Origin of the sequence: Azorhizobium oxalatiphilum (assembly GCF_014635325.1) — a bacterium.
Classification (GTDB): Bacteria; Pseudomonadota; Alphaproteobacteria; order Rhizobiales; family Xanthobacteraceae; genus Azorhizobium; species Azorhizobium oxalatiphilum.
The window spans coordinates 283,128-338,906 of sequence record NZ_BMCT01000002.1; the positions used below are offsets into that span (position 1 = coordinate 283,128).

The 55,779-nt window shown below is 65.6% G+C and carries 55 protein-coding genes, 1 tRNA gene and 1 pseudogene (2 of these 57 running past the window's edge); 17 read left to right on the forward strand and 40 right to left on the reverse strand.

All coding sequences use genetic code 11. The features are described 5' to 3' along the window. On the forward strand, positions 1 to 119 hold the 3' portion of the coding sequence (locus tag IEW24_RS09805) for an AI-2E family transporter (protein WP_188577954.1). 1,813 nt of this gene lie to the left of the window's left edge; the window shows 119 of its 1,932 coding nt (coding positions 1,814-1,932); the start codon falls outside the window, past its left edge; the stop codon is at positions 117 to 119. Positions 120 to 213: 94 nt separating this feature from the next. Here IEW24_RS09805 and IEW24_RS09810 read toward each other — a convergent pair whose 3' ends face one another. From IEW24_RS09810 to IEW24_RS09825, 4 genes are all read right to left on the reverse strand, one after another. Beyond that, the gene (locus IEW24_RS09810) at positions 214 to 963 is read right to left on the reverse strand and encodes an SDR family NAD(P)-dependent oxidoreductase (protein ID WP_188577956.1); all 750 of its coding nucleotides are present in this window, start codon (positions 961 to 963) and stop codon (positions 214 to 216) included. Beyond that, entirely contained in the window at positions 963 to 1,817 is an 855-nt protein-coding gene (locus tag IEW24_RS09815) for a fumarylacetoacetate hydrolase family protein (RefSeq protein ID WP_188577958.1), read from the reverse strand. The genes IEW24_RS09810 and IEW24_RS09815 overlap by 1 nt, the downstream gene beginning before the upstream one ends. Before the next feature lie 129 nt (positions 1,818 to 1,946). Further along, complete coding sequence (rhmD, locus tag IEW24_RS09820) at positions 1,947 to 3,128, reverse strand: L-rhamnonate dehydratase (protein ID WP_188577960.1); 1,182 nt, start codon at positions 3,126 to 3,128, stop codon at positions 1,947 to 1,949. Then, on the reverse strand, positions 3,128 to 4,438 hold the full coding sequence (locus tag IEW24_RS09825; RefSeq protein ID WP_188577961.1) for an MFS transporter: 1,311 nt from the start codon (positions 4,436 to 4,438) through the stop codon (positions 3,128 to 3,130). The genes rhmD and IEW24_RS09825 overlap by 1 nt, the downstream gene beginning before the upstream one ends. A 171-nt stretch (positions 4,439 to 4,609) precedes the next feature. Here IEW24_RS09825 and IEW24_RS09830 point away from each other — a divergent pair, with 171 nt between their 5' ends. Next, positions 4,610 to 5,377: an IclR family transcriptional regulator gene (locus tag IEW24_RS09830; protein ID WP_244644283.1), complete on the forward strand. Its 768-nt coding sequence runs from the start codon at positions 4,610 to 4,612 to the stop codon at positions 5,375 to 5,377. Positions 5,378 to 5,505: 128 nt separating this feature from the next. On the opposite strand, the gene IEW24_RS09835 is transcribed toward IEW24_RS09830, so the two are convergent. Continuing rightward, positions 5,506 to 5,583: transfer RNA gene (locus IEW24_RS09835), tRNA-Pro, on the reverse strand. Between the two features lie 208 nt (positions 5,584 to 5,791). On the opposite strand from IEW24_RS09835, the gene IEW24_RS09840 reads away from it, so the two are divergent. Both IEW24_RS09840 and IEW24_RS09845 read left to right on the forward strand, forming a co-directional pair. After that, on the forward strand, positions 5,792 to 7,453 hold the full coding sequence (locus IEW24_RS09840; protein ID WP_188577965.1) for a Na/Pi cotransporter family protein: 1,662 nt from the start codon (positions 5,792 to 5,794) through the stop codon (positions 7,451 to 7,453). 347 nt (positions 7,454 to 7,800) lie between these two features. After that, positions 7,801 to 8,187, forward strand: coding sequence for a septal ring lytic transglycosylase RlpA family protein (locus tag IEW24_RS09845; RefSeq protein WP_188577967.1), 387 nt, complete (start codon positions 7,801 to 7,803; stop codon positions 8,185 to 8,187). Positions 8,188 to 10,058: 1,871 nt separating this feature from the next. Here the strand turns inward: IEW24_RS09845 and IEW24_RS09850 are convergent. From IEW24_RS09850 to IEW24_RS09875, 6 genes and pseudogenes are all read right to left on the reverse strand, one after another. Beyond that, positions 10,059 to 10,317, reverse strand: a pseudogene (locus tag IEW24_RS09850) (MerR family transcriptional regulator); the annotation flags it as partial. 13 nt (positions 10,318 to 10,330) lie between these two features. Then, on the reverse strand, positions 10,331 to 10,648 hold the full coding sequence (locus IEW24_RS09855) for an integration host factor subunit alpha (RefSeq protein WP_188577969.1): 318 nt from the start codon (positions 10,646 to 10,648) through the stop codon (positions 10,331 to 10,333). Between the two features lie 84 nt (positions 10,649 to 10,732). Then, entirely contained in the window at positions 10,733 to 11,707 is a 975-nt protein-coding gene (locus IEW24_RS09860; RefSeq protein ID WP_188577971.1) for a beta-ketoacyl-ACP synthase III, read from the reverse strand. Beyond that, on the reverse strand, positions 11,704 to 12,774 hold the full coding sequence (gene plsX, locus IEW24_RS09865) for a phosphate acyltransferase PlsX (RefSeq protein WP_188577972.1): 1,071 nt from the start codon (positions 12,772 to 12,774) through the stop codon (positions 11,704 to 11,706). The genes IEW24_RS09860 and plsX overlap by 4 nt, the downstream gene beginning before the upstream one ends. A 97-nt stretch (positions 12,775 to 12,871) precedes the next feature. Continuing rightward, positions 12,872 to 13,402, reverse strand: coding sequence for a YceD family protein (locus IEW24_RS09870; protein WP_188577974.1), 531 nt, complete (start codon positions 13,400 to 13,402; stop codon positions 12,872 to 12,874). Between the two features lie 4 nt (positions 13,403 to 13,406). Then, positions 13,407 to 13,976: a ubiquinol-cytochrome C chaperone family protein gene (locus IEW24_RS09875; protein WP_188577977.1), complete on the reverse strand. Its 570-nt coding sequence runs from the start codon at positions 13,974 to 13,976 to the stop codon at positions 13,407 to 13,409. A 303-nt stretch (positions 13,977 to 14,279) separates the two neighbouring features. Between IEW24_RS09875 and IEW24_RS09880 the strand changes: the two genes are divergently transcribed. Next, positions 14,280 to 14,771: an outer membrane protein assembly factor BamE gene (locus tag IEW24_RS09880; protein ID WP_188577979.1), complete on the forward strand. Its 492-nt coding sequence runs from the start codon at positions 14,280 to 14,282 to the stop codon at positions 14,769 to 14,771. A gap of 106 nt (positions 14,772 to 14,877) precedes the next feature. On the opposite strand, the gene IEW24_RS09885 is transcribed toward IEW24_RS09880, so the two are convergent. From IEW24_RS09885 to IEW24_RS09895, 3 genes are read right to left on the reverse strand one after another with little or no spacing between them, the layout of a single operon-like run. Next, positions 14,878 to 15,870, reverse strand: a complete 993-nt coding sequence (locus tag IEW24_RS09885; RefSeq protein ID WP_188577981.1) for a threonine/serine dehydratase family protein — start codon at positions 15,868 to 15,870, stop codon at positions 14,878 to 14,880. After that, positions 15,867 to 16,934, reverse strand: coding sequence for a glycosyltransferase family 4 protein (locus IEW24_RS09890; RefSeq protein WP_280514970.1), 1,068 nt, complete (start codon positions 16,932 to 16,934; stop codon positions 15,867 to 15,869). The genes IEW24_RS09885 and IEW24_RS09890 overlap by 4 nt, the downstream gene beginning before the upstream one ends. Next, positions 16,934 to 17,740 carry a UDP-2,3-diacylglucosamine diphosphatase gene (locus tag IEW24_RS09895; protein ID WP_188577983.1) on the reverse strand — a complete coding sequence of 269 codons (807 nt, stop codon included), beginning with the start codon at positions 17,738 to 17,740 and terminating at the stop codon, positions 16,934 to 16,936. Before IEW24_RS09895 ends, IEW24_RS09890 begins: the two co-directional genes overlap by 1 nt. A 247-nt stretch (positions 17,741 to 17,987) precedes the next feature. Between IEW24_RS09895 and IEW24_RS09900 the strand changes: the two genes are divergently transcribed. Then, the gene (locus tag IEW24_RS09900; protein ID WP_188577985.1) at positions 17,988 to 18,836 is read left to right on the forward strand and encodes a fumarylacetoacetate hydrolase family protein; all 849 of its coding nucleotides are present in this window, start codon (positions 17,988 to 17,990) and stop codon (positions 18,834 to 18,836) included. Positions 18,837 to 18,932: 96 nt separating this feature from the next. Here the strand turns inward: IEW24_RS09900 and IEW24_RS09905 are convergent, their stop codons facing one another. From IEW24_RS09905 to IEW24_RS09960, 12 genes are all read right to left on the reverse strand, one after another. After that, complete coding sequence (locus IEW24_RS09905) at positions 18,933 to 20,054, reverse strand: carboxylate-amine ligase (RefSeq protein ID WP_188577987.1); 1,122 nt, start codon at positions 20,052 to 20,054, stop codon at positions 18,933 to 18,935. Between the two features lie 267 nt (positions 20,055 to 20,321). Continuing rightward, positions 20,322 to 21,071: a 16S rRNA (uracil(1498)-N(3))-methyltransferase gene (locus tag IEW24_RS09910; protein ID WP_188577989.1), complete on the reverse strand. Its 750-nt coding sequence runs from the start codon at positions 21,069 to 21,071 to the stop codon at positions 20,322 to 20,324. Positions 21,072 to 21,421: 350 nt separating this feature from the next. Continuing rightward, on the reverse strand, positions 21,422 to 21,817 hold the full coding sequence (locus IEW24_RS09915) for a c-type cytochrome (protein ID WP_188577991.1): 396 nt from the start codon (positions 21,815 to 21,817) through the stop codon (positions 21,422 to 21,424). A gap of 224 nt (positions 21,818 to 22,041) precedes the next feature. Beyond that, positions 22,042 to 22,914, reverse strand: coding sequence for a bifunctional methylenetetrahydrofolate dehydrogenase/methenyltetrahydrofolate cyclohydrolase FolD (gene folD, locus IEW24_RS09920; protein ID WP_210324175.1), 873 nt, complete (start codon positions 22,912 to 22,914; stop codon positions 22,042 to 22,044). Positions 22,915 to 23,096: 182 nt separating this feature from the next. Beyond that, positions 23,097 to 24,239, reverse strand: a complete 1,143-nt coding sequence (tgt, locus tag IEW24_RS09925; protein ID WP_188577993.1) for a tRNA guanosine(34) transglycosylase Tgt — start codon at positions 24,237 to 24,239, stop codon at positions 23,097 to 23,099. Beyond that, positions 24,236 to 25,306, reverse strand: a complete 1,071-nt coding sequence (gene queA / locus IEW24_RS09930; RefSeq protein WP_188577995.1) for a tRNA preQ1(34) S-adenosylmethionine ribosyltransferase-isomerase QueA — start codon at positions 25,304 to 25,306, stop codon at positions 24,236 to 24,238. The genes tgt and queA overlap by 4 nt, the downstream gene beginning before the upstream one ends. Before the next feature lie 110 nt (positions 25,307 to 25,416). After that, positions 25,417 to 26,034: an exopolysaccharide biosynthesis protein gene (locus IEW24_RS09935; protein WP_244644284.1), complete on the reverse strand. Its 618-nt coding sequence runs from the start codon at positions 26,032 to 26,034 to the stop codon at positions 25,417 to 25,419. A 117-nt stretch (positions 26,035 to 26,151) separates the two neighbouring features. Continuing rightward, entirely contained in the window at positions 26,152 to 26,988 is an 837-nt protein-coding gene (locus IEW24_RS09940) for a metal ABC transporter permease (RefSeq protein WP_188577997.1), read from the reverse strand. After that, on the reverse strand, positions 26,985 to 27,845 hold the full coding sequence (locus IEW24_RS09945) for a metal ABC transporter permease (RefSeq protein ID WP_188577999.1): 861 nt from the start codon (positions 27,843 to 27,845) through the stop codon (positions 26,985 to 26,987). Before IEW24_RS09945 ends, IEW24_RS09940 begins: the two co-directional genes overlap by 4 nt. Continuing rightward, positions 27,842 to 28,711 (reverse strand): manganese/iron ABC transporter ATP-binding protein, encoded by an 870-nt coding sequence (locus IEW24_RS09950; protein ID WP_188578001.1) that lies wholly within the window; start codon positions 28,709 to 28,711, stop codon positions 27,842 to 27,844. The genes IEW24_RS09945 and IEW24_RS09950 overlap by 4 nt, the downstream gene beginning before the upstream one ends. After that, the gene (locus IEW24_RS09955) at positions 28,708 to 29,604 is read right to left on the reverse strand and encodes a metal ABC transporter substrate-binding protein (protein ID WP_188578809.1); all 897 of its coding nucleotides are present in this window, start codon (positions 29,602 to 29,604) and stop codon (positions 28,708 to 28,710) included. The genes IEW24_RS09950 and IEW24_RS09955 overlap by 4 nt, the downstream gene beginning before the upstream one ends. Before the next feature lie 206 nt (positions 29,605 to 29,810). Continuing rightward, entirely contained in the window at positions 29,811 to 30,095 is a 285-nt protein-coding gene (locus IEW24_RS09960) for an usg protein (RefSeq protein ID WP_188578003.1), read from the reverse strand. 338 nt (positions 30,096 to 30,433) lie between these two features. On the opposite strand from IEW24_RS09960, the gene groES reads away from it, so the two are divergent. From groES to IEW24_RS09975, 3 genes are all read left to right on the forward strand, one after another. Next, on the forward strand, positions 30,434 to 30,721 hold the full coding sequence (groES, locus tag IEW24_RS09965) for a co-chaperone GroES (protein ID WP_188578005.1): 288 nt from the start codon (positions 30,434 to 30,436) through the stop codon (positions 30,719 to 30,721). A 57-nt stretch (positions 30,722 to 30,778) separates the two neighbouring features. Further along, positions 30,779 to 32,407, forward strand: a complete 1,629-nt coding sequence (gene groL, locus IEW24_RS09970) for a chaperonin GroEL (protein ID WP_188578007.1) — start codon at positions 30,779 to 30,781, stop codon at positions 32,405 to 32,407. Between the two features lie 435 nt (positions 32,408 to 32,842). Further along, positions 32,843 to 33,559, forward strand: a complete 717-nt coding sequence (locus IEW24_RS09975) for an MgtC/SapB family protein (protein WP_188578009.1) — start codon at positions 32,843 to 32,845, stop codon at positions 33,557 to 33,559. Positions 33,560 to 33,662: 103 nt separating this feature from the next. Here IEW24_RS09975 and IEW24_RS09980 read toward each other — a convergent pair whose 3' ends face one another. Then, a complete protein-coding gene (locus tag IEW24_RS09980) occupies positions 33,663 to 34,061 on the reverse strand; it encodes a DUF3597 domain-containing protein (RefSeq protein WP_188578011.1) in 399 nt (132 codons plus the stop codon). 458 nt (positions 34,062 to 34,519) lie between these two features. Between IEW24_RS09980 and IEW24_RS09985 the strand changes: the two genes are divergently transcribed. After that, positions 34,520 to 36,556, forward strand: a complete 2,037-nt coding sequence (locus IEW24_RS09985; RefSeq protein ID WP_188578012.1) for a TonB-dependent receptor plug domain-containing protein — start codon at positions 34,520 to 34,522, stop codon at positions 36,554 to 36,556. A 74-nt stretch (positions 36,557 to 36,630) separates the two neighbouring features. Here the strand turns inward: IEW24_RS09985 and IEW24_RS09990 are convergent, their stop codons facing one another. The 4 genes from IEW24_RS09990 to IEW24_RS10005 form a co-directional block, all read right to left on the reverse strand. Further along, entirely contained in the window at positions 36,631 to 36,888 is a 258-nt protein-coding gene (locus IEW24_RS09990; protein WP_188578014.1) for a hypothetical protein, read from the reverse strand. Positions 36,889 to 37,022: 134 nt separating this feature from the next. Continuing rightward, the gene (locus IEW24_RS09995) at positions 37,023 to 38,573 is read right to left on the reverse strand and encodes a glycosyltransferase family 39 protein (RefSeq protein ID WP_188578016.1); all 1,551 of its coding nucleotides are present in this window, start codon (positions 38,571 to 38,573) and stop codon (positions 37,023 to 37,025) included. Between the two features lie 96 nt (positions 38,574 to 38,669). Next, positions 38,670 to 38,960 carry an acylphosphatase gene (locus IEW24_RS10000; RefSeq protein WP_188578018.1) on the reverse strand — a complete coding sequence of 97 codons (291 nt, stop codon included), beginning with the start codon at positions 38,958 to 38,960 and terminating at the stop codon, positions 38,670 to 38,672. Between the two features lie 9 nt (positions 38,961 to 38,969). Continuing rightward, entirely contained in the window at positions 38,970 to 39,797 is an 828-nt protein-coding gene (locus tag IEW24_RS10005; RefSeq protein WP_188578020.1) for a cell envelope integrity EipB family protein, read from the reverse strand. A gap of 98 nt (positions 39,798 to 39,895) precedes the next feature. On the opposite strand from IEW24_RS10005, the gene IEW24_RS10010 reads away from it, so the two are divergent. From IEW24_RS10010 to IEW24_RS10030, 5 genes are all read left to right on the forward strand, one after another. After that, positions 39,896 to 40,363 (forward strand): RidA family protein, encoded by a 468-nt coding sequence (locus IEW24_RS10010; protein WP_188578022.1) that lies wholly within the window; start codon positions 39,896 to 39,898, stop codon positions 40,361 to 40,363. 17 nt (positions 40,364 to 40,380) lie between these two features. Next, on the forward strand, positions 40,381 to 41,109 hold the full coding sequence (locus tag IEW24_RS10015; protein ID WP_188578024.1) for a glycerophosphodiester phosphodiesterase family protein: 729 nt from the start codon (positions 40,381 to 40,383) through the stop codon (positions 41,107 to 41,109). A gap of 28 nt (positions 41,110 to 41,137) precedes the next feature. Next, the gene (locus IEW24_RS10020; protein ID WP_188578026.1) at positions 41,138 to 42,190 is read left to right on the forward strand and encodes a DUF4424 domain-containing protein; all 1,053 of its coding nucleotides are present in this window, start codon (positions 41,138 to 41,140) and stop codon (positions 42,188 to 42,190) included. 67 nt (positions 42,191 to 42,257) lie between these two features. Further along, on the forward strand, positions 42,258 to 43,430 hold the full coding sequence (locus tag IEW24_RS10025) for a GNAT family N-acetyltransferase (RefSeq protein WP_188578027.1): 1,173 nt from the start codon (positions 42,258 to 42,260) through the stop codon (positions 43,428 to 43,430). Positions 43,431 to 43,524: 94 nt separating this feature from the next. Continuing rightward, positions 43,525 to 44,289, forward strand: coding sequence for a proteasome-type protease (locus IEW24_RS10030; RefSeq protein WP_188578029.1), 765 nt, complete (start codon positions 43,525 to 43,527; stop codon positions 44,287 to 44,289). Between the two features lie 94 nt (positions 44,290 to 44,383). Here the strand turns inward: IEW24_RS10030 and IEW24_RS10035 are convergent, their stop codons facing one another. The 6 genes from IEW24_RS10035 to IEW24_RS10060 form a co-directional block, all read right to left on the reverse strand. After that, positions 44,384 to 44,842 (reverse strand): peptidylprolyl isomerase, encoded by a 459-nt coding sequence (locus tag IEW24_RS10035; RefSeq protein WP_188578031.1) that lies wholly within the window; start codon positions 44,840 to 44,842, stop codon positions 44,384 to 44,386. Positions 44,843 to 44,872: 30 nt separating this feature from the next. Then, complete coding sequence (locus IEW24_RS10040; RefSeq protein ID WP_188578034.1) at positions 44,873 to 45,442, reverse strand: peptidylprolyl isomerase; 570 nt, start codon at positions 45,440 to 45,442, stop codon at positions 44,873 to 44,875. Between the two features lie 79 nt (positions 45,443 to 45,521). Next, positions 45,522 to 46,043 (reverse strand): pantetheine-phosphate adenylyltransferase, encoded by a 522-nt coding sequence (gene coaD, locus IEW24_RS10045; RefSeq protein WP_188578036.1) that lies wholly within the window; start codon positions 46,041 to 46,043, stop codon positions 45,522 to 45,524. 88 nt (positions 46,044 to 46,131) lie between these two features. Further along, positions 46,132 to 46,743 carry a LysE family translocator gene (locus IEW24_RS10050; RefSeq protein ID WP_188578038.1) on the reverse strand — a complete coding sequence of 204 codons (612 nt, stop codon included), beginning with the start codon at positions 46,741 to 46,743 and terminating at the stop codon, positions 46,132 to 46,134. A gap of 5 nt (positions 46,744 to 46,748) precedes the next feature. Beyond that, positions 46,749 to 49,508: a DNA gyrase subunit A gene (gene gyrA / locus IEW24_RS10055; RefSeq protein WP_188578040.1), complete on the reverse strand. Its 2,760-nt coding sequence runs from the start codon at positions 49,506 to 49,508 to the stop codon at positions 46,749 to 46,751. Between the two features lie 308 nt (positions 49,509 to 49,816). Next, complete coding sequence (locus IEW24_RS10060; RefSeq protein ID WP_244644286.1) at positions 49,817 to 51,046, reverse strand: E22 family MetX-like putative esterase; 1,230 nt, start codon at positions 51,044 to 51,046, stop codon at positions 49,817 to 49,819. Positions 51,047 to 51,356: 310 nt separating this feature from the next. Here IEW24_RS10060 and IEW24_RS10065 point away from each other — a divergent pair, with 310 nt between their 5' ends. Further along, positions 51,357 to 51,860 (forward strand): GNAT family N-acetyltransferase, encoded by a 504-nt coding sequence (locus tag IEW24_RS10065; protein ID WP_188578042.1) that lies wholly within the window; start codon positions 51,357 to 51,359, stop codon positions 51,858 to 51,860. 79 nt (positions 51,861 to 51,939) lie between these two features. Here IEW24_RS10065 and IEW24_RS10070 read toward each other — a convergent pair whose 3' ends face one another. Continuing rightward, positions 51,940 to 53,382: a class II 3-deoxy-7-phosphoheptulonate synthase gene (locus IEW24_RS10070; protein WP_188578044.1), complete on the reverse strand. Its 1,443-nt coding sequence runs from the start codon at positions 53,380 to 53,382 to the stop codon at positions 51,940 to 51,942. A gap of 298 nt (positions 53,383 to 53,680) precedes the next feature. Here IEW24_RS10070 and IEW24_RS10075 point away from each other — a divergent pair, with 298 nt between their 5' ends. Further along, complete coding sequence (locus IEW24_RS10075; RefSeq protein WP_188578046.1) at positions 53,681 to 54,934, forward strand: multidrug effflux MFS transporter; 1,254 nt, start codon at positions 53,681 to 53,683, stop codon at positions 54,932 to 54,934. A 45-nt stretch (positions 54,935 to 54,979) separates the two neighbouring features. On the opposite strand, the gene IEW24_RS10080 is transcribed toward IEW24_RS10075, so the two are convergent. Both IEW24_RS10080 and gor read right to left on the reverse strand, forming a co-directional pair. Continuing rightward, positions 54,980 to 55,276, reverse strand: coding sequence for a hypothetical protein (locus IEW24_RS10080; RefSeq protein ID WP_188578048.1), 297 nt, complete (start codon positions 55,274 to 55,276; stop codon positions 54,980 to 54,982). 77 nt (positions 55,277 to 55,353) lie between these two features. After that, a protein-coding gene (gene gor / locus IEW24_RS10085; RefSeq protein WP_188578051.1) for a glutathione-disulfide reductase crosses the window boundary here: on the reverse strand, positions 55,354 to 55,779 show its 3' portion. 933 nt of this gene lie beyond the right edge of the window; 426 of the gene's 1,359 nt are visible here — the last part of the coding sequence; the start codon falls outside the window, past its right edge; it ends in the stop codon at positions 55,354 to 55,356.

Sequence of the window (55,779 nt, forward strand, 5' to 3'; positions counted from 1 at the left end):
CCGTCACCACCGCCGCCGATGCGGTGGCGGCTGCGGCGCGCCTTGCCCATGGGGCACAGGAGGCTGGGCGCACCCACGGGACCGCCGGGCCGTCCCTGCGACTGCCTGCGGAGCAATAGCGTCCCCGCCTTCCCTGCTGGTCAAACGCAAACAGGCGGCCCGAAGGCCGCCTGTCGCAAACGCCGTAACGGCGAAACCCGTGTGGGGCGCCGATCAGTAGGTGGCGCGGCCGCCGGAGACGTCGAACACGCCGCCGGTGGTGAAGGAGCATTCCTCCGAGGCCAGCCAGCAGATGAGAGCCGCCACTTCGTCGATCTGGCCGAAGCGCCCCATGGGGATCTTCGACAGCATGAAGTCGATGTGGGCCTGCGTCATCTGGTCGAAGATCGCCGTGCGCACGGCCGCCGGGGTGACGGCGTTCACGGTGATCTTGTTCTTCGCCAGTTCCTTGCCCAGCGACTTGGTCAGGCCGATCACGCCGGCCTTCGAGGCGCTGTACGCCGGGGCGTTGGGATTGCCCTCCTTGCCGGCGATGGAGGCGATGTTGACGATGCGCCCGTAGTCCTTCTCCAGCATGTAAGGCACCACGGCCTTGTCGCAGTAGAAGACGCCGTTCAGGTTGACGTCGATGACCTTCTTCCAGTCCTCGACCGGGTAGGTCCAGGTGGTGGTGTTCGGGCCGGTGATGCCGGCGCTCGCCACCAGGATGTCGATCTGGCCGAAGGTGTCGACAACCTTCTTGGCGGCAGCTTCCACTGCCGGCCAGTCGGACACGTCGAGGGCGATGCCGATGGCCGAGGCGCCGATATCGGCAGCGGCCTTGGCGGTGGCGGCGGGATCGCGATCCCAGATCGCCACCTTGCCACCCTCGGCGACGATGCGCTGGGCAACGGAGAGACCGATGCCGGCGGCACCGCCGGTCACGACCGCGACGCGGCCGGAAAAGCGCGTGGTATCAGCCATCACTTCTTCTCCCACGCAATGCAGGTCTGCTTCTGCACACCCAGCTTGTCGATGCCGAGCGCCATGGTGTCGCCGGCCTTCAGGTAGACGGGGGTCGGCTTCATGCCCATGCCGACGCCGGGAGGCGTGCCGGTGGTGATGATGTCGCCCGGCAGCAGGGTCATGAACTCGGACAGGTAGGAAACGATGGTCTTCACATCGAAGATCATGGTGTCCGTATTGCCGTTCTGGACGCGCTTGCCGTTCACCTCGAGCCACATGCCGAGCTTCTGCACGTCGCCCACTTCATCCTTGGTGACGAGCCACGGGCCGATGGGGCCGAAGGTGTCGCAGCCCTTGCCCTTGTCCCAGGTACCGCCGCGCTCGGTCTGGAATTCGCGCTCGGACACATCGTTGATGAGGACGTAGCCGGCCACGTAATCGAGAGCTTCGTCCTTCTCCACGTAGGTGGCGCGCTTGCCGATGACGATGCCGAGCTCGACTTCCCAGTCGGTCTTCTTCGATCCGCGCGGGATCATCACGTCGTCGTTCGGCCCCTGGATGCAGGAGGTGGCCTTGGTGAACACCACCGGCTCGGTGGGGATCGGCATGCCGGACTCTTCGGCATGGTCGGTGAAGTTCAGGCCGATGGCGATGAACTTGCCCACGTTGGCGACGGGCGCGCCGTAGCGCGGCGACCCTTCGACCACCGGGAGCGAGGACACGTCGAGGGCCTTCAGCTTGGCGAGGCCCTCGGGGGTGATGGCGGCGCCGTCGAGGTCCGACACCACGCCGGAGAGGTCGCGGATCTTGCCGGCATCGTCGAGGAGGCCGGGCTTTTCCTGGCCCGCGGGGCCGTAACGCAGAAGCTTCATGGGATCATTTCCTGCTGAGAGACGAAGCCGGCCAGATCAAAGGCACTGACGGACCCGTCTCTTTTCAAGAATCGGGCGACGTGTCGAGCAACCGGAAGCAGAAGCTGCTTCCGGCCGGTCGGTTCGCGCTCAGTGGGTGTAGGGACGCGAGAGCTTGCACTCGGGGTTCAGGCGCACGCCGAAGCCGGGCTTGTCGTCCAGCTTGAGACGGCCGTTGACCGGCACAGGCTCATCCAGCAGCAGCGGGGTGAACATGGGCACCACCTGATCCGGCACCGGATGCATCATCAGGAACTCGGCGAACGGGCTGTTATGCCGGGTGATGACGAAGTGGTAGCTGTAGACGGACGAACCGTGCGGGACCACGAGCACGCCGGCCGCATCCGCGAGCGCCGTGATCTTGATCAGTTCGGTGATGCCGCCGCACCAGCCCACGTCCGGCTGGATGATGTCGCAGCATTCCATGTCGAGCAGCATCTTGAAGCCCCAGCGGGTGGCTTCGTGCTCGCCGGTGGTGATGAGGTGGCCCTTCGGCGCGTTCTTCTTGAGCTGCGCATAGCCCCAGTAGTCGTCCGGAGGCAGGGCTTCCTCGGTCCACTTCAGGCCCATCTCGTTCCAGGCGATGTTGGAGAAGCGCGTGGCGTATTCCACGTCCAGCGCCATCCAGCAGTCCTGCATCAGCCAGAAGTCCTTGCCGACCTTGTTCCGCATGTCGTTGAGGATATCGAGGTTCTTGCGCAGACCCTCCTCCCCTTCGGCCGGACCATGGTGCAGGGCCATCTTGCCGCCGATGAAGCCCATCTCCTTGGCGAGATCGGGCCGCGCGCCGGTGGCGTAGAACTGCAGTTCGTCGCGCACCGCGCCGCCGAGCAGGTTGTACACCGGCTCCTTGCGCCACTTGGCGAGCAGATCCCACAGCGCCAGATCGACGCCGGAGATGGTGTTCACCACCAGGCCCTTGCGCCCGTAATAGAGCGTGGAGCGGTACATCTGATCCCACATCAGCTCGATGTCGGTGATCTTGGCGCCCTCGATGAAGCGGGCGAGATGCTTCTCCACGATCCAGGCGGCGGGCTCGCCGCCGGTGGTCACAGCGAAACCGACCGTGCCGTCCGAGGCCTCGACCTCGACCACCAGCGTGCCGAGCACGTTGATGCCGAAGGTGCGGCGGCTCTGCCGGTAGTTCGGGTACTTGGACATGGGGGTCGCGATGTGATCGTCGATCCAGTGGCTACCCTGCTGGTCGTGATAATCGCCACCGCCGCCACGCACCACGAAGGCGCGGACTTCACGGATTGTTGGCACGGACATCAGCGGTCTCCTCGAGCGGTTGCAGCCTTGGTGGCTGCGGACTTGCTGGCGCCCCCCAGCAGAAGGATGGCAACGACACCGATCATGGTCGTGCAAGCGAGGACATAGAGGCCAGCGGGAGCGCCGAAGCTCGCATCAGCCCAGTTCTTGACGTTCGGGGCAAAGAAGCCGCCGAGCGCGCCCATGGCGTTGATCAGCGCGATACCGGCCGCAGCGGCCACGCCGCCCAGATACTGGGTCGGGAAGGTCCAGAACAGCGGCTGCACAGCGATGAAGCCGGCGGCAGCGAAGCACAGCGCCACGAGGGCGATGGCCGGGGAAGCGCCCGCCGAGACCGCGATGCCGGCGCCGGACACGAACAGCGTGATGGCGGCGAGGATGCGGTGCTGACGCATCTGGTCCGCGAGACGCGGGATGAAGAAGGTCGCGAACATGGCGCAAACCCACGGGATCGCCGTCACAAGGCCGACCTTGAAACCAACCTTGGTGCCGAGCAGAGCAGCGACCTGGGTGGGCAGGTAGAACACCACGCCGTACACGCTCATCTGGATCAGGAAGTAGATCAGCACGAAGTGCAGGATACGCGGATTGGTGAAGGCCGTCTTCAGGCCGGCATGGCCATGGCTTTCCTTCACGCTGTCCTCAGCGGCGATGGCAGCCACCAGCGCCTTGCGCTCGTCGGCGGGCATCCACTTGGCGTCGGCGGGCTTGTCGTCGAGATACCAGAAGGCCCAGACGCCGACGGCGCTCGCCAGCAGACCCTCAATCATGAACATCCACTGCCAGCCTTCGAGGCCATGGAAGCCGTGCAGCTCCAGCAGGTAGCCCGAAAGCGGGGCGCCGATGATGAAGGACAGCGGGGCGCCGAAGTAGAACATGCCGAGGATCTGGCCGCGCTTGGCCTGCGGGAACCAGTAGGTGACGTAGAGGATCACACCGGGGAAGAAGCCCGCTTCCGCCGCGCCGAGCAGAAGGCGCAGGGCATAGAAGGAGTATTCGCCCTGGGTGAACATCATGGCGGCGGACACGAGGCCCCACGTCACCATGATGCGGCACATCCAGATCTTGGCACCGACGCGGTGCATGATCAGGTTGCTGGGAATTTCGAAGGCGGCATAGGTCAGGAAGAAGAGACCGGCGCCGAGTGCATAAGCGGCATTGGAAATGCCAGCGGACGCCTGAAAGGCATCTTTTGCAAAGCCGATGTTGGCGCGGTCCAGGAAGGACAGCACGTACATCAGGAGCAGGAACGGGACGAGACGGCGCATGGCGCGCGCGGTCGCCCTCTCAAGGGTCGGATTGTCCACCATGGCGTTTCCTCAGGTGCTGAGCAGTTGCTGCGGTCGAGTACCATATTGTGGTACTTCATCTTATTATGTAGGATAGCTTGATATGGGAGGTGCCGGAGGGTGTCAACGACGATGTCGAAGCTTCCAAGAACTCCAAATGCGCCGGGAACCGAGGCCGCGCCGGATGATGCCGTGACGCCGCCGGCCGGCAGCCAGGCCGTGATGCGGGCCCTCGATGTGATCGAGGCCGCATCCGAGGAACCGATAGATCTCAACCACTTGTCGGCCGCTGTCGGGCTGACGCGCAGCACCACCCATCGCCTCGCCAGCGGGTTGGCGGCGCGCGGCTATCTGCGGTTCGCGCCCGGCGAGGGCTATTCGCTCGGCCCAAAGATGCTGGAGCTTGGCGCACGGGCGCGCACGCAACGCCCCCTCACCCGTATCGCCCGCCCTCACCTCGATCTGCTGGCGGCGGAAACCGAGGACACGGTGCATCTGGGCGTGCTGGAGGGCGACTGGGCCCTGTATCTGGACAAGATTCCGGGCCGGCGCCGCTTCGAGATTTCCTCCCGCGTCGGTGAACGGCACCCGGTCTGGTCCACCGGCCTCGGCAAGGCGCTGATTCTGGGCGCGGATCAGGATCTCTGGGAGCGCTTTTTCGAAATCGGCGCAGCAGCTAACCCCAAGAGTGCGGATCTGCGCGAGATCTGGCTCGGTCGCATGCGCAATTATGCCGAGTGGGGCTACGCGTTCGACCTGGAAGAGAACGAGCCGCGCGTGCGCTGTGTGGCGGCCCCCATCCGCGATGCCGCCGGCCAGACAGTCGGTGCCATCAGCCTTTCGAGTGCCTCCCATTATATGGACGATGCCCGCATGAAGGCACTGTCCGTCACCGTGACCGGCACGGCGGATCGCATCAGCGGGGAATTGGGCTGGCGGCCAGGCGCAGGGCGAAGATAGGGCATCTTCGCGCCCCGCCCCTGCGGAGCCTGCGAGACAGAAAAGAAAAGGCCGGAACGCGTTTTGCGTTCCGGCCTTTTCTAACAGAGCAGCGATCCGAGCGAGACGCTCAAATCATTGACGTGTGTTGGTCGGGCAGGCGGGATTCGAACCCACGACCCCTAGTCCCCCAGACTAGTGCGCTAACCGGGCTGCGCTACTGCCCGTCAAGCACCGCTCTGAATCAGAAGCGACGAACATCGTCGGCGCCCCTGACTTGGCGCGGAGAGTTAGACCATCGCACCCTACTCGACAAGAGCGAATATCCCGGTTGTCCCCGGCAAAGGCGTGCCCTCCCCCTCGCCTTCCCTATGGGCGACTTGACGCACCCTGCTGCCATGCCATCGTCGCCAATTGGGCATGAGGAGCGGACGCGTGACTTTTCCGGTGACTCTGCTGGACCTTGCGGGCTGCATCGCCCTGCTGCTGTGGGGCACCCACATGGTGCAGAACGGCGTCCAGAGCGCGTTCGGACCGCGTCTGCGCAGCTTTCTGGCCGGTGCACTGAAGACCCGCGCCCGCGCCTTCCTCGCCGGCCTCGGCGTCACTGCCGTGCTTCAGAGCAGCACGGCCACCGGCCTCATGGTGGCGGGATTCGCTGCCACCGGGCTGGTGGACCTTGTTCCGGCGCTGGCGGTGATGCTGGGCGCGAACGTCGGCACCACGCTGGTGGTGCAGGTGCTGTCTTTCGACATCTCACCTCTATCCCCTGCCCTCATTCTTATCGGCGTCATCATGTATCGCCGGGCCAACGGGCAGGCGCCGCGCGACATCGGCAAGGTGGCCATCGGCCTCGGATTGATGCTGCTCTCCCTGCATCAGCTCATCGCCCTCATCACGCCCTATGAGGATGCGCCGAGCCTGCGGATGCTGATGGGGGCCGTTTCCACCCAGCCGGTGGTGGCGGTGGCCGTGGCGGCGGTGCTGACATGGGTCGCACATTCCAGTGTCGCCGTGGTGCTGCTGGCCATGTCGCTGGGCGCCAAGGGCGTGGTGGCGCCGGAAGCGGCGCTCGCTCTGGTGATCGGCGCCAATCTCGGCAGTGCGCTCAATCCCCTGCTGGAGGCCAGCTCCGCCAGCGATCCGGCCTCGCGCCGGGTGCCGTTCGGCAATCTGCTCAACCGTCTGGTCGGCACAGTGGTGGCGCTGGCGCTGCTCGACCCCATCTCGCGTTTTCTGATCGGGGTCGAGCCGGCGACCGCCCGCGCGGTGGCGGACTTCCACACCCTGTTCAACCTGATTCTCGCCGTCGCCTTTCTGCCGTTCCTGAACCCGTTCGCAACCCTCCTGCGCAAGCTGTTTCCGGTGAAGGTGGCGGAGAGCGATCCGGCGCGCCCGCTCTATCTCGATCCCGCGGCGCTGGAGACGCCGGTGGTGGCGCTGGGCAATGCGGCGCGCGAGGCGCTGCGGCTCGCCGACATATTGGAAACCATGCTCGCCTGCACCCGCGATGCGCTGGAGAAGGACGCCCGCCCGCGTATTCCCGAGGCCCAGCGGCTGGATGATGTGCTGGATCGGCTGAACTCGTCCATCCAGGCCTATCTCATGCGGCTGGACAGCGAAGCTCTGAGCGCGGAGGACCATCGCCGCCTCGACGAGATCCTCGCCTTCTCCACCAATATGGAGCATGCGGGGGACGTGCTGGACAATTCACTTCTGCCGCTGGCCGCCAAGCGGCTGAAGCGGGGCCTTGCCTTCTCACCTGAGGGGCAAAGCGAGATCGCCGCCATGGTGGAGCGCGTGATCGGCAATCTGCGCACTGCCGGCGCCCTGTTCATGACCAATGACGCCCGCACCGCCCGCCTGCTGGCGGCGGAAAAGGCGGTGTTCCGCGATCTGGAGACCCGCGCCACCCAGAGCCATTTCGATCGCCTGCGGGCAGGCAAGATCGAAACCGCCGAGACCAGCGGCCTGCAACTCGATGTGGTGAGGGATCTGAAACGGGTGAATGCCCATCTCGTGGCCGGCACCGCCTATCCGGTGCTTCAGCGGGAAGGCGACCTGCTGCCAAGCAGAATTGCTTCGGAACTTGGATAATAAATGCTGCCGTAGCGTGAGGCTGTGGACGAATCCCACCCCCAGGCACCTCCGGAAGACTTGGCAGGCCATACGCCAGCCATTCCAGGGTGCGCAGCAATAATGGACTGAAAAAGAAGCGAAAAACTCCGAGACTGAGGCAAACTGCAGCTGCGCTGTTTGCCGAAATTCCGGTCAAGTGGGAAACGCGACTTTCCGGCCACACCCCTGTGGATAAATTGATCTGGCCGGTCCTGATGTACCTCTCAGGTTGTACGAACCATTGCCTCGCCCCCTGCGCGTGACATTCTTGCCTTATTGCACGGCCATTGGCGGCACTTCCATCAACAACAATGGAGGTTGCGGGAATGGAGATCCGAAAGGGGCTTCTGCTTGCATCGCTTGCACTGACGATTACGGCTTTTGGCCCGGCAGCATATGCCGGTGAAGTGAAACAGACCGGTATCGCCTCGTACTACTGGCAGGGCCGCGGCACAGCCAGTGGAGAGCGTTTCAATCCCAACGCCCTCACGGCAGCCCATCGCTCGCTTCCCTTCGGTACGAAGGTTCGCGTAACCAATCTCAAGAACGGACGCACCATCGTGGTCCGTATCAATGACCGGGGCCCGTTTGTCCGGGGCCGTGTCATCGACGTTTCCAAGGCCGCAGCAGGACAGCTCGGCTTCCACGGTGCCGGCCTGACCAAGGTGGCCCTGTCCGTGGTGAATGACACGGTGTCGTCGAACGAACCGTGAGACCCCAAGGGGTTCGCAAGCATTCGCTTTCTCACGCGCCCGACATCACAGCCGGGGCGAACGATCCCGCGCGCGGTTTCGTGCCTGAAACCTTGCGCAATGAATATCCCCCTGAACGCCGGCCGAGGCCGACGTCCAGGGGGCCGACAGGGGCAACTGTCGTTGCTTGCATCCATCCAACACGAGCACGGCGGGGAGGTTCCCCGCCAGACGGCAGTTTTTAGATTTTGGTAACGACTGGCGTCGACGCGCCGGACCGGCCTATTCGGAGCCGCTGCGAGGCTCGCTGCCGAGCGCGGTGATAATCCGCCGGCATTCCGACAGCTCGAACAGGGCCGCCTGCAGACGGCTCACATCATCCCGCGAGAGGATCGGTGCCGGGGGCTGCGGTGCCCCGGACAGACGCGGCTCCGAGCGCAGATGCGGCGGGAGATACTGCTCCGGCGGTCCCGGACGGTGCGGCTCGGGCGGGGTGTACTGCTGCCCGTCCCAGCTCTCCGCATCCTCAGGTTCCCATCCCGCGCCTGACCGCGCCTGAGGCTCCGGCCGTCGCTCATAGGACGGATGGCGGTCTTCACGCGGCCTCTGGCCATAAGCGGCATGGTCCGGTGCCCCGTGTGCAGGCGTGTACCGGCCATCATGGGGCGGCGCGGCGGGGCGCTGCTCCGGCCACCGGGGATCAGCAGCATAATGATCACGCCGATCCGCCCGCAGGCCGTGATCCGCCCCTGCGGGACGGGGCATCTCCTGAGCCGGATCATATTCTTCCAGCGGCCCCCGCAAGGGACCAAGGCGGCCATAGGCGGCCGGCGGCCCGTCGAAGAAGGGGTCGGCGGGCGGTGTCCTGTCGGCCCGTAGCGGCGTCGGGCCGCGATCCGGCGCGCGTCCGGGCTGGGGCGCGCGCAGATAGGGCTCATCTTCCGGCCAGTCGTCATGCACATCCGGGCCGGCACGTGCGGGAGCCCGAGGCGCGGCATACGATCCCGCGCGCGGATCGCGCATGCGGTCGTCACCGGCGACAGGACGGCCTCCGCGCCAGGTGTCGGGTTCGGGCGGGACGCCCATCTCGTCTTCCGCGTCCATATCCTCATCGGACAGGTCGGCCTCAAAGACGGGTTCGGGCCGCGCCGGCACCCGCGCCTCGTGGAGCGGCGGCGCCGGGGCAGCCGCCGGCGGCGGTTCTGCAGGCCGCTTGCGCGCCCGGGCCGGGATATATTCCTCCGGCGGTCCCCGCTCCTCCGCCACCGGCGGCTCAGGGGCAGGCGTGGCTTCCTTCAGGCGCCGGATACGGGCGTCCAGAGGCTCGGAAGCGTTCTCCTGCGCGTCTGGCTCCTCATCGTCGAAGAAGGGCAGCAGCGGGTCTTCCAGCTCCGGAGCGGCCGGCCGTTCGGGCACGCGCGAGGCCGGGCCACGGCTCGGCCGTTGCAGCGGCGCGGAAGCGGGGCGGCGGTTCGCGGCAGGTGCCAGCGAAGGCTCCGTCAGCGGCCGGGCGTGGAACTCCGGTTCATCGAACAGAGCCGCATCCCGTTCCCGCAGCACCGGTTCGTGGAAATCGGGCGCGTCGAAGCTCGGCTCGCTGCGGGCTGGGGCTGGCTGCACCGGCGGCTCGGCCTTCGGACGGCGCGGCGGAGCCTGCTCTTCCGTGCGCGGCGTGAAGCTGGCGAAATCGGGAAAGGGCAACGGCGGCTCGTCGGCGGGAGCGCCACGGCTCGGGTTGTCCGCGAGCTTGTCGGTGGCGCGCCGACGCGGCAACAGGCCGCCGAGCAGGCCACTGATGCCGCCGCCCTCCTCGCGCACACGGGGCGCAGTTGCCTCGACCGGAGCGGGAGCGGGCTCGCCGTCGTCATAGGCGACCGCCTGCACGTGGCGCACGCCCTGATCCTTGAGGATCTTCTGCACGCCCTTGATGGTGTAGCCGTCGCGATAGAGCAGATGACGGATGCCGCGCAGCAGCTCCACGTCGTCGGGGCGATAATAGCGTCGCCCGCCGGCCCGCTTTACGGGCCGGATCTGTGTAAACTTGGTTTCCCAGAAGCGCAGGACGTGCTGCGGCAGATCGAGTTCGTCTGCCACCTCGCTGATGGTGCGGAAGGCGTCGGGGGACTTATCGAGATTCCTCGCGTCAACCACGCCTCATGGCTCCTCACTCGCGTCCGGAAGCCTTTCCTGTGCGCCCGTTGATGCGATTCTTCAAGATGCTGGACGGCTTGAACACCATCACCCGGCGGGGCTCGATCGGCACTTCCTCGCCGGTCTTGGGATTGCGGCCGACGCGCTGGCCCTTGTTCCGCACCACGAACGAGCCGAAGGAGGACAGCTTGACGGTCTCCCCCTTCGCCAGGCAGTCGGCGATCTCGCTCAGCACCATCTCAACAAGCGCTGCGGATTCCGTGCGCGACAGGCCCACCTGCTGGTAGACAGCCTCGCACAGATCGGCACGCGTAACAGTCCGTCCAGTCATGTGTCTTCCCGGCCCCTCGAGGACACCTCTTTCGAGAAACCTAGCCATGCCCGCCGAGTGCGGTCAACGCTCTTAATGCGTTATTTACCAACGCAGAAGCGCCGAGCCCCAGGTGAAGCCGCCGCCCATGGCCTCCAGCAGGACAAGATCGCCGTCCTTGATGCGCCCGTCGCGCCGGGCGACGTCCAGCGCGAGCGGAATGGAAGCCGCCGACGTGTTGCCGTGACCTTGCACAGTGGTGACGACTTTTTCCGGCGCAATGCCCAGTTTCTGGGCACTCGCGTCGATGATACGGCGGTTGGCCTGATGCGGAACGAACCAGTCGATGGTTTCCGCCGACTGGCCGGTGGCCTTGAAGGCATCGATGATCACGTCGGTGATCATGCCGACCGCATGCTTGAAGACCTCGCGGCCCTCCATGCGCAGGTGGCCGACCGTGCCGGTGGTGGAGGGGCCGCCATCCACAAACAATTTGCTCCGGTGGCGTCCGTCCGAGCGCAGATGGGAGGTCAGAACGCCCCTGCCCTGCGCTTCGGCCTCGGGAACCGCCTCAAGGATCAGCGCGCCCGCCCCGTCGCCGAACAGCACGCAGGTGCCGCGATCTTCCCAGTCGAGGATGCGCGAAAAGGTCTCGGCGCCGATCACCAGCGCCCGCTTGAAGGCGCCCGTGCGCAGGTGCGCATCGGCCGTGGACACGGCGAAGACGAAGCCCGAGCAGACCGCCTGCAGGTCGAACGCCGCGCCGTGGGTGATGCCCAGCTCGCTCTGAACGCTCACCGCAGTCGCGGGAAAGGTCTGGTCAGGCGTGGAGGTGGCCAGCACGATGAGGTCGATGTCGCTCGGCTGAAGGCCGGCATCGGCCAGCGCAGCGCGCGCGGCCTTGAGCGCCAGATGCGAGGTGAATTCGCCCTCTGCGGCGATATGGCGCTCACTGATGCCGGTGCGCTGCACGATCCATTCGTCGGATGTGTCCACCAGTCGCGCAAGATCGGCGTTGGTGAGAACCTTCTCGGGAAGGTAGGAACCCACGCCACGAACCACAGAATGCAAGCCGGTCACGATTGTCCTTCCGCTTCCGCCGACTCCACGCCGCGTGACGCCGTCGCGGGTAGCCTGCTGACGATGCTCTTTTCGATGCGCTGCAGGAGATGGTGGCGCACCATGTCGTAGGCGAGATCGACGGCGTAGGCGAAGCCTTCCGCGTCGGTGCCGCCATGGCTCTTGATCACGATGCCGTTGAGGCCGAGGAACACGCCGCCATTGGAGCGGCGCGGATCCATCTTCTCCCGCAGCACGTTGAAGGCATCCCGCGCGAACAGATAGCCGATGCGGGCCCGCAGGCTCCGGCCCATGGCCGCGCGCAGATAGGAGGCGAGCTGCTTGGCGGTGCCTTCGGCGGTCTTCAGGGCGATGTTGCCGGTGAAGCCCTCCGTCACCACCACGTCCACCGTGCCGGCACCGATGTCGTTGCCTTCCACGAAGCCATGGTAATTGACGTCGGCCACGCCCTCCTCGCGCAGGATGCGGCCGGCTTCCTTCACCTCTTCGGCGCCCTTGATCTCTTCCGTGCCCACATTGAGCAGGCCGACGGTGGGGCTCTCGATGTCGAAGATGCTGCGCGCCATGGCGCTACCCATGATCGACATCTCGATCAGGCTGCGGGCGGTGGCGCCGATGGAGGCGCCGATGTCGAGCACGATGCTTTCGCCGCGCAGCGTCGGCCAGATGCCGGCGATGGCCGGCCGGTCGATGCCGGGCATGGTGCGCAGGTTGACCTTGGCCATGGCCATCAGCGCGCCGGTATTGCCCGCCGAAACCGCCGCATCCGCCTCGTGCTGCTTCACCGCGTCGATGGAGCGCCACATGGACGAACGGTAGCGGCCGCGCCGCAGCGCCTGACTCGGCTTGTCGTCCATGCCCACAACGATGTCCGTGTGGACGATGCGGGAGGCGGCTGCCAGCGCCGGATAGCGGGCGAGGATGGTCTTGATGCGCGGCTCGTCGCCGAACAGCACGAATTGGGCATCGGGATGCCGCACGCGAGCGATCTCCACCCCGGCAAGGATGGTTTCGGGACCGTGGTCCCCGCCCATGGCGTCAATTGCGATGCGAACGGGTGCGCTCATCGGCCCATCGTTCCCGGAATTCCCTCTGACTTGGTGCGCACGGCGCAAGCGCGCGGACAATAGCCGCTCGCCCGCGCATCGCAACTGCGCTGCATGTTCAAGGCTTGTTCTTCAACTGCGCCAAGGCGGCAAACGGCGACTCCTTGGCTTCCGGCTCGTCCCCAGTTGATTCCAGATGGGGCTCGAATACCTCTCCCGACTTGCGCGGATAGGCCTCAAGGCCGAGCGCGAGGAATTCAGTGACCAGAACGCCTAGGTCGATGGTTCCGTTCTCGATCAGGTCCGGCGGGTCGAAATCACCGTCCTCCGGCGCATCGGCCACCTCGCGGGCGATGATGGCGGCGGTGGCGAAGCGCACGTCCACATCTTCCGTCACATCCTCGTCGAAGGGTTCGAGGGACACGACGGAAATCTGCGTCACCCGCGCCTTCACGACGCCAGTCACCCGCGCCCCATCGGCGCGTTCCTGCCCGATATGCAGGCGCGCGCTCAGGGAGAGCACGGCGGGAATGTCGAGATGCTTCGCCACGGCGGCACAGACGGCGGCATCCGGCGTCAGGGTCAGATCGAGGCCCTGCGGCGGGATGTCCGACACGAGAAGTGTCTGGCTATAGGACAGTTCGGACACGGTCTCAGGTCTCCTCCGCCTGGGGAATCGGAAATGCCAGCTCGCCGCGCAGCAGCGTTTCCGCCGGCTGGTTCTCAAGGGCGGCGGCGGCGGCCAGTACGTAAGCGGCAAGGCCGGCGGCGGGAGCGGCTGAGCCGCCCGACGGCGTGCCGCCTTCATAACGTTCGAACAGGTTACGGGCCAAGGCCTGCGCCAGATGCGTCTCGCCCGCGCTGCCGCCTTCGGCAAGGGCGGCATCATAGGCCGCCGTGCGATCATAGAAGGCGCGGCCGATCTTCTTCATCTTCTTGGGCACGGACAGGTCGCCGATTCCCATCTCCCGCAGGGTACGATCGAGATCGGACAGGAACAGGTCGAAGACCTCCTGCGCCACGGTCCGCTCGGCTTCCCCGCCGCTGCCGAGGCGGCGGCATAGCAGGAAAGTGTGCAGCATCATCAGTTCGAGGCGGCCTTCCGTGGTGTCGGGCACGACAAAGTCGGTGTAGAACACCGGCTGCCGGGCCTGTGCCACGATGGCGCCATACAGGCGCTCAATGGTCGCCCGCGTCTCGGATCGGCGAAACAATCTCAGCATGGTGGTTTGAGGCTGTGCGCTGGCCCAATGCCCGACGCTAAATGTGAGGAGCGGCGTAGCGTGCGCGGCTCCCGCTGGCAAGGGCAGCATCCCGTCGCGGCATGGCCGAGGCGGTGCCGGGTCGGCTTCGTCGCATCGGTGGGTCGATGTGGTAGGACGTTCTTTAACGCGGAGCGCTAGGGTCCAGACCCAGCGATTCGCAGGTCATTGCAGGAATTTGAGGGGTACAGCGTGGCACCAGCGCGGTCTGAACAGAAGTCTGCCTCGTCCCATCCGGTGCGGCGGGTTCCATTGGCCGCCGTCATGGCTCTCGCCCTCGGGACGACCACCCTTGCAGGTTGCGGCGGCAACCCCGGCAATATGGGCATGCCGACCATCACCGGCACCGGCACCGCGGCGAGCGGCATCGTGCGCACCTACCAGCGCGGCTATGTGCTGAGCGAAGGCGCGCTCGAGCAGGTTCCGGTGGGCTCCAGCCGCGAGCAGGTGCTCCTCGTGCTGGGCACCCCTTCCACCGTGTCCACGGTGAGCGGCGACACCTTCTATTACATCTCCCAGACCGAGAAGCGGGTGGCCTTCCTGAAGCCGGAGATCACCGAGCAGAAGGTGCTGGCGGTCTATTTCGACAAGAACAAGCGCGTCACCCGCATTGCCAATTACGGCCTGCAGGACGGCAAGATCTTCGACTTCGTGTCGCAGAGCACGCCCACCAGCGGTCAGGAACTGAGCGTCATCCGCCAGCTCATCTCGGCCACCGACTTCTCCGCCGGCCCGATGATGTCGCCGGGGCAGTGATGCCGCGCTGGTGATCGGCTGCTCCCGGCGGGGGCGGCCAGCCACCCAAATAAAAACCCCGGAGCGGCTGCCGCTCCGGGGTTTTTATTTTGGTCGAGGCGGGCGGTCAGATGCCGGACAGGCAGGCGGAGAATGTCGCCGGGTCCACATTGCCGCCGGACAGGACGATGGCCACCGTCTTGTCCTTGGCCGGAATGCGCCCTTCCAGCAGGGCCGCCAGCGCCACCGCGCCGCCCGGCTCCACCACCAGTTTCAGCTCGAGAAAGGCATAGGCGACAGCCCGTGCCACTTCCTCATCGGTGGCGGAAACCGCGCCGCCGGTGAGCGTCTTGTTCACCGCGAAGGTGATCTCGCCGGGCGTCGCCGCCAGCAAGGCGTCGCAGAAGGAGCCGGACGGAGCGGGATTGCGCTCGCGGTTGCCGGACTTGTAGGAGCGGGCGTGGTCGTCGAAGGCGGCAGGCTCGGCGGTGATGGGCAGCGCATCGGGGAAGCGCGCCCGCACGGCCAGCGAGATGCCCGCCATCAGGCCGCCACCGGAGGCATTGGCCGCCACCACGTCGAGGGAGAGGCCGAGCGCCGCCAGATCCTCGCAGATCTCCCGGCCCACGGTGCCCTGCCCGGCGATCACGTCGGGATCGTCATATGGGGGCACGAAGATGGCGCCGCGCTCCGCCGCGATGGCGGCGGCAATGGCTTCGCGATCCTCGGTCACGCGGTCGTATCCGACCACTTCGGCGCCCAGCGCCTTGGTGCGGTCACGCTTCAGGGCCGGCGCATCATGCGGCATGACGATGACCGCCGGCATGCCGAGCAGCTTGGCGGCGGCGGCAAGGCCCTGCGCATGGTTGCCCGACGAGCAGGCCACGACGCCGGCGGCGCGCTGGCTCTCGGGAATCTGTACGGCGCGATTGTAGGCGCCGCGGAACTTGAACGAGCCGGTGCGCTGGAGCGTTTCCGGCTTGATGAAGATGCGGCCGCCGGTGCGCTCGCTTAAGATGGGCGAATAGACCAGCGGAGTGCGCACGGCCACGCCCTTCAGGCGTTCGGCGGCGGCATCCACGTCGGCGGCGGTGGGAATGGGGCGGGTCGGTGCGTTCATGCCCGCGACAATATCCGAGGCCGGCGTAGCAGGCGATAGCGTCGCGCTATGGGACCGATGTCATGGGCGATGAGCACATTGTCCAGGAACTGCCGGGAGCACTCGCGCCAGCTGTGACGCAGGGCAAAATCCCGCGCCGCCTTGGGTGAGAGTTCCAGCGCCTTCAGGCAGGCCGTGCGCAGATCCTCGTCGAGGATGCCGATGGTCCCCTGCTCCGGCCCGATCACGTCGAGCGGCCCTGTGACGGGATAGGCGGCCACCGGCAGGCCGCTGGCCAGCGCCTCCAGCAGCACGATGCCATAGGTGTCGGTGCGGCTGGGAAAGACGAAGACGTGGCTCGAGGCATAGACCTGCGCCAACGCCTCGCCTTCCAGCGGGCCGGTGAAGTGCACGGCCGGATACTTCGCCTTGAGGCTGGCCAAAGCCGGCCCGCCGCCCACCACCACCTTCGAGCCCGGCAGGTCGAGGGCCAGGAATGCCTCGATGTTCTTTTCCACCGCGACGCGGCCGACGAACAGGAACACCGGCCCCGGCAGGTTGAGCGTGGCATCCGGGCGGGGGCGGAACAGGTCCGCATCCACGCCGCGTGTCCAGCGCATCAGGCGCTTGAAGCCGCGGCCCTCCAGATCCCGCTCCAGCGTTGCGGTGGAGACCATGACGCCGCCACCGGCATTGTGGAAGGAACGCAGCCAGGCATAGGTCAGCCGCTCGGGCACGGGCGCGCGGGCAGAGAGATATTCCGGGAATTTGGTGTGATAGGAGGTGGTAAAGGTGCGCTTGGAGGCGATACACGCCCGGCGCACCAGCATGCCGATGGGGCCTTCCGTGGCCACATGCACGAAGTCCGGCTTGATGGCCTCGATCCGCTTCATGATCATGCGCGGAGTCGCCAGCGAGAGACGGATCTCGTTGTAGGAGGGCAGCGGGACGGTCCGGAACTCCTGCGGCGTGAGGAAGCAGAGTTCCGCGCCGAGCTGGGCCGCTTCCCGCGCGGTGTGCTCCAGCGAGCGCACCACACCATTGATCTGCGGATGCCACGCATCCGTCGCCACAAGAACCCGCATCAGGCTGCCGCGCGCGCTCCCTGTACGGCCTGCGCATTCAGCTCGGCCGCCCGCACCTGCTTCGCCCAATAGATGATCTCGAGCCGGCCGTCTTCATGTTCCGCAACAGCGGTACAGCTTTCGACCCAATCGCCGCAGTTCACGTAATGGATGCCGAACTGCTGGTGCATGGCGGCGTGATGAATGTGCCCGCACACCACGCCGTCCACCTTCTGGCGCTTGGCCTCGTCGGCGAGGGCTTCCTCGAACTTGCCGATGAAGTTCACCGCATTCTTCACCTTCAGCTTGGCCCACTGGCTCAGAGACCAGTAGGTGAGCCCGAGCTTGCGGCGCACCAGATTGACATAAGTGTTGGTGGTGAGCGCCAGCGCATAGGCCCAGTCGCCCAGGAAGGCGAGCCATTTGGCATGGCGGACCACCACGTCGAACACGTCGCCGTGGATGACGAGGTATCGCTTGCCGTCGGCGGTCTCGTGGATGGCGGTTTCCATCACTTCGATGTCGCCGAAATGCGTGCCGTAATAGTCACGCAGGAATTCGTCATGGTTGCCGGGCAGGTACACGATGCGTGCGCCCTTGCGCCCCTTGCGGAGCAGCTTCTGCACCACGTCATTGTGCTTCTGCGGCCAGTACCAGGAGGAGCGCAGGCGCCACCCGTCGACGATGTCGCCGACCAGATAGATGGTGTCTGCGTCGTGATACTTCAGGAAGTCCAGAAACAGATCCGCCTGGCATCCCTTGGTCCCAAGATGGACGTCGGAGATGAAGAGTGCGCGGAACCGGCGTTCCTCAGGGCTGTCGCTCACGCGTATGGCCTCTTTCGGAGATGCTATCGGATAGCATGATGCCGGACTTAGCCGGAGTCGTGTATCCCTTTTATGACGCGCTGCGGTCGAAACTCAGGCGTCTGACGCAGCGGCGACAAGCGTTGCGTCCCCTCGCATCGGCCCGTTCGCCGCCGCACCATTGACCATTTCGCAGCCGCGCGCCAGCTTGCCCGACACGCAGCACCTGAAATGCCTGCGACGGAAAATCCCAGGGAGAAAACACCCCATGAAGCTCGTCCGCTTCGGCGCAGCCGGTCAGGAAAAGCCGGGTCTAATCGATTCAAACGGCAGGATTCGCGACCTGTCCGGCATCGTCCCCGATATTGGCGGCGACGTGCTGACCCCGCAGGGCCTCGCCCGCATCGCCGCAGCCGATCCGGCCAGCCTGCCGCTGGCGCCCGAAGGCGTGCGCCTCGGCTCCTGCATTGCCCGGCCGGGCAATTTCATCGCCGTGGGCCTCAATTATGCGGACCATGCGGCGGAAACGAACAATCCCATTCCCGAGGAGCCGGTGCTTTTCAACAAGGCACCGAACTGCGTCGTCGGCCCCAATGACGACGTGATGATTCCCAAGGGCTCGCTGAAGCTCGACTGGGAGGTGGAACTGGTGATCGTGATCGACGCCCGTGCCCGCTATGTGGACGAGAAGGACGCGCTGAAGCATGTGGCCGGCTATGCCGTCTGCAACGATGTCTCCGAACGGCATTTCCAGATCGAACGCGCCGGCCAGTGGACCAAGGGCAAGGGCAGCGAGACCTTCGGCCCGCTCGGCCCCTGGCTGGTGACGACCGACGAGATGCCTGACACCTCGGCGCTGGGCATGTGGCTGGAGGTGAATGGGGAGCGGGTCCAGAACGGCTCCACGAAGACCATGATCTTCAATGTGGCGACCCTGGTCTCCTACATCAGCCAGTTCATGGTTCTGGACCCCGGCGATGCCATCACCACCGGCACGCCCCCCGGCGTCGGCCTCGGCTTCAAGCCGCCGCGCTATCTGAAGGCCGGCGATGTCATGCGCCTCGGCATCGACGGGCTGGGCGAGCAGCAGCAGACGGTGGTGCCGTTCAAGCTCTGACGCCAAACCGCCGCCCACAGTGAAAAAGGCCGCCCCTGCGACAAGCCGGGGCGGCCTTTTTTTTTCATGCGCTCTCAGCGCGTTAGGGGCGGACGCTCACTGCAGTGTGGCGTGGGCGAGCCAGGTCTTCACCGCCTGAAGCGCCTCGCCGCGATTCCCGGTGCGGTGATGGGCCTCCTGATAGACGGCGATCTGCATATCCGCGCTGGTGCCCGCATCGGGGATGGTTCGCAGATGCAGGAGAGCGTCGAGGCAGCCCATGGCCTCGGCATCATCCGCCACCATGGCCACGAGCTGTTCCACCGCATCGCGGACCTGAATCGCGCTCTGCGAGGCCAGATCCACGAACGAGCCGTGGATGCCGTAGCGCTGGGCGCGCCATTTGTTCTCGTTGGCGATGGCCCGGTCCACGGCACCGATCTGCCGGTAATGATCGGGATTGCGCACCAGATAGCGCACCAGCGACCGGTAGAGCGCGGCGATGGCGACCGCATCCTCCACGCGGGTGCAGGCGTCGGGCGCGCGCAGTTCCAGTGTCGGATGCTTCTGGGACGGGCGAACCGCCCACCAGACATAGCTGGAATCGCCTATGGCGCGGGCGCCCACCATGGCGTCCACATATTGCTGGTAGGCGGCGTGGTTCTCGAACAGCTCCGGCAGGCCGGTGCGCGGCAGTTCGTCATAGGCCGCCAGCCGGTACCCCATCAGGCCGGTCTGCTTCGAGCCCCAGAAGGGCGAACTGGTGGAGAGCGCGATGAAGTGCGGCAGGTAGGGGGTCATGCGGCGCATGACGTCCACCTTGGCCTCCGGGTCGGGCAGCTCCACATGCACGTGCAGACCGCACACCATGTTGCGCTCGCCCAGCATCTGCAGGTCCTGCATCAGGCCGTCATAGCGGTTGGCCTTGGTGGCGCGCACGCTGTCCCAGCTCGCGGTCGGATGGGTGCCGGCGGCGATGAAGGCGAGGCCATGCTCGGCCGCCACCCGCGAGGCGCGCTGGCGCAGGTCGCGCAGCTCCCCAAGTGCATCTCCCGCGTCGGTCGTCGGGGCGGTGGCGATCTCCAGCTGCGATTGCAGCAGCTCGACCGTGACGGACTCACCCAGCTGCTCGCGCAGGTGATCGAAGAAGCCGGTGGGCATGCGGCGTTGGACCGCTTTTGTCTCGGCATCGACGACGAAGAATTCCTCCTCGATGCCGAATCGATATTGTTCTGACATGCGTCCCTCCTGGCTTCCATGAAGCCAAATCGAAGCTGTAACGCTGCGATGGCTTTGAAGTTGCGTGAGGGTGAGCGCAAATCAGCCGGGAATACGGCAGAGCACACATGCTGCATGACAACTGGCGCTGAGCACCAGCCACAGCCCATTGATACATCAGGGAAACGCGAGCTCAGCCTTGCTGTTCACAGATAATTCGGCTTTTCGGACGGCGAATACGGGAACTTTCTGCTGCTTTCCGATGCGCGCAATAAACGGAAGGCTTCGCTACGCAGGATGCCCCCAATCGCCGCAGGCCGCCTGCACCAGAGCCAGCGCCGCCACCCCGGCCGTATCGGCCCGCAGGATTCGGGGGCCGAGGGCGACGACGGTGACGGCCGGATGGCGCATCAGAAGGGTGCGCTCATCGGCCGAGAAGCCCCCCTCCGGGCCGATCAGCACCGTCACGCGCCGGCCCTTGAGCGGGGCAAGCGTCATAACAGGATCAGCCACGGGCGCAGCTTCGTCGCAGAAGACGAGGGATTCGCCTTCGGGCAAAGCGGTGAGGAAAGCCGCAAGGGCGATGGGCGCGCGGACTTCCGGCAAAGAGAGGATGCCGCATTGCTCGGCGGCTTCTACCGCATTGGCTTCCATGCGCTCGGAATTCACCCGCGAGACCTGCGTGTGCTGGGTCAGCACCGGGGCCAGCACCCCCGCCCCCATCTCCACCGCCTTCTGCACCATGTAATCGAGGCGGGCATGCTTCAGCGGCGCGAAGGCGTAAGTCAGCGTCGGGGCAGCCGGCTGCGGGCGCACCTGCGCCTCCACCTCAAGCCGTACGTCCTTCTTGCCGCCCTGCCCGCGCGTCGCGCGCCATTCGCCGTCCCGCCCGTTGAATAGCAGGAGGACGCCTCCCACCGGCAGGCGAATGACGTTGGCGACATAATGGGCCTGATCGTGCGGAAGGCTGAAGGCATGGCCCGCCTGAAGGTCCTCGCGAACGAACAGGCGCTGGGCGCGGAAATCGTGATCGGGCATGCATACTCTCCTGCGGCGATCCCTCACTGCCCGGCTCGACCGCGCGGACGAGGCGAATCGCCGACAGCGTTCACCGAACAGGCTTGATAGAGGATGTCGGCGCGCCGCGCGCGGTTCGGAGCGATTCCCGCAGAGGCGCGAATGCTCGTGCGGCAGGAATTGCGATAAATCGCCTTGGCAAGGGAAAGGAGCCAGTCCTGCTGGCACCGGCCGGAAGGGGGCGGCGCTTGTTCAGCACCGCCCCGGGCCGTACCCCCGCACGACCGATTTGCCTGACCGGGCTTGCGCATACATGCAGGAGTGGATGCGAAGCGCATCACCCGAATGGGTGAGGCGCTGCCGCTAGGGCGTCACTTCTTCGAACCATCCGCATTGAACTGCGACAGGAAGGCGATCAGGTCCGCACGCTCGGCATCGTTCTTGATGCCGACGAAGGCCATCTTGCCTTTGGGCGCGAGCACCTTGGGGTTGGTCAGATAGTCGTTGAGGGTCGCTTCGTCCCACACCTTGCCGGCGGCGGCGCCGTCCTTGATGTCCTGGGAATAGGCATAGCCCTCGAAATGGGCCCACTTGGCGCCCAGGATGCCGTTCAGCGGCGGGCCGACCTTGGCCTTCGCATCGGGGCCAACGGCATGGCAGGCCATGCACTTCTTGAACGACTGTTCGCCCTTGGCCACGTCCGGATCGGCCGAAGCCGCGACCGTGGTGGCCGCGAGAGCGAGTACGGCAAGGATCATCCGTTTCATGTGCGGTCCTTCTGGGAGGCAGGTCCAGGCATAGCGCCCTTTCGACCCACCTCAATCACTTGACAGGACACGTGCGTCCCGCCCCGTAGAAGGCCATGAGCCTTGGGCGGACGGGAGCATATACCCTGCGGCGGCTGCGCCGCAGGGACCACATTAAACGATCGTTTTGAACTCTTCCAAGCGGCAGTCCGCCGCGCCTGCGCGGTGTGGAAACTTGCCTTTGGTCAAAGACCGGCCTGCCGGCGGGCGGCGGTCAGCGTGTTCTGCAACAGGCAGGCGATGGTCATGGGGCCGACACCGCCGGGCACGGGCGTGATGAGGCCGGCGATGCCCTGCGCTTCCTCATAGGCCACGTCGCCCACGAGGCGGGTCTTGCCGTCCGGCTTGGTGATGCGGTTGATGCCCACGTCGATCACCGTGGCACCGGGCTTGATCCAGTCGCCGCGCACCATCTCCGGGCGGCCGACGGCGGCCACCAGAATGTCCGCCTGCCGGCAGACGGCGGGCAGGTCGCGGGTGCGCGAATGGGCGATGGTGACGGTGCAGTCCTCGCGCAGCAGCAGTTGGGCCGCCGGCTTGCCGACGATGTTGGAGCGCCCCACCACCACGGCGTGCAGGCCCGAGAGATTGCCCAGATAGTGCTTGAGCATCATCACCGAACCGAGCGGCGTGCAGGGCACGAGCGCGTCGAGGCCCACGGCGAGGCGGCCGGCATTCACCACATGGAAGCCGTCCACATCCTTGGCCGGCTCGATGGCGGAGAGCACCTTCATGGAATCCACGTGCGCCGGCAGCGGCAGCTGGACGAGGATGCCATGCACAGCAGGGTCGGCATTCAGCTTATGCACGAGGGCCAGCAGGTCGGCCTCCGAGGTCTCCACCGGCAGCTTGTGCTCGAAGGAGGCCATGCCGACTTCCACCGTCTGGGCGGCCTTGTTGCGCACATAGACCTGGCTGGCCGGATCCTCGCCCACCAGTACCACGGCAAGACCGGGCTTCAGGCCGTGATCACGGGTCAGCACCGCGACCTCCTCGGCGATACGTCCCCGCAGGCCGGCGGCAAAGGCTTTTCCGTCGATAGGCTTGGTCTCGATCACGGCTGATCCCTCTCCCGATACGCTGAGCGCGCGGCTGTTCTGGGCGGGCCCAAAGCGCGACGCAATCCCCCCTCCACACATACGGCTGCGCGGCTGGGAAAACGCTTCTTAATGAGAAATAAAAATTCCTGAAAGGAAAATATTGCAGTCCGATACGGTTTCCCGCAGCCCAGCCATGCGCCCTACTCTCCCGTCCACGGCAGGATGTCGCCGCGCGCCCAGCCTTCCTTGGTGGCGGCCTTGTAGTCGGCGTAGCGACCTTCGGCGATCGCCGCCCGCGCACCGCGCATAAGGTCCTGATAATAATGCAGGTTCACCCAGGTCAGCAGCATGGAGCCCAGCATCTCCTCGCAGCGGATGAGGTGGTGCAGATAGGCGCGCGAATAGTCGCGCAGCGCCGGGCAGTCGCTCTCCTCGTCCAGCGGACGGGGGTCGTTCTGGTGGCGGGCGTTCTTCAGATTGATCTTGCCGAAGCGGGTGAAGGCCTGCCCATGCCGGCCAGAACGTGTGGGCATCACGCAGTCGAACATGTCGATGCCGCGCCCCACCGCCTCCAGCAGGTCGTCCGGCGTGCCGACGCCCATGAGATAGCGCGGCTTCGATTGCGGCAGATGCGGCTCGACGGTCTCGATCATCTCCATCATCACCGCCTGCGGCTCGCCCACCGCCAGCCCGCCGATGGAATAGCCGGGGAAATCCATGTCCGCGAGGGCGCGGGCCGATTCCACCCGCAGGCGCGGCACCGCCCCGCCCTGCACGATGCCGAACAGCGCCCGGCCTTTCGGCTGCAGCTCGAATGCCTTCTTCGAGCGCTCCGCCCAGCGCAGCGACAGGCGCATGGCGCGCTCGGCCTCGGCATCCTCGCACGGCAGGCCGACGCATTCGTCCAGCTGCATCTGGATGTCCGCACCCAGCAGGCCCTGAATCTCGATGGAGCGCTCCGGGCTCATGGCGTGCTGGGAGCCGTCCACATGGGAGCGGAAGGTGACGCCCTCCTCGGTGATCTTGCGCAGGCTCGACAGCGACATGACCTGGAAGCCGCCGGAATCGGTGAGGATCGGCCGGTCCCACTGCATGAATTTGTGCAGGCCGCCGAGCGCAGCAATCCGCTCGGCGGAGGGGCGCAGCATCAGGTGATAGGTGTTGCCCAGCAGGATGTCGGCGCCGGTGGCGCGGACCTGCTCGGGATACATGGCCTTCACCGTTGCGGCGGTACCCACCGGCATGAAGGCCGGGGTGCGGATCTCGCCGCGCGGGGTGGAGATGGCGCCGGTGCGGGCGGCCCCGTCGGTGGCGTTGATCTGGAAGGAGAAGGTGTCGGTCATTTCGGGGCCCGCTCTAGCAGGCAGGCGTCGCCATAGGAATAGAAGCGATAGCCGTTCGCGATGGCATGGGCGTAGGTGCGTTTCTGGGTCTCGTGGCCCACGAAGGCCGCCACCAGCATCACCAGCGTGGATTTAGGCAGGTGAAAGTTGGTGAGCATCAGGTCCGACGCGCGGAAGGCATAGCCGGGGGTGATGAAGATGTCGGTCTCACCCAGATAGGGGCGGATAAGCCCCTCCGGCGTGGCGGCACTCTCGATCAGACGCGTGGCAGTGGAGCCAACGGTGAGTATGCGCCCGCCCCGCGCCTTCACGGCATTGAGGGCATCGGCGGTCTCCGCGCCCACCTCACCCCATTCGGCGTGCATCTGGTGGTCGGCGGTGTCATCCGCCTTCACCGGCAGGAAGGTGCCCGCCCCCACATGCAGGGTGACGGTGTGCTGCGAGACGCCCATTGCCCGGATCTGCTCCAGCAGCGCGGGGGTGAAATGCAGGCTGGCAGTGGGCGCCGCGACGGACCCCTCCACGCGGGCGAACACCGGCTGGTAGTCGGTGCGATCCCGCTCATCCTCCGGACGCTTTGCGGCGATATAGGGCGGCAGCGGCATGTGGCCGATGGCGTCGATGGCCGCATCCAGCTCGGCGCTCGACAAGGCGAAGCCGAAATGCACCTCGCCGCTCTCGGTCTTGGCCAGTACCCGCGCCTCCAGAGTACCGGCACCACCCGCGAAGACCACCGTTTCCCCCGGCGCCAGCCGCTTGGCGGGACGGGCGAAGGCGGCCCAGGAATCGGGGCCGAGGCGGCGGATCAGGGTCGCCTCGATGGCGACCGTACTGCCGCCCTCCCGCGTGCGGGTGCCATCGAGCCGGGCGGGGATCACCTTGGTATCATTGACCACGATGGCATCCCCTGCCCGCAGCAGCGACGGCAGGTCGGCGATGGTCAGATCTGCCAGCTCGGGCGTATGGCCGGGGCGCACGCGCAGCAGCCGCGCGCTCTCGCGCGGCTCGGCGGGGCGCAGGGCTATGCGCTCGGGAGGCAGGTCGAAATCGAAGGCGTCAACGCGCATGCGGCCTCGGATGCGGCCGGGTACGGCCCAACGGAAAAAGCTGTCCCGCTCATAGCCGGGCACACGGCCGGGGGAAAGCGCGCGCGGGAATGACGGCCATGCGCGGCCCGTCAGAGGATGGCGACCGCACCTGCCCAGAGGGCCCAGGTCATGCCGAAGGCGATGGCCGTGCCGAGCGCGGTGGCGAAGAAGCCGCCGAGGATCACCGCGCCGTCACGCTCAACGAGGCCAAGGCCGAGGATGCAGACCGCGATGCCGGGCGGCATGTTGCCCAGAAGCGGGATCGGCAGCAGCAGCACGAAGCCCAGCAACACCACGAGGCACCCGACCACACGGCGGGCGGTGGGACCGGCGAACACTTCCATGCGCGGCCGCGACCAGCGCTCGAACCAAGCGATCCAGGACCGCGAGCGGTTGATGAGCGTTTCCAGCACCGAGCGGGAGAAGGTGCGCTTGGCGATGGTCTGCGGCAGCCACAGCTCCTGCCGGCCCATGGCCATCTGCAGACCGATGAGCGCAAGAATGATTCCGCAGATCACCGGAATGCCGGGCGGCATGGGGATGCAGTTGGGCAAGCCAAACAGGAGCACGCTGATGCCGAACGCCCTGTTACGTAGCGCGTCGATCAGCTCGCCTACCGAGACACGGGGTTCGGTCTGGGCGGCAAGCACGGCGGCAAGCAGTTCGGACGTGCGGGGCGTGCGATGATCCACCAGGGCCTCGTTCATGACGGCACCCTGTTTAGCACTGATAAAAAGGCGGAGTCAGGGCGCTTGTTGCATCCCGTGTCCCAACTGCCGCTTTTCCACGCTTCCGTAGCGGGAGATCGGGCCTGCGGCCCTCCGTCATACGATCTCGGCTTCCACGCGCGCCGCCTTACGACTGGCGTGGATGAAGGCCAGCACGAAGACGACGGAGAGAAGCAGAACGATGGTCGGGGCCGGAGCGCTGTCGACGAAGAAGGACAGATAGACACCGAGAAACGAGCCGGCCGCGGCGATCATGACCGCCACCACCAGCATGGCGCTGAAGGTTCGGGTCAGCAGGAAGGCGATGGCGCCCGGCGCGATCAGCATGGCCACCGCCATGATGAGCCCCACCGCCTGCAATGCGCCGACGATGGCCAGCGATATGAGCGCCAGCAGGCCGTAATGGAGCAGGTTGACGCGAAGGCCGACCGCCCGCGCCTGTGCGGGATCGAAGGCGTGCAGCAGAAAATCCTTCCACTTCAAGCCGATGATCGCGGCTGTGACGGCGGCGATAAGGGCAGCCTCGCCGATATCCCGCCAGGAGACGCCCAGCATGTCGCCGAACAGGATGTGATCGAGATGGACGTCGGACCGGATCCGTACGTGGAGGACAAGGCCGAGGCCGAACATGCCGGCGAAGACGACCCCCATCACCGTGTCCTGCTTGATGCGGCTGTTGTCCTTCAGGAAGCCGGTGGCGACGGCGCATAGCATGCCCGCCGTGAAGGCGCCGGCAGCGAAGGGCAGCCCGGCCATATAAGCGAGGACCACACCGGGAAAGACTGCGTGGCTGATCGCATCCCCCATCAGTGACCAGCCTTTCAGCACCAGAAAACAGGACAGCAGCGCCATCGGCACCGCCACCAGCACCGATATGACCAGCGCGTTCACCATGAAGTCGAACTGGAAGGGCGCAAGCAGGGTCTGGATCATGGGGCGGCCTCCAGCGCCCGCGCCGCGCGGCGGCGAGCCGCCAGCATGCCGTGCCTGGGGGCGAAGACGAAGGCGAGCAGGAAAAGCGCCGTCTGCATCAGGACGATGATGCCGCCGGTCGCCCCGTCGAGAAAGTAGCTGACATAGGCACCGGCAAAGCTGGTGATCGCGCCGATGGCAACCGCGATGGCGAGCAGACGCGGAAAGCGGTCGGTCAGCAGATAGGCGGTCGCACCGGGCGTAACCACCATGCAGATGACGAGGAAGGCGCCCACCGTCTGCATCGCGGCCACCGTCGAGGCCGACAGCAGCGCGAAGAACATGAATTTGAGCACGGTCGGATTGAGCCCGATGGAGCGCGCATGGGTCTCGTCGAAGAACGTGACCATCAGATCCTTCCACTTCACCAGCAGCACGGCCAGCGAGACGAAGCCGATGATCGCCAGTTGCAGCGTGTCTTCCGGCGTGATGGCGAGCACATTGCCGAGCACGATGGTCTGGATGTTCACCGCCATGGGGCGGAGCGAGACCATGAACAGGCCGAGGGCAAAGAAGGCGGAGAAGGTCAGGCCGATGATGGCGTCTTCCCGCAGCCGGGTGCGCTGATTGAGGAAGAGCATCGCACCTGCGGCCAGACCTCCGGCGAAGAAGGCGCCGATGGAGAACGGAAGCCCGAGCATATAGGCTCCGGCCACGCCGGGGACGATGGAATGGGAAAGCGCGTCGCCGATCAGCGACCATCCCTTCAGCATGAGATAGCAGGACAGGAAGGCGCAGACGCCACCGACCAGGGCCGAAACCCACATGGCGTTGAGCATGTAGTCGTAGGCGAAGGGTTCAAGCAGGCCCGCCGTCATGCCGGCCCTCCGCCGCTGCCCGTCATGGACTGCGCCCTGGCCCGACTTCCTTCGAACACCAGCGGCCGCTCGTCGTCCGTGTAGACCTCCACGGGAACGGGCGTGCCGTTCCCTGCCGCGTTGAGCACGAAATGCCGCAGGACGCCGCCGAAGGCCCGTTCGAGATTCTCCTGCGTGAAGGTCTCCGCTGTCGGGCCATAGGCGAGCACCGTTCCCTTGATGAGGACGGTCCGGTCGCAGAATTCGGGGACGCTACCCAGATTGTGGGTGGAGACCAGCATGATGCGCCCCTCGTCGCGCAGTTCGCGCAGCAGGGCGATGATCTGCTCCTCGGTCTTTACATCCACGCCGGTGAAGGGCTCATCCAGCAGGATGACACGGCCGTCCTGCGCCAGCGCGCGGGCGAGAAAGACGCGTTTCTTCTGCCCGCCGGACAATTCGCCGATCTGGCGCTTGCGGAACTCGCCCATATTGACCCGGGCGAGCGCCCTGTCGACGGCCGCATGATCGGCCGCCTTTGCCCGGCGCATCAGGCCCATATGGCCGTAGCGGCCCATCATCACCACGTCCTCGACCAGAACCGGGAAGTTCCAGTCCACCTCCTCGCTCTGCGGCACATAGGCGACGAGGTTCCGGCGCAACGCATCCCTGACCGACAGGCCAAGGATGCTGATGTCGCCGCGCGCGCTCCGCACGAAGCCCATGATGGCCTTGAACAAAGTGGACTTGCCCGACCCGTTCACCCCCACCAGTGCGGTGATGGTACCCGTCGGAATCTCGAACGAAGCGTTCCGCAGCGCGGTATGACCGTTGCGATAGGTGACGGTCACATCGCGCACGGCAATGCCGCTGCCGGATGCGGTCATTGCGTCAGGCCCTCGGACAGCCCCTTGGCGATGGTGGAGGATGTCACCTGAAGCAGGTCCAGATAGGTGGGCACGGGACCGTCCGCCTCGCTGAGGGAATCCACGTACAGCACGCCGCCGTAATAAGCTCCGGTTTCCCGCGCCACCTGCCGGGCCGCCTTGTCCGACACCGTACTTTCGCTGAAGACCGTCGGAATCCGGTTCGCCCTGACGGCGTCAATGACCTTGCGCACCTGCTGCGGCGTGCCCTGCTGATCCGCATTGATCGGCCAGAGATAGAGCTCCTTCAGGCCGAAATCCCGGGCGAGATAGGAGAAGGCCCCCTCGCTCGACACCAGCCAGCGCTTGTCCGCCGGGATCTTGTCGAGGGTGGCGCGGATCGGGCTGATGGCCGCCTCGATCTTGCGCTTGTAGGCGTCCGCATTGGCCGTGTAGGTCGCGGCATTCCTGGGATCATGCCGGACGAAGGCGTCGCGGATATTGTCGACATAGAGGATGGCGTTCTTCGGCGACATCCAGGCGTGGGGATTGGGCTTGCCCCTGTAGGGGCCATCGCTGATGCCCATCGGCTCGACGCCGGCCGAGACGACGACCTCGGGCACATCCTTGAGGTTGCGGTAGAATCTCTGGAACCAGAGCTCCAGATTGAGACCGTTGGACAGGATGAGCTGAGCCCCCTGGGCGCGCTGGATGTCACCAGGCGTGGGTTGATACTCATGGATTTCCGCGCCGGGCTTGGTGATCGACTCCACGATCGCCGCATCCCCCGCCACGTTCCGCGCCATGTCGGCGATGACCGTGAAGGTGGTCACTGCCTTGAACTTCTGCGCCCCTCCCTCCTGAGCCACTGCCGGTGCCGTCGCCAACACGGCGGCGAGCCCCACACCCATCATTCCGAAGAGAAACGTCCGCCGGATCGCAGAGGGCACACATGCCTCCTTTTGCAAATGGTTCGCATTTGCAGGCATGATCGATGACCTTGCGGAACTTTGCAAGTGCGAATGATTTGCAATTTTATCGCAACGACGCCGCGCGGGCTCGTTGCGCTATGCAGACGCCCCCACTCACGCCAGAGTTAGGCGGACGCCTCAGCGGACGCTCAGTGCAGGTTAAAGACCCCACCCACCGTCCGCAGTTCGGCCGGCTTGATCAGGCGGTTATGGACCACGCGCACCTCATGCAGCGGGCCATCCAGCTCGCGCTGCCAGAATTCAAGAAAGCGCTTCAGTTCAGGGAAACGGGGCGAGAGGTCGTAATCCTGCCAGATATAAGTCTGTAGGAAACTGGGATGATCGGGCATGCGATAGAGGATGTGGGCCGTCACCAGCCCGTAACCGGCCATCTGCCGGGCAAAATCCGACTTGGCAAAATCCGACGACGCCATGGATTGAACCCTCCGCCTATGCTGAACCTCGTGGTTGGGCCGAATGAAACAAGTGTCGGCTACAGAGCTTGCCCGTGGCAAGTTTAAGGAATGATTTATTACGCAATTTCAAGTCTTTAGCAGCGAAACACCGCGACTGCTAACAACGCCTGTTTGATGGGCGATCGCCCCCGGCCCTGCTGGCCGACGGGGCATCTGGCACTCTCTGTTGCGGAGTGCTAATTAAAACGCGAAGCCCCCCTTGTGGCCGCCCCGGCGGCCTCTTAGATGGCCTTGCGTGACCGGGACCCGGCCTTGGGGGCGGCCCGGAGAAAAAACCTAAGCAATGGAGATTCCCGATGGGTTTCCGTCCTCTGCACGACCGCGTGGTCGTGAAGCGCATCGAAGCTGAGCAGAAGACCGCTGGCGGCATCATCATCCCCGATACCGTCAAGGAGAAGCCGCAGGAAGGCGAAGTGGTCTCCGTGGGTCCGGGCGTGCGCAACGAGAAGGGCGAGCTCGTCGCCCTCGACGTCAAGGCTGGCGACCGCGTGCTGTTCGGCAAGTGGTCTGGCACCGAAGTGAAGATCGACGGCCTGGATCTGCTCATCATGAAGGAGAGCGACATCCTGGGCGTGACCGCCTGAGATCCGTCTCTTCCGACGATTTCCTGACAACCGTCATAACCTGAAGGAACAGGCACAATGGCTGCCAAGGACGTAAAATTTGCCGGCGAAGCGCGCGAGAAGATGCTGCGCGGCGTGGACATCCTCGCCAATGCCGTGAAGGTCACGCTGGGCCCCAAGGGCCGCAACGTCGTGATCGAGAAGAGCTTCGGCGCCCCGCGCATCACCAAGGACGGCGTTTCTGTCGCCAAGGAGATCGAGCTCGAGGACCGCATCGAGAACCTCGGCGCCCAGCTGGTGCGCGAAGTCGCCTCGAAGACCAATGACCTGGCCGGCGACGGCACCACCACCGCGACCGTGCTCGCGCAGGCCATCGTCCGCGAAGGCGCCAAGGCCGTTGCGGCCGGCATGAACCCGATGGACCTGAAGCGCGGCATCGACCTCGCGGTCGAGGCCATCGTCAAGGATCTGGCCGCCAAGGCCAAGAAGGTGACGTCCAACAGCGAGATCGCCCAGGTCGGCACCATCTCCGCCAATGGCGATGCCGAAGTCGGCAAGTTCCTCGCCGAGGCCATGCAGAAGGTCGGCAACGAGGGTGTCATCACCGTCGAGGAAGCCAAGACCGCCGAGACCGAGCTCGAAGTGGTCGAAGGCATGCAGTTCGACCGCGGCTACCTGTCGCCCTACTTCGTGACCAACGCCGAGAAGATGCGCGTTGAGTTCGAGGATCCCTACATCCTCATCCACGAGAAGAAGCTCGGCAACCTGCAGGAGCTGCTGCCGGTTCTGGAAGCCGTGGTGCAGTCCTCCCGTCCGCTGGTCATCGTGGCCGAGGACGTCGAGGGCGAGGCTCTGGCCACCCTCGTGGTCAACAAGCTGCGCGGCGGCCTGAAGGTCGCGGCCGTGAAGGCCCCCGGCTTCGGCGATCGCCGCAAGGCCATGCTGCAGGACATCGCGATCCTGACCGGCGGCCAGGCGATCTCGGAAGATCTCGGCATCAAGCTCGAGAACGTGAACCTCTCCATGCTCGGCCGCGCCAAGAAGGTGGTGATCGAGAAGGAGAACACCACGATCGTCGACGGCAATGGCGAGAAGGCCGACATCGAGGCCCGCGTTGCCCAGATCAAGGCGCAGATCGAGGAGACCACCTCGGACTACGACCGTGAGAAGCTCCAGGAGCGTCTGGCCAAGCTCGCTGGCGGCGTCGCGGTGATCCGCGTCGGCGGCGCGACCGAGGTCGAGGTGAAGGAGAAGAAGGACCGCGTGGACGACGCCCTGCACGCCACCCGCGCTGCGGTGGAAGAAGGCATCGTCCCCGGCGGCGGCGTGGCCCTGCTGCGCGCCATCAAGGTGCTCGAAGGCCTGAAGACCGAGAACCCGGACCAGAAGACCGGCATCGACATCGTGCGCCGCGCCATCCAGGCTCCGGCACGCCAGATCGTCGCCAACGCCGGTGATGATGGCTCGGTCGTGGTCGGCAAGATCCTCGAGAACGACACCTACACCTTCGGCTACAACGCCCAGACCGGCGAGTATGTCGACATGGTCGCCTCCGGCATCATCGATCCGGCCAAGGTGGTGCGCACCGCCCTTCAGGACGCTGCCTCCATCTCCGCGCTGATCATCACCACGGAAGCGCTGGTGGTCGAGCTGCCGAAGAAGGCTGCTCCTGCTCCGGCGATGCCGGGCGGCGGCATGGACTTCTGAGCCTTTCACGGCTTCGAAAGACAGAAGAGGGCGTCGCGCAAGCGGCGCCCTTTTTCATTGGGCGTTTCGCTGGTTCCCTGCTCGGCTTTCACGTCGGGAAGACGTGCACCGCCAGGGTGAAAACGCCGAAACAAAGAACCAGCATGACAATAAGGATGCCTTCGAGCACCCGCGCGCCTTCGTCTTCCACGGCTCCAGCTCCCACCACAGCTGAAGCTCACGCTCTCACCGCCCGGGAGTGCCGAAGAAGGGATAGGATGACGCACAAATGCATCCGCTACCGCCCAAGCGGTGCGTGATTTCATCCCAGCGTGGCGACATGTCCCGCGTCAGGTCGGGAACGGATGCATCGTCAGGGTGAATGCGCCGAGACCCATGACCGGCAAGAACATGTCCGTGTAATCTGGCCGTCACACGGCGGAGCTATCGGGCTGCATGAAATTCATCGAGAGCTTCCAGCTCCTGCCCTTCCTCGACACCGTGGTCAGCTATGTGGCTGCCTTTGTCTGCGGCACGCTGATCGGTGCGGAGCGGCAGTATCGCCAGCGCACGGCAGGCCTGCGCACCAATGTGCTGGTCGCCATGGGCGCAGCCGGCTTCACCGATCTGGCGCAGGGCATTGCCGGCGACACGGAAGCGGTACGCGTCATTTCCTATGTGGTTTCGGGCATCGGCTTCCTGGGAGCCGGCGTCATCATGAAGGAGGGGCTCAACGTTCGCGGGCTCAACACGGCGGCAACGCTGTGGTGCTCGGCGGCGGTGGGGGCCTGCGCCGGTGTGGACCGGCTGGCCGAGGCCGCCTTGCTGACCTTCTTCGTGATCGCCGGCAACACGCTGCTTCGGCCGCTGGTGAATGCCATCAACCGCATTCCCATCCGCAGCGAGAGCGTGGAGGCCACCTATGCGGTGAGCCTGACCACCGCCGTGGAGCGGGCCGGCGTGATGCGCGATCTGCTGGAGGAGCGGCTGGAGGCCGCCCAATATCCCGTCGCCGAGCTGGAAGTTGAAGAGCGGGGAGAGGAGCAGGTGGAGATCATCGCGACCCTCACCTCCACCGAAGCCGATGGCGCGGAGCTGGACGCAGTGGTGCAGCGTCTTCAGGCGCACCCCGGCGTCGCGCACGCCACCTGGAGCGCGACGACCAGTTCCTGAGACCGGCGGCTTCGGGCGCTGACGGGAGCGAGGCACAGCCTCCCCTGCGCTCCACCTCGACGGACGGGCGTTGCGCGCGGTTCGGACGGCGTATTCCCGACGGTCAGTCCTTGAGGTCGGATGGCACGACGCCGCCATTGGCGGCCAGCTTCGCCATCACCTGCTTGTGCAGCCAGACGTTCATGGTGGCGGAATCGCCTGTGTCGCCATCGTAATGGAGCTCCTTCGCCAGCTCCTTGCGGGCGGCGAGCGAGGAATCCAGCCCGAGCAGCTTCATCAGATCGACGATGGAATGTCGCCAGTCGAGCTTCTCGGAGGTCTTCGCCGCGAGGCCGTTGAGCACGGCCGCGACATCGACGCTCTGTACTGGCGCGGCGGCCGGCGGGGGAGCTGCGGCAGGCGCCTGAGCCGCGTCCGGTGTGGCTGTGGGCGGCGGCGGGCTGGCTTCAGCCTGTGCACTGGAGCCGAAAATGGCCGACATGATCCTTCCGAAGACACTCATGTGATCCTCCTGGCCGGATGTGGAGCCAACAGGATCATCCGCCGAGGGCGGCTCGGGTTCAATCGAAACCGGATCGCGGGTGCGCCTTTTTGTCCGAGCCGTCCGGGAGCAAGGCCATCTCCCGGACCGTTATTTTAAAACGGCTATCGATAGATCGAGGTTTCCCGAGGGGAGATCGCATTCCCGCTCTTTGTTCCGTAAGGTGATTGCCTTCGGACGACTCAACGATATATTCAAACGAATATAACGAGCGCTGCGGGATGCAACTGATGTTGTCCGCCCTCCCGCGCAATCAATAGCCCTTCAGTCCACGGGATCGGCCCCTGCGGTCCCGGCCTCATCAATGCAGGTTTTTTATGCGCAGATTGCTTCTCCGCGCGACGGCTTCGTCGTGCGCGCTTCTGGTTGCGATGGCAGCGGCCAAGGCCCAGCAGGTATCGACCGAGACTGAGACCGGAGTGTTCGAGCTCGGCCAGATCAATGTGGTGGGCGCCACCTCCGGCCCCAATTGGGGGGCGTTCGGCCCGGCCCTGTCCGAGACCACCCTCAGCAATGAGGAGATGTACACCTTCAACCGCAACCGCCTCGACGATGCCCTGACGCTCGCCCCCGGCGTTGCCACCTCCAAGGGTGGCGCCCGCAACGAGCCCACGGTCTCCGTCCGCGGCTTCAATCTCTGGCAGGTGCCGGTCTCCATCGACGGCGTGCGCGTCTACCTGCCCTATGACAATCGTCTGGACATCAGCCGCTTCCTCACTCCGGACCTCTCCGAAGTGCAGGTGCAGGAAGGCTACGTCTCCATCCTGAACGGCCCTGGCGGCATGGGCGGCGCCATCAACCTCGTCACCCGCAAGCCCACGCGCGCGGTGGAAGGCGAAATCCGGGCTGGCGTCGGCCTCGGCAATACGGGCACCTATACGAACTTCGACAGCACCTTCTCGCTGGGCACCCGGCAGGAGGGCTATTATGTGCAGGCCACCGGCACATTCTCGGATTCCGACGGCTTCTTCCTGCCGCAGGGCTTCACCGTCCTCAATCCCTGGGCCGAGGATGGCGGCCGCCGCAACCATTCCGAGACGCAGGACTGGCGCATCAATCTGAAGGCGGGCTTCACCCCCAACGCCACCGACGAATACACATTCAACTATACGGTGCAGCAGGGTGAGAAGGGCTCCCCCTACGACATCTACCATAATGTCCGCACGCCAAATGGCTTCCGCGGTTCGGCCAATGCCAACCAGACCCGCAACTGGGACTGGCCGGAATGGAACTGGCAGACGGTCTATTTCCTGTCGAAGACCGCGTTGAGCGAGCGCACATCACTCAACACACGCTTCTATTATACGTGGTTCGACAACACGCTCGCCGCCTATGACAACAACGCCTTCACCACCCAGTCCACGCGCGGCTTCAACTCCTTTTACGATGACCAGAGTTTTGGGACCGACCTTGAGCTGGTGCATCAGCTCACCGCGCAGGACACCATCAAGGGCGTGCTGACCTATCGTCGCGACAGCCATGCCGCACAGGACGAGAACACGCCCGGCCTGACCAGCACCAGCTGGGATCCCACCATCCGCCAGTCGGAAGCGGTGATGTCCGCCGGTGTCGAGAACACCCTGCATGTCACCGATCGCTTCGATTTCGTCACCGGCATCAGCTACAACTACCGGGACCTGCTGCTCGCCGAGGATTATGGCGACGTCAACGGCACCGGCGACCAGCTCTACAACCATCCGCTGACCACGGACGGCGCCGTCGACTGGCAGTTCGCCGCCATCTATCGCTATAGCGACACCGGTCGGGTGAGCGCCTCGGTGTCGAGCCGCACGCGCTTCCCCACCCTGTTCGAGCGTTTCAGCTCTCGTTTCGGTTCGGCCATCGCCAACCCCGACCTGGAGGCCGAGCGCGCCACCAATTACGAGATCGCCTGGAGCGATACGTTCGACAAGCGGCTGACGCTGGGGGCAACAGTCTTCTACAGCCAGGTGACAAACCTCATTCAGGGCGTCGACACCGTCCAGTGGAGCACCGCCAACGACACCTGGATCAGCCAGAACCAGAATGTCGGCAACAGCAACAATGTCGGCTTCATCCTGAAGGGCGAATGGCAGGCCACCGACACGCTGCGGGTGGGCGGGCACTATACCTACACGCACATCGACCTGGACTCGCCCATCGTCGGCATCGAGCCCACCGGAACGCCCGAGCAATATGCGTTCCTCTATGCCAAGTGGCAGGCGTGGGAGAAGCTGACCGTCATCCCCAGCGCCACCTTCGCGTCCTCGCGCTGGACCAGCCCGTCCTATGGCGCCGTCAGCTACGTACGCCTCGACGGCTTTGCCCTCGCCAATCTGTCGCTGGAGTATCAGTTCAACCCGCAGACCACCTTCTCGGTTGGCGTGCAGAACATCTTCGACAAGCAATATGAGACCGAGTGGTATTATCCGGAAGCCGGCCGGAACTTCTTCATCAATGGTCGCGTGACGTTCTGATCCTCAGAGGACACAGCCTCACCCCCTAAACGCTGGCAGCCCCGACCACCTTCGTGGCCGGGGCTGCGGCGATCTCAGGGTTGCCCCCGGAAACGGCGGGCCTGTTCCTCCAGGAACACCTTCGCCTGCTCGGCGACCCTGTCGATGGAGGCCTTGAGGGCGTTCACCGCACTGTCTATCTCTGCCGAGCTATGCAGGGCTGCGGTGAGTTCCACGGCGCCTCCTGCCAGTCCGGCATGTCGACCGACAACGATCCGGACGTGGGGAATTCCCATACCATCTACTTCACAGGGGGTGTGCCGCGTGGACACCTCTACGTCAAAGGTCTTCATCTCTGCCGTCCTCCCGGTTAGGTAGAAAAGCACCTCTTTAGATTGCTTTCAATCTGCAAAATACAAAGCACGATTGTACCACCCGCCAAACAGCAGGCTCCGGGCACCGTCTCAGGTTGATGCACCCTACCTATTTACCGACAGAGTGGATCGTCAGCCTTCAGCGGCGTGATCTGCCACAGGCTCTGGCGCCGGGGGCGCAGGAGCGGCCCCCACCACTTGTACCAAAGCTCGATGGCGGTTCCGTCCGAGGGCGGCAGCGGCAGGTTGCCGATGCCGTTCGCGATGCCGGCGATGCGGGCGCAGCCGGTGGCCGGACGGGCCGGCGGGCGGTAGGTGTCGGGGTGGATCAGCACCACGCGCGCATTCGGGATCGCCGCCTTCAGGCGGCCGCCGGACATGCGGTCGTCGGCCACCAGCGTCGGCCGGTCGCCGAACTGGGAGGCGATGACCGGCGCCAGCCCTTTCAGCGGCTCGGCAGCCACGCAGCGCCCGCACAGGCGCGGATCGGGCCACAGGGTCACGCCTGCGCGCACCAGCAGCACGCCGAAGGCGATGATGCCCGCCACCCACAGGAAGTGCTTCACCCGCCGCTGCCAGCCGCCGAGGCGCTCCAGCTCGGCGAAGACGTAGACCGGCGCCAGCAGGAAGAAGACGTGGAAATAGCGGTCGCGCAGGCTGGTGGAACCCATGGCCAGCGCGCCGATGAGCGTGCCGAACGTGCCGATGATGATGATGGTCCGCAGCACCCGGCGCGGGGCGGCACGATCTTCCGTGCTCGGGGTGGCATCCTCGCCCCGGTTGAAGGGCAGGAAGACGATGGCCACGACCGCAAGGAAGGGCAGCAGATACCCGACCCAGGCCCCCGCGAAGGTGTCCAGCACCTTGGCGATGCTGCCGTCGCTCGACGGCCCCACCACCTCGGCGGTGGCGGCCACCACGTCTTGCTTCATCAGATAGAGCGTCAGCGCGTAAGCGCCGAGCGGGATGGCGGCGACGAGAATGGTCAGCAGCAGGCGGCGATCGAGGATGGCGTTGCGGTAGCTCTTCTCGAACAGGCCGGCCACCAGCAGCACGCCGATGAAGGGCAGGAAGCCGAACTTGCCCAGCAGGCCGAACGCGATCCACAGGCCAAGGCCCGCATAGAGCCAGGCGGACGGGCGGCGGGTGATGGTGGTGAGCGTGAGGAAGGCGCCGGCAATGGCCACGATCATCACGTTGGAATGGGTCAGGATGCGGTGGCTGTGATAGCCGATCACCCACAGCAGAGAGAGCGAGAACACCGCCAGCGCCTGCAGGCGCGGATCCGCGATCACCTGCTTGGCGACGCGATAGACCAGCAGGCCGAGAACGAACAACAGGCAGTAGCGCTGGATCGCGTAGGGCAGCGTACCGGGGCCGAACAGCCACAGCAGCCCGTAGAGGATCCAGTCGAACAGCGGCGGATTGCGCGGCACGTAGGAGAGCTGGAATGACTGGACCAGATAGCTCTCGATGGCGTCGTCCACGTTGATGGACGATTCCAGCAGCCACGCCACCAGCAGATGGGCCAGCGCCCAGAGGCCGACGATGAGCGCGACACCCGACGGCTTCGCCCACCAGGGCGTGGGAGCCACCGGCGCCCGGCCATAAGGCGGGCTCCCGTAGCGCAATTCGTTGGGCACCGCTGTGGGCGAAAGGGGCACGACATCCTCCCAGGACGATGCGTCGATGGCCCCGGTCTATAGCCGCCTCGTCAGCGGCTGACTATTGCAGGGAAAGCACGCGCTGTTAGGAACGTTTCAAACGGTCGACAGCACCCTGAACCCGCTGCCGTGCGGCACTTCGCCCTCCACGGCCCCGCGCTCCACCTTGGTCACGGCGGCAGCACGCGGGCCGGCGAGGCAGGCTTCGGCCAGTGCCTCCACCTCCGCTTCCGGCCCGGCGACAACGGCTTCCACCGTGCCCTCGCGCCGATTGCGCACGAAGCCGGCGAGGCCGCGCGCCTGCGCTTCCTCGGCGAACCAGGCGCGATAGCCTACCCCCTGCACACGGCCATGAATGAGGAGGTGCAGGGCCAGAGCGTCTTCCATGGCCGGCCTCTACTTCTTCGTGCAGGGCGTGGCGGAGGCCTTCAGGGGCTCGAAGGCGTTCAGCGTGCCGCGCATGGCGAACTCGCCATAGTCCACCTTCAGTTCGCCGATGACGCCATTGTCATAGAGCGTGAAGGTCATCACGTAATCGGGCGTGCTCTCGCTCTTGGCGGCGTCGTAATAGCTCACGCTCACCGGATAATAGGTGTGGCCGGTGAGCGTGGTGCGAGCTGCCTCGAAAAGTTTTGGGGAATCGGTGGCGGCTTTCCCGATCACGGCGAGCGTGTTGTAGACCTTGGTGCCGTCGGTGGAGCCGTCGAACACCTTGGTTTCCAGAAGCGTCTCGCCCTTGGCTGCCGCCTCCAGCACATGCACCACGTGCTCGGTGGGCATCAGGATCTTCCCCTTGAGATCCACGGTGCGGGCGTCGGGCTTCTCGATCTTCACCTGCAGATCGCCATTGTCCTGCCGGCTGGCCTGCGCATCCACATCGGAGCGCGCGTCGCCATTCAGGCGGTCGCGGGTCTTGAACCGATAGGACTTGCCCTCCCCGTCCTCCCAACTGGTGGAAGCCATGTCGGATTTGACCGGATCACCCTCGCCCGTATCCAGCGAGGAGCTCTGGCGCATGTTCACCGTGTAGCCTTCGCAGGCATCACCGCGAATCTCGTAGTCGATCCGGCCGGTTGCGCTGTCGAGGCGGCCGGAGGCGCGGCCGGCATCCAGCGTCATGGCATAGCCTGCGCGGTGCGGCAGCAGCCCCTGAGCGGCGGCAGGCAAAAAACTGGCGCCGACAAGGACCAGAGCGAGGGCGGGCGAACCCAGCGGACGCAGCATCGGAAAGCTCCATGAGAGGGGCGCGGCGCTTGCGCCGTGCTCCCGGTTCGGCCAAGAGGGAGGCGCAAATTGCGCACTCGGTGTGGCAGGAGATGACAATGTCCCAAACCATTGAACAGAAACTGGCTGAACTCGGTATCACCCTGCCCAGCCCGACCGCTCCTCTCGCCAATTATGTCCCGGCGGTGCGCACCGGCAACCTCCTGTTCATTTCGGGCCAGGTCTCCATCGACAGCGCCGGCAAGATCGCCACCGGCAAGCTCGGCGCCGGCCTCGACATCGACACCGGCCGCGCCGCCGCGCGCCTGTGCGCCATCAACCTCATGGCGCAGGCGAAGGTTGCCCTCGGCGGCGACCTCGAGAAGGTGGTGCGCGTGGTGAAGCTGGTGGGCTTCGTGAACTCGGCCCCGGATTTCGTCGATCAGCCCAAGGTCATGAACGGCTGCTCGGACCTGTTCGTGGAAGTGTTCGGCGACAAGGGCCGCCATGCGCGTTCGGCGGTGGGCATCGCTGCCCTGCCCTTCGACGCCGCCTGCGAGGTCGAAGCCATCATCGAAGTGGCCTGAGCCGAGAAGCCCAGCCCATGAATCTGACAGCCCGCCCGGTGGCGCATCGTGGACTTCACGACGCCCCGGCGGGCGTCATCGAGAATACCGCCTCGGCCGTGGATGCGGCCGTGGCGGGCGGTTTCGCCATCGAAGTGGATGTCCAGCGCTCCCGCGACGGCGAGGCCATGGTGTTCCACGATTTCACGCTGGACCGCCTCACCACCGCGCAGGGGCCGCTTGCCGAGCGCTCGGCTGCTGAGCTGAAGGCCATCCCCTTCAAGGCCACCACCGACGCCATGATGACGCTGCCGGAGCTGCTGGCGCGCGTGGCAGGCCGGGCCTTGCTGATCATCGAGATCAAGAGCGATTTTTCCGGCGATACCCGCCTCGCCGTGCGTACCGCCGAACTGGTCGCAGCCTATGATGGCCCGGTGGCACTGATGTCTTTCGATCCGGAGATCGTGGCGACCGTTGCGGAGCGTGCGCCAAAGGTTTTGCGCGGGATCGTGGCCGAACGGCATTTCCACGACCCCGGCATCAGGCTCTCGGCCGCCCGGCGTTTCGCGCTGGCCCATCTGCTGCACTGGCCGCGCTCGCGCTTCCAGTTCGTCTCCTATCGGGTGGCGGACCTCACCGCGCCCGCGCCGCGCCTTGCGCGCCTGCTTGGCATGCCGGTGCTGACATGGACCGTGCGCACCGCCGATGATCGCGCCAGAGCCGCGGCCGGTGCCGACCAGATCACCTTCGAGGGGTTTCGCCCCTAAAAGAAATACCCAGCCAAGGGAGGCAGCCATGCGGACGTCTGTTTTCAGGTTTCATGCCAGCAGGATCGCTCTCTCTGCCGCATTGGCCGCCACGCTTGCCCTCGGTCCCGCCTTGCCCGCGCGGGCCAACGACACCACGGCCCATCTCGACGCCGGCGGGCTCATCTTCGTGCAGAACGACGTGGTGGAGATGAAGTCGGAAGACCTGTTCATCTCCACGGAGGAGGTGCGGGTGCGCTACGTCTTCCGCAACACCACCAAGGAAGACCAGAAGCTGCTCGTGGCCTTCCCCATGCCGGATATCGCCCTCAGCGAGGGCGATCTCTCCATTCCCGACAATGCGTCGGACAATTTCCTCGACTTCAAGACCACGGTGGACGGCAAGCCGGTCACGACAGAGCTGGAGCAGAAGGCCATCGCCCTCACGCTCGACCGCACCGAGGTGCTGCGCAAGCTCAACATCCCGCTCGCGCCCTACAAGGAAGGCGTGGTGAAGGCGCTCGATGCCCTGCCCGCCGACAAGGGCAAGGAACTCGTGGCCATGGGCCTCGTCTCCATCGACGAGTTCGATGCCGGTAAGGGCTGGGAGCGCCACTATGCCCCGCGCTGGACGCTCCGCTCCACCTACTACTGGACCCAGACCTTCCCCACCGGCCGCGACATCGTGGTGGAGCACAGATACAAGCCCAGCGTCGGCGGCTCCGCGGGCACGCTGGTCGGCTACAAGTCCCCCGACATGAGCATGATCGAGAACGAGCAGCGCCAGATGGCGCAGACCTATTGCATCGACAAGACGTTCCTCTCCGCCGTCGATCGCGCCACCAAGGCGCAGAAGGATGGCTCCGGCCCGCCCTTCAGCGACCTGCGGGTGCATTACATCCTCAAGACCGGAGCGAACTGGTCCGGCCCCATCGGGGATTTCAAGCTCACGGTGGACAAGGGCAAGCCAGAGAATCTGGTCAGCTTCTGCGGCAAGGACGTGAAGAAGATCAGCCCGACCCAATTCCAGATGACCGCCAAGGACTTCTGGCCGACGCAGGATCTGGGCATCCTGATCCTCCTGCCCCACCCCAAGCTGTAACCTCTCCCAACGGCACTGCGGCGCAGCATCTTTCCGGATCGCGCCGCAGGGGCCATGTTGTGCGGACATGACCGAGATCCGCATCCTCCCCTCCCTCGCCGACATCGCCGCCGCCGACTGGGACGCCTGTGCCGCAGGCGGCGCAGAGCAGCCGGAGCCCTTCGTCTCCCATGCCTTCCTGCGCGCACTGGAAGAATCCGGATGCGTGCGCGCCCGCACAGGCTGGCAGCCGCAGCATCTCGTGATGGACGGTGAGGACGGAAAGCCCGCTGCGGTAGCGGCCGCCTATCTGAAATCCCATTCCCGTGGGGAATATGTTTTCGATCAGGGCTGGGCCGACGCCTATGAGAGCGCGGGCGGCCATTATTATCCCAAGGTGCAGGTGGCGGTGCCCTTCACCCCCGTGACCGGGCAACGACTCCTGGTGCGCAGGGACACCGACCTCGCCACCGGCCGCGAGGCGCTGGGGGCGGGCCTCGTCCAGCTGGCGCGGCTGCGGGAGGCCTCCTCCGTCCATGTGACCTTCGCCACCGAGGAGGAATGGCTGGCGCTGGCCGATCTCGGCTTCCTCAGGCGCACGGACCAGCAGTTCCATTGGGTGAACGAGGGCTATTCCAGCTTCGATGATTTTCTGGAGGCTCTCGCCTCCCGCAAACGCAAGGCGCTGCGCAAGGAGCGGCGGGAGGCCGTCGCCGACGGCATCGAGATCGAGTGGCTGACCGGCAAGGACCTCACGGAGGCCGCATGGGACGCCTTCTTCGCCTTCTACATGGACACCGGCTCGCGCAAATGGGGCCAGCCCTATCTCAACCGGGCTTTCTTCTCGCTGCTAAGCCAGCGCATGGCGGACCAGTGCCTGCTGGTGATGGCGAAACGCGAGGGGCGCTACATCGCCGGGGCGCTGAATCTGATCGGCGCGGACCGACTCTATGGCCGCTACTGGGGCTGCATCGAGCATCACCCCTATCTGCATTTCGAGGTCTGCTATCATCAGGCGGTGGATTTCGCCATCGCACGCGGCCTCAAGGTGGTGGAGGCGGGCGCGCAGGGCGAGCACAAGCTGGCGCGCGGATATTTGCCGCAGACCACCCATTCCGCCCACTGGATCGCCGACACCGGCCTGCGCCGCGCCGTGGCGCAGTATCTGGAGCGTGAGCGCGCCTATGTGGCGCAGGCGAATGAGGATCTCTCCGCCCTTGGCCCGTTCCGGCGCGGCTCGGCGGAAGCCGAGGTGGAATAGCCCAACCTCTCCATTCCGGATCAGGCTCCCCCTGCCGGTACGTTGCAGTGGAGAGCGAGCGATCGTAAAACGCAGCAAGGATCAGGGGGAAACAATGACCTATTGCTGCGGTGTGCTGGTGCGTGACGGGCTGGTGATGATCGCGGACACCCGCACCAATGCCGGCCTCGACAACATCTCCACCTTCCGCAAGCTGCACATTTTCGACGAGCCGGGCCACCATGTGCTGGCGCTGGCCTCGGCCGGAAACCTCTCCGTCTCGCAGTCGGTGGTGAGCCTGCTGCATGAGGGTGTGGAGGACCACGAGGCCGGCGAGCGGCAGATGCTGCGCGACAGCAAGACCATGTTCCAGGCCGCCCAGCTGGTAGGCCGCGCCATCCGGCAGGTGCACACCGTGGACGCCCACGCGCTGGAGCAGAGCAACGTCAGCTTCGACGTGTCGTTCCTGCTGGGCGGACAGATCGTCGGCGGGCCGCTGCGGCTGTTCATGATCTATTCGGCGGGCAATTTCATCGAATGCACCACCGACACGCCCTTCCTGCAGATTGGCGAGCACAAATACGGCAAGCCGGTCCTCGACCGCGCCGTGACCTATGACATGAACATCTCGGATGCGCTGAAGAGCAGCCTCATCTCCATGGACAGCACCATGCGCTCCAACCTCGGCGTCGGCCTGCCCATCGACGTGATGGTGCTGTGCCCGGACACGCTGGAAGCGGACCTGAACTACCGCATCGAGCCGGGCGAGCCCTATTTTCATGACCTGCGCGAGCGCTGGTCGGCTGCGCTGCGCGCGGCTCATTCCTCGATCCCGCGCCCGCCCTATCTGAAGAACGTGCGCTCCAAGGCCGACGAATAGGCTTTCCCGCCGTTCCACGGTCCCGAAACGCAAAACGCGCCGGCCTCCTTGTCGAGGCCGGCGCGTTTCGTTTGGGCTCACGCTTTCGCGTGGATCACTCGGCGGCGACCAGCTTGGCGGTCACGATCATGTCGGGATCACGCACCGGCTCGCCGCGCTTGATCTTGTCCACGTTGTCCATGCCGTCGATGACCTCGCCCCACACCGTGTACTGGTTGTCGAGGAAGCGGGCGTCGGTGAAGCAGATGAAGAACTGGCTGTCGCCAGAATCCGGGTTCTGGGCGCGGGCCATGGAGCAGGTGCCGCGCACGTGCGGCTGCGCATTGAACTCGGCCTTCAGCTTCTTGCCGGAGCCGCCGGTGCCGTTGCCGAACTGGCCGTCGCCGGTCTGGGCCATGAAGCCCTCGATCACGCGATGGAACGGCACGTTGTTGTAGAAGCCTTCGGTGGCCAGTTCCTTGATGCGCGCCACGTGGTTCGGGGCGAGATCGGGACGGAACTTGATGGTCACGTCACCCTTGGTGGTCTCGAGGACGAGCAGTTCTTCAGCCATTGGGGCCTCTCCTTATGGTTTGTCGGAAATTCACTTCGCGTCGGCCGCGACCTGCATCTTCACGATGCGGTCGGGATTGGGAACCGCGCCATTGGCCTCCTTCGGCCCCTTCTTCAGCTTGTCCACGAACTCCATGCCGGAGACCACCTGCCCCACCACCGTGTACTGGCCGTTGAGGAAGGATGAGGGGGCGAAGCAGATGAAGAATTGCGAATTGGCGCTGTCGGGCGAGGACGAGCGCGCCATGCCGATCGTGCCGCGCACGAAAGGAGTCTGGGTGAACTCGGCCTTCAGGTTCGGATACTTCGAACCGCCGGTGCCGTTGCCATACTGGCCGTCGCCGGTCTGGGCCATGAAGCCGTCGATGACGCGGTGGAACGGCACGTTGTTGTAGAAGCCCTCCTGCGAGAGCTGCTTCAGGCGCGCCACATGATTGGGCGCGAGGTCCGGCCGGAGCTGGATCACCACACGGCCATAGGTCGTGTCGAGATAGAGCGTGTTCTGCAGATCGGGCTTGGCGGTCTGCGCCAGAGCGGGGCCGGCAAAGGCGGTGGCAAGCGCGAGGCCGGCGAATTCACGGCGGCCGATGAGACGGGACATGCAGGTCTCCTTGGATCGCCCCGGGTCTACCCGGTGGCGGTTGGTCTGCGGGACTGGCGGCACCGCGCCGTCCGAACGATCAGGACGCGGCGGAAAACTTGGCCTTCAGGCGGGCGAGCACCAATGGGGGGACGAAGGCTGCAACATCACCACCCATCTTGGCGATTTGCCGGACCAGCGTGGCGGTGATGGGGCGCACAAGCGGCGAAGCCGGGAGAAAGACGGTCTGGATGTCGGGGGCCAGCGTGCCGTTCATGCCCGCCATCTGCATCTCATAGTCGAGATCCGTGCCATCGCGCAGGCCCCGGATCAGCAGCGTGGCATTGCTGCGGCGGGCGGCGTTGACCACCAGATCATCGAAGGTCACGGCTTCCAGTGTGGCGCCCTCTTCCTTCGCGACCGGCCCGCACACCTCATGCAGCATCGCTAGCCGCTCCTCGGTGCCGAACAGCGGCGTCTTGCCCGGATGCACGCCCACCGCGAGCACCAGATGGTCCACAAGGCGGGAGGCGGAGCGCACCACGTCCAGATGCCCGTTGGTGGGCGGATCGAACGAACCGGCATAGATCGCGACGCGGCGTGGGGGATGGGTGCTCGGCATGGCGCTCCTTATGGTGGCGCTCCTCGTGATGGCGATCACGGTTAGCCTTTGGCGATGCGCGGCGCAACGGGGGCGCGGATGGAGAGGCTCAGCGCCGGCCGGCGGCCAGCAGCACCAGCGCACCACCGGCGAGGATGCCGGCGGAGACGCGATCGGCCATCTTGGTGAAATGACCGGACAGCGCGGCGCGCGCCTTGTCCGCTACCACCGCCCAGATGATGTCGCCAATGAGCGCGATCACCGCGAAGACCGCCGCCAGCAGCGCGATCTGGCCGGCGGGATGGGCGGTGTCGGTGACGAACTGCGGCAGGAAGGCCGCGTGGAACAGCAGCGTCTTGGGGTTGGCGAAGGCGACCGCGAAGCCGCGCCCGAAGGCCGCATGGTTGCTGGTGTGTGGCGCGGTGGTGCTCTTGCCGGCCCCGCGCCACTGCATCACGGCCAGCCAGATCAGATAGGCCGCGCCCAGATAGCGCACCAGATCGAAATGGCGGGCGAACAGGTCCACCACCCAGGACAGACCCGCCGCCACCACGGCAAGCTGGAGCACGAGACCCACATTGACGCCCATGGCGCTGAGCAGGCCGGCCTTGCGGCCGTGCTTCAGGCTGGTGCCGACAATGAGCGCCACGTTTGGACCCGGCGTCGCGCCGAGAGCCAGGCAGGCCAGAACGAACACCGCAAGGCTCTCGGCGGAGATCATCGGATCTATTCCTCAGGCGAGGCGTCGGGCGCGTCGGGCAGGTCGAGATTGGCGTCATCACCTTCGGAGACGGCGGCCTCATCCTCGCTGATATGCTCGACGGAGACCACGTGCTCGTCGGCGGCCGTATCGAACACGATCACGCCCTGGCTGGAGCGGCCGACGATGCGGATGCCGTTCACCGGGCAGCGGATGAGTTGCCCGCCGTCCGTCACCAGCATGATCTGGTCGGCATCGCGCACCGGGAAGGAGGCCACCAGCTTGCCGTTGCGCTCGTTCACCGCCATGGCGACGATGCCCTTACCGCCACGTCCGGTCACGCGATACTCGTAGGACGAGGTGCGCTTGCCGTAGCCGTTCTCGGACAGGGTGAGGATGAACTGTTCGAGGGCCTGCATCTTCATGCGGCTGACCTCGTCGAGGCCGCCCTCGCCCACGCCCTCCTCGGCGTCCACCTCGACCACGGGCTCGTCCTCGCCGCCGGCATTGCGGCGGGCGGCATTGGCGAGCTTGAGATAGGCCACGCGCTCGTCGGCGCTGGCGTCCGCATGGTTGATGATCGCCATGGAGATGACGGTGTCGTCCTTCTCCAGCCGGATGCCGCGCACGCCCAGCGAGTCACGGCCCTTGAACACGCGCACGTCCGGCACCGGGAAGCGGATGCAGGCGCCGTTGGCGGTGGTCATCAGGACATCGTCCTGCTCGGTGCAGAGCTGGACCGAGGCGATGGACTCGCCCTCTTCCAGCTTCATGGCGATCTTGCCGTTGCGGTTGATCTGGCTGAAATCGGAGAGCTGGTTGCGCCTGACATTGCCGCCCGTGGTGGCGAACATGATCTGCCAGCGGCCATGCTCCTCCGTATCCTCCGGCAGCGGGACGATGGAGGTGATCCGCTCGTCCGCATCCAGCGGCAGGATGTTGATGAGCGCCTTGCCGCGCGCCTGCGGGGCGGCGGCCGGAAGACGCCACACCTTCAGCTTGTAGACCTGCCCCTTGGAGGAGAAGAACAGCACCGGCGCGTGCGTGGAGGCCACGAACAGGCGGGTGACGAAATCCTCGTCGCGGGTCTGCATGCCCGAGCGGCCCTTGCCGCCGCGCCGCTGCGCCCGATAGGTGGAAAGCGGCACGCGCTTCACATAGCCGGCGTGGGACACGGTGATCACCATGTCCTCGCGGGCGATCAGGTCTTCATCGTCGAGATCGCCGAAGCCGTCGGTGATCTCGGTCTTACGCGGGGTGCCGAACTCCGCCTTGATGGCGAGCAGCTCCTCACGAATGATGGCGCGCATGCGCGGCCGGCTGGCGAGGATTTCGAGATATTCGGCGATCTCGATGGCCAGCTTGTCCAGCTCGTCGGAGATTTCGTCCCGGCCGAGCGCGGTGAGGCGCTGCAGGCGCAGGTCGAGAATGGCGCGAGCCTGCTCGAAGGAGAGCCGATAAGTGCCGTCCTCGGCCACGAAGTGGCGGGGATCGGCGATCAGCACGATCAGAGGCTCGACATCCTTAGCCGGCCAATGCTTTTCCATCAGCCGCTCGCGCGCCGTCGCCGGATCGGGCGCGGTGCGGATAAGCTGAATGATTTCATCGATGTTGGCGACAGCGATGGCCAAGCCCACGAGCACATGGGCGCGGTCGCGCGCCTTGCGCAGCAGGAATTTGGTTCGCCGGCTCACCACTTCTTCGCGGAAGGCGATGAACGCGGTGAGGATGTCATGCAGGTTCAGCACCGCCGGGCGGCCACCGTTCAGCGCCACCATGTTGGCGCCGAAGGAGGTCTGCAGCGGGGTCATGCGGTAGAGATTGTTCAGTACCACGTCCGCCTGGGCGTCGCGCTTCACCTCGATGACCACGCGCATGCCTTCGCGGTCGGACTCGTCGCGAATCTCGGCGATGCCTTCCAGGCGCTTGTCGCGCACCAGCTCGGCGATCTTCTCGATCATCGTCGCCTTGTTCACCTGATACGGGATCTCGGTGATGATGATGGCTTCGCGTTCCTTGCGCACCGTCTCGATGGACGAGCGCGCGCGCATCATGATCGAGCCGCGGCCGGTGAGCTGCGCCTGCCGGATGCCGGCGCGGCCCATGATCAGGCCGCCGGTGGGGAAGTCCGGGCCGGGGATGTATTCGTTCAACGCCTCAGCGGCGAGCAGCGGGTCATCCAGCAGCGCCACCGTGCCGTCGATGACCTCACCCAGATTGTGCGGCGGGATGTTGGTGGCCATGCCCACCGCGATGCCGCCGGCGCCGTTCACCAGCAGGTTCGGGAAGCGCGCCGGAAGAACCGTCGGCTCGCTCTCGCTGTTGTCGTAGTTGTCCTGGAAGTCGACCGTGTCCTGGGCAAGTTCGTCCAGCAGCGCCGTCGTCACCTTCTCGAGGCGCACCTCGGTGTAACGCATGGCCGCCGGGGGATCGCCGTCCACCGAGCCGAAATTACCCTGGCCGTCGATCAGCGGCACCCGCATGGAGAAGGTCTGCACCATGCGAACGAGGGCGTCATAGACCGACTGGTCGCCGTGCGGATGATACTTACCGATCACGTCGCCGACCACGCGGGCCGACTTGCGGTACTGCTTGTTCCACTCGTAGCCGTTCTCGTTCATGGAGAACAGGATGCGGCGATGGACCGGCTTCAGCCCGTCGCGCACATCAGGCAGCGCACGGGCGACGATCACGCTCATCGCATAGTCGAGGTACGAGCGGGACAGCTCGTCGGTGATGGATACGGGCCGGATGTCGGACGGCGTAGCGCCACCCTGCTTCGGCATCTCGTTATCAGCCAAACGTTCACTCTTTCATGGTCGGCAAGAGATGAGTGTTTTAGCCGATTCACGCCCGCAACGCCAGCGCCCGCCCCTTCGGGTGACGGCCGAAACGATAGCGAAAACAATGGGTTGAAAAGAGCTGTTCATAGTCTGGCCGGGGCGGGGCGCGCGAGGGCGCAAAAACCGCCCTCCGGCACCCCGCCGAACCAGATCAAAATACCGCCCAAAACATGTAACGGCTGCCCCGTGCCCCGCTGAAATCGGCAGGACACGGGGCCCTCTCGGGCGCTCTCGGAAGCGTCTCCCGGCCCTTACTGGGCGAGGAAGCGGGTGATGGCGTCTGCGGCCTCGGACACGTTGGCGACGCCGTTCAGATGCCCGCGCCCGCCGCCGATATTCACCTGCTCCACCTTGGCCCCGCCGGAGCGGATCTTGTCCGCCGTGCGCTGGATGGTGGGGGGCGGAAAGACCAGATCTTCGCTGGAGGATATCATCAGCACCGGCGCCTTGATGCGCGCGAGCCCCACATCGCCGCCGGGGGCGAAGGTCTGGTTGGCCTTCACGAGGTACAAGAGGTGGTTGGCATCCGCCGTCTCGGCCCGCGCCGCCCCCGCGCTATCGAGCGCCGCCTCGATGGCATAGCGGTTGGCGAAGGACTTTTCGGGATCCTCACCGGGCTTGGCCCATTTGCGGTTGTAAGTATCGTCCGCCCACGTCCAGTAATTGGAGAAGAGCGAGATGACCTTCAGCGACTGCGCGAGCCCGGCCTTGGGCGGGGTCTTGCCGTAATAGTCGCCGTTGTTCCAGTTGGGATCGAGGCGGATGGGCGAGGCCCAGATGTCCAGCCAGCCCACCAGCCAGCCGTCCGTATCGCCGGCCCCGATCACCGGGATCACCCGCCCCACCATCTCCGGATAGCCGGTGGCCCATTCATAGGCTTGCAGCGCGCCCATGGAGGCGCCCATCACCGCATGCAGCTTGTGGATGCCCTGGCTCTCCAGCAGCGCCTTCTGCACGTTCACGAAGTCGCGGATGCCGACCACGGGAAAATCCATGCCGTAGGGCTTGCCCGTGTCCGGGCGCGGAGTGGCGGGGCCGGTGGTGACGACGTTGGGGTCATGGGCGTTGAGGTTCACCAGCGTGTCGGACGAGATGATGTAGTATTTGTCCGTATCCAGCGGCTTGCCGGGGCCGATGATGGCATCCCAATAGCCGGGCGCCTTGTCCTCCGGCTTGTACTTGCCCGCCGCATGGCTGGTTCCGGAGAAGAAATGCGTGATGAGGATCACGTTGCTCTTGTCGGCATTGAGCGTGCCATAGGCTTCCCAACCGACCTTCACCTCGCGCAGCACGCCGCCGCTCACCGTCGTGTAGGTGGGCATGGTGAAGGTCTTTTTCTCCACGATGGCGTCGAGCGCGTAAGCGGGCCGGCTGGTTGCAAGCACGGCGGGCATCGCCACCGTGGCGAGTGCGGCGAGCCACAGCGCCGCCGCGAGACGAGGTCCGCGGAACGAAGCAGGACAAGGGTTTGGCAGGGTCATGGCGTCTCCTTTGGCAGCCCTGTTCCGGGCGTTGGCTTTAAGGGTGACATGACCCGTAAACGACGCAAAGCGGCAACGGTTCAGCTGGAAGCTGAACGGACCCGCGCGTGGCTTTGTGACAAGGGCGCTGGACCGCGCCCCCATGCCGTGCTAATCGCGCCGCCTCCGGTAGAGGAAACCATGATCCAGACGTGCCAGCGACGACGAGAGAGCGAACCGCGCTTCAGCGCGCGGGTTTTGTCGCGCCCGTCCGCCTGACCGTCTTTCGGCTGGGCGGGCCTGTGTCTGCCTCGTCCCAAGCATTGAGATCATGACCGAACTTCCCATCACCGTCGCCCACGAGACCCCTGCCCACGCCTCCGTCATTGATCGGCTGCACCAGCGGACCTTCGGTCCCGGCCGCTTCGCGCGCACCGCCTTCCGGCTGCGGGAGAACGTGCCGCCGGACTACACCCTCTCGTTCACCGCCCATGTGGGAACGATGATGGTGGGTTCGGTGCGGCAGACGCCCATCTTCATCGGCACCTCGCCCGCCATCCTGCTCGGCCCGCTCACGGTGGAACCGCCGTTCCGCGCGGTGGGCATCGGCGCGCGGCTGATGAATATCTGCATGGACGAGGCCCGCACCCTCGGGCACCAGCTCGTCCTCCTGGTGGGCGACGAGCCCTATTACCGGCGCTTCGGCTTCAAGGTGGTGCCGCACGGCCGCATCGCCATGCCCGGCCCGGTGGATCCCGGCCGGCTGCTCATCGCCGAGCTGAACGAGGGCGCATTCGAAGGCATCTCGGGCCCTGCCCGCTCTTCCCTCGCTTGAACGATATCGCTGACCTGAAACGAAAAATGCCCCGGCAAGCCGGGGCATTCTCTTTTCTACGCGTGGATTTCGCGAGGCCTCACTCGGCCGCCGCGACCTCCACCCGGCCGCGCGCCTGACGGGCCTGCTTGAGCAGTTCGGCCACCAGGAAGGCCATTTCGATCGACTGCTCCGCATTGAGACGCGGGTCGCAGTAGGTGTGGTAGCGGTCCCGCAGGTTCTCATCCGAGATCGCCCGGGCGCCGCCGGTGCATTCGGTGACGTTCTTGCCCGTCATCTCCAGATGCACGCCGCCGGCATAGGTGCCTTCCGCCGCATGGACATCGAAGAAGGTGCGGATCTCGGACAGGATGCGGTCGAACGGCCGCGTCTTGTAGCCGGAGCCGGCCTTGATGGTGTTGCCGTGCATGGGATCGCACGACCACACCACCGTGCGGCCTTCCTTCTCCACTGCCCGCACCAGCGCCGGCAGGTGCTCGGCCGCCTTGTCCGCGCCGAAGCGGCAGATCAGGGTGATGCGGCCGGCTTCATTGTCGGGCTGGAGCACGTCCAGCAGGCGGATGAGGCCGTCCGGCGTCAACGAGGGGCCGCACTTGATGCCGATGGGATTCCGCACGCCGCGGAAATACTCCACGTGTGCATGGTCCGCCTGACGGGTGCGGTCGCCGATCCACAGCATGTGGCCGGAGGTCGCATACCAGTCGCCGGAGGTGGAATCCACGCGGGTCAGCGCCTGCTCGTAGCCGAGCAGCAGGGCCTCGTGGCTGGTGAAGAAATCCGTAGAACGCATCTCCGGATTGGACTGCGGATCGATCCCGCAGGCGCGCATGAAGTCGAGCGCCTCGGTGATGCGGTTCGCAAGTTCCTGATAGCGATGCGACTGCGGTGAGTCCTTCACGAAGCCGAGCATCCACTGATGCGCGTTCTCGAGATTGGCATAGCCACCCGACGCGAAGGCGCGCAGCAGGTTCAGCGTCGCCGCCGACTGCCGGTAGGCCTCCAGCTGGCGCTGCGGATCGGGAATGCGCGACTGCGGCGTGAAGGCGATGTCATTGACGATGTCGCCGCGGTAGCTGGGCAGTTCCACGCCGTCCACGGTCTCCATCGGAGCCGAGCGCGGCTTGGCGAACTGACCGGCGATGCGGCCGACCTTCACCACCGGCGAACCGCCGGAGAAGGTCATCACCACCGCCATCTGCAGGAACACCCGGAAGAAATCGCGGATGTTGTCGGCGGAATGCTCGTCGAAGCTCTCGGCGCAGTCGCCGCCCTGCAGCACGAAGGCTTCGCCCTTGGCCACCTTTGCAAGGTGGCCCTTCAGGCGGCGAGCCTCACCTGCAAAAACCAGCGGCGGGTAGGAGGCAAGCTTGCCCTCCACGTCCTTGAGCGCGGCCGCGTCCGGATATTCGGGCACCTGGACGACCGGATAAAATCGCCAGGAATCCGGACGCCAGCCTTCGGCGCGGCGCGAGGCGGTCTCGGCGGCGCTCGGGATGCGGTCGGAAACAGGGCGGGTGGTCATCGTGGTCTCCATCCATATGTACGCGCGGCGCTTGTGCGCCGTCGGTCCGGCTCCAATTGGTCAGGATGCGGAAGGGGGCTTATACACCAGCCCCCCCGTGCACGGAACCGGAACATGGCGCCTCCGGAGCAGCTTAGACAGGGTCGGGACTATCCCTCCGGCAGAGCTTCAGCCATGCGCTCCACGCGCATCACGTTTCCGAGCAATCCAAAGAACGCCGCGCGTCGTTCGTCCTGATGGCCTAAGAAGGCCCCGGACTCTCTTCCCCGCCGCCCCCGCCGGCCCGCCAGGATCAGACATGAGCAAGCAAGACAGGGGCGCCGCGCCGTCGGCCGCCTCCGCACCCTCCTTTTATGAATTCGTTGCCCTCGTCGCCCTCATGATGGGGACGACGGCTTTCTCCATCGACAACCTTCTCCCCGCCTTCGAGCCGATCCGCCAGGATCTCGGCGTCACGCGTCCCGGCGACCTGCAGCTCATCGTCACCGCCTTCATGCTCGGCTTCGCGCTGATGCAGCTGGTGTTCGGCACCATCTCCGACGTGATCGGCCGCAAGCCGGCGCTGATGATGGGCCTGATCATCTATTGCGTCGGCACCGTGCTAGCGCTGGTGACGGACAATTACACCGTGCTGCTGATCGCCCGCGTCATTCAGGGCATGGGGGCTGCGGCGTCGCGGGTGCTGTCGGTGGCCATCGTGCGCGACCGCTTCAAGGGCCGCGACATGGCCCGCGTCATGTCGCTTTGCATGATGGTGTTCCTGGTGGTGCCCGTGGTGGCCCCCGCCATCGGCAGCGGCATCCTGATGATCGGCACCTGGCACCACATCTTCGTGGCCATGCTCGCCCTCACCGTCGTGCTGGCGGTGTGGTTTGGCGCGCGCATGCCGGAGACGCTGCATCCCGAGTACCGGCAGCGCTTCTCGCTGGGCAACATCGCCCGTGGCATGCGGCTGACCGTCACCACGCGGCGGGCCATCGGCTATTCCACGAGCATGGGCCTGATGATGGGCGCGCTCATGGCCTTCGTGGGCTCGTCGGAGCAGATTTTCGACAGCGAGGTCTATCACCTCGGCGTCTGGTTCCCGATCGCTTTCTCCGTGGTCGCGGCGGTGATGTCGGTGGCGTCCTTCATCAATTCGAAGCTGGTCGGCCGGTTCGGCATGCGCCATCTCTCGCATGCGGCCATCATCGGCTTCTTCCTTACCGGCGTGGTGCAGACGGGATTCGGCCTCGCCTATGACGGTCGCCCGCCGCTGCTGGTGTTCTGCGCGCTGGTGGCGCTCAATCAGGCGCTGTTCGCGCTCACCGTGCCGAACTTCAATTCCATGGCCATGGAGCCGCTCGGCGCCATCGCCGGCACGGCCTCGTCCTTCATCGGCTTCTACACCACCCTGCTCGGGGCGGTGTTCGGCATGATCGTCGGCCAGGCGGTTTCCGGCTCGGTGCTGCCGCTCTCCGTGGGCTACATGGTGCTCGGCGGCCTCGCCATTCTCTCCACCCTGTGGGCCGAGAAGTGGCGTCTGTTCGGCGGCCAGATCACGCCGCACTGACCAATGCAAACGGGCAGCGGATTTTTTCCGCTGCCCTTTGACGCTTCAGAGGCCGGCTTCCTTGGCGCAGCCGGCCAGCGTGGTGGCGAGCCGGGCGCTGCCGGCATTCGCCTCCGTCCCCTGCCGCAGCGTGCAGGCGTCCATGGTGTTGAAGGTGGACCCGCTGATCTTGCGCCCGGTGAAGGCCTCGATCGTCGCCTGCCGGTCTGCCGGCGTCAGCGCCTGATATTGCCGGAGCACACCGGCCCGGTCCTGCTTCGGCTGGATGGGCGCGGCGGAGGCCTGCGCCAGCGGAATGAGCGACAGCACGGCGAGCGTCACGACGGACTTGAAGGTGCGCACGGGTTCCCCTCGTTAAGCGAATGGACCCATGTTTATGGCGGGACGGATTTCGCACCGTCCAGAGCCAAATCGCCTGTTCACGAAGCCTTGCTGCGCAGCGTGACCAGTTCCTCCGCAGCGGTGGGATGGACGGCGACCGTGCGGTCGAAATCCGCCTTGGTGGCGCCCATGCCGATGGCGATGGCGGCCATCTGGATGATCTCGCCCGCCGACTCACCCACCACATGGCAGCCGAGCACCTTGTCGCTCACCGCATCCACCACGAGCTTCACCAGCATCTTCGTCTCGCGGCCGGACAACGTCGCCCGCATGGGCCGGAACTGGGCCTTGTAGATATCCACCTGATGGCCCGCGTCCCGCGCCGCCTGCTCGGACAGCCCCACCGTTCCCACCTCCGGTTCGGTGAAGACAGCGGTGGCGACCGTGCTGTGGTCCACCGTCCAGGGCTTGTTGCCGAACACCGTGTCGGCGAAGGCGTGGCCTTCGCGGATGGCCACGGGGGT

Bases quoted from the DNA above. Each gene is read 5' to 3' on its own strand.
- IEW24_RS10065 (WP_188578042.1), top strand. From the start codon at position 51,357: ATGACCGAACTTCCCATCACCGTCGCCCACGAGACCCCTGCCCACGCC.
- groES (WP_188578005.1), top strand. From the start codon at position 30,434: ATGGGTTTCCGTCCTCTGCACGACCGCGTGGTCGTGAAGCGCATCGAA.
- coaD (WP_188578036.1), bottom strand. From the start codon at position 46,043: ATGCCGAGCACCCATCCCCCACGCCGCGTCGCGATCTATGCCGGTTCG.
- IEW24_RS09915 (WP_188577991.1), bottom strand. From the start codon at position 21,817: ATGAAACGGATGATCCTTGCCGTACTCGCTCTCGCGGCCACCACGGTC.
- IEW24_RS10030 (WP_188578029.1), top strand. From the start codon at position 43,525: ATGACCTATTGCTGCGGTGTGCTGGTGCGTGACGGGCTGGTGATGATC.
- tgt (WP_188577993.1), bottom strand. From the start codon at position 24,239: ATGACCGACACCTTCTCCTTCCAGATCAACGCCACCGACGGGGCCGCC.
- IEW24_RS10040 (WP_188578034.1), bottom strand. From the start codon at position 45,442: ATGTCCCGTCTCATCGGCCGCCGTGAATTCGCCGGCCTCGCGCTTGCC.
- gyrA (WP_188578040.1), bottom strand. From the start codon at position 49,508: ATGCCGAAGCAGGGTGGCGCTACGCCGTCCGACATCCGGCCCGTATCC.
- IEW24_RS10060 (WP_244644286.1), bottom strand. From the start codon at position 51,046: ATGACCCTGCCAAACCCTTGTCCTGCTTCGTTCCGCGGACCTCGTCTC.
- plsX (WP_188577972.1), bottom strand. From the start codon at position 12,774: ATGAGCGCACCCGTTCGCATCGCAATTGACGCCATGGGCGGGGACCAC.
- IEW24_RS09905 (WP_188577987.1), bottom strand. From the start codon at position 20,054: ATGTCAGAACAATATCGATTCGGCATCGAGGAGGAATTCTTCGTCGTC.
- IEW24_RS09825 (WP_188577961.1), bottom strand. From the start codon at position 4,438: ATGGTGGACAATCCGACCCTTGAGAGGGCGACCGCGCGCGCCATGCGC.
- IEW24_RS10010 (WP_188578022.1), top strand. From the start codon at position 39,896: ATGTCCCAAACCATTGAACAGAAACTGGCTGAACTCGGTATCACCCTG.
- IEW24_RS09875 (WP_188577977.1), bottom strand. From the start codon at position 13,976: ATGCTGAGATTGTTTCGCCGATCCGAGACGCGGGCGACCATTGAGCGC.
- IEW24_RS10005 (WP_188578020.1), bottom strand. From the start codon at position 39,797: ATGCTGCGTCCGCTGGGTTCGCCCGCCCTCGCTCTGGTCCTTGTCGGC.
- groL (WP_188578007.1), top strand. From the start codon at position 30,779: ATGGCTGCCAAGGACGTAAAATTTGCCGGCGAAGCGCGCGAGAAGATG.
- IEW24_RS10020 (WP_188578026.1), top strand. From the start codon at position 41,138: ATGCGGACGTCTGTTTTCAGGTTTCATGCCAGCAGGATCGCTCTCTCT.
- IEW24_RS10075 (WP_188578046.1), top strand. From the start codon at position 53,681: ATGAGCAAGCAAGACAGGGGCGCCGCGCCGTCGGCCGCCTCCGCACCC.
- IEW24_RS09885 (WP_188577981.1), bottom strand. From the start codon at position 15,870: ATGAACGCACCGACCCGCCCCATTCCCACCGCCGCCGACGTGGATGCC.
- IEW24_RS09880 (WP_188577979.1), top strand. From the start codon at position 14,280: ATGGCTCTCGCCCTCGGGACGACCACCCTTGCAGGTTGCGGCGGCAAC.
- IEW24_RS09815 (WP_188577958.1), bottom strand. From the start codon at position 1,817: ATGAAGCTTCTGCGTTACGGCCCCGCGGGCCAGGAAAAGCCCGGCCTC.
- IEW24_RS09935 (WP_244644284.1), bottom strand. From the start codon at position 26,034: ATGAACGAGGCCCTGGTGGATCATCGCACGCCCCGCACGTCCGAACTG.
- IEW24_RS09900 (WP_188577985.1), top strand. From the start codon at position 17,988: ATGAAGCTCGTCCGCTTCGGCGCAGCCGGTCAGGAAAAGCCGGGTCTA.
- IEW24_RS09980 (WP_188578011.1), bottom strand. From the start codon at position 34,061: ATGAGTGTCTTCGGAAGGATCATGTCGGCCATTTTCGGCTCCAGTGCA.
- IEW24_RS09945 (WP_188577999.1), bottom strand. From the start codon at position 27,845: ATGACGGCGGGCCTGCTTGAACCCTTCGCCTACGACTACATGCTCAAC.
- IEW24_RS09910 (WP_188577989.1), bottom strand. From the start codon at position 21,071: ATGCCCGATCACGATTTCCGCGCCCAGCGCCTGTTCGTTCGCGAGGAC.
- IEW24_RS09810 (WP_188577956.1), bottom strand. From the start codon at position 963: ATGGCTGATACCACGCGCTTTTCCGGCCGCGTCGCGGTCGTGACCGGC.
- IEW24_RS10000 (WP_188578018.1), bottom strand. From the start codon at position 38,960: ATGGAAGACGCTCTGGCCCTGCACCTCCTCATTCATGGCCGTGTGCAG.
- IEW24_RS09890 (WP_280514970.1), bottom strand. From the start codon at position 16,934: ATGCGGGTTCTTGTGGCGACGGATGCGTGGCATCCGCAGATCAATGGT.
- IEW24_RS09855 (WP_188577969.1), bottom strand. From the start codon at position 10,648: ATGACTGGACGGACTGTTACGCGTGCCGATCTGTGCGAGGCTGTCTAC.
- IEW24_RS10035 (WP_188578031.1), bottom strand. From the start codon at position 44,842: ATGGCTGAAGAACTGCTCGTCCTCGAGACCACCAAGGGTGACGTGACC.
- IEW24_RS10015 (WP_188578024.1), top strand. From the start codon at position 40,381: ATGAATCTGACAGCCCGCCCGGTGGCGCATCGTGGACTTCACGACGCC.
- IEW24_RS09845 (WP_188577967.1), top strand. From the start codon at position 7,801: ATGGAGATCCGAAAGGGGCTTCTGCTTGCATCGCTTGCACTGACGATT.
- IEW24_RS09955 (WP_188578809.1), bottom strand. From the start codon at position 29,604: ATGATGGGTGTGGGGCTCGCCGCCGTGTTGGCGACGGCACCGGCAGTG.
- IEW24_RS10025 (WP_188578027.1), top strand. From the start codon at position 42,258: ATGACCGAGATCCGCATCCTCCCCTCCCTCGCCGACATCGCCGCCGCC.
- rhmD (WP_188577960.1), bottom strand. From the start codon at position 3,128: ATGTCCGTGCCAACAATCCGTGAAGTCCGCGCCTTCGTGGTGCGTGGC.
- IEW24_RS09960 (WP_188578003.1), bottom strand. From the start codon at position 30,095: ATGGCGTCGTCGGATTTTGCCAAGTCGGATTTTGCCCGGCAGATGGCC.
- IEW24_RS09940 (WP_188577997.1), bottom strand. From the start codon at position 26,988: ATGATCCAGACCCTGCTTGCGCCCTTCCAGTTCGACTTCATGGTGAAC.
- IEW24_RS09990 (WP_188578014.1), bottom strand. From the start codon at position 36,888: ATGAAGACCTTTGACGTAGAGGTGTCCACGCGGCACACCCCCTGTGAA.
- IEW24_RS09975 (WP_188578009.1), top strand. From the start codon at position 32,843: ATGAAATTCATCGAGAGCTTCCAGCTCCTGCCCTTCCTCGACACCGTG.
- IEW24_RS10070 (WP_188578044.1), bottom strand. From the start codon at position 53,382: ATGACCACCCGCCCTGTTTCCGACCGCATCCCGAGCGCCGCCGAGACC.
- IEW24_RS10050 (WP_188578038.1), bottom strand. From the start codon at position 46,743: ATGATCTCCGCCGAGAGCCTTGCGGTGTTCGTTCTGGCCTGCCTGGCT.
- IEW24_RS09950 (WP_188578001.1), bottom strand. From the start codon at position 28,711: ATGACCGCATCCGGCAGCGGCATTGCCGTGCGCGATGTGACCGTCACC.
- queA (WP_188577995.1), bottom strand. From the start codon at position 25,306: ATGCGCGTTGACGCCTTCGATTTCGACCTGCCTCCCGAGCGCATAGCC.